Here is a 57,671-nt window from a genome sequence, read left to right on the forward strand (position 1 = left end):
GCAATTGCTGTTAAGCTTACCGCCGGAACATCCGAAGCGCAAGAAACTGTCGTATCTAATGATCCCGCTACTGTACTGATTGATGGCGCAGTAGTGTCTTGTATAGTGATTACCTGAGTGAAAGTAGCACTCGTATTCAAACATACATCTTTGGCAACCCAAGTGTTGGTGTACGTTCCTGTATTGGCACAACTGCCCGCAACAAAAGAACCTGATGTTTTAGTATAGGTAACAGCACTGCAATTATCGGTAGCCACCGGAGCCAAAGCCTGTGCAGCGGTGATAGCCGCAGCATTGCTGCACTGTATCGTGGAATTTAATGCCGTAGCGGCGGTAGTCCATGTTGGAGCCGTAGTGTCTTCGATGGTGATTACCTGAGTGAAAGTAGCACTCGTATTCAAACATACATCTTTGGCAACCCAGGTGTTGGTGTACGTTCCTGTATTAGCACAACTGCCCGCAACAAAAGAACCTGATGTTTTAGTGTAGGTAACCGCACTACAATTGTCGGTAGCCACTGGAGCCAAAGCCTGTGCGGCGGTGATAGCCGCAGCATTGCTGCATTGTATCGTGGAATTTAATGCCGTAGCGGCGGTAGTCCATGTTGGTACGGTAGTGTCAGAAACCGTAATGGTTTGCTCTTGGTCAGTAGCAGCGTTTCCGCTACCATCAACGAGCGACCATGTACGTCTAATTATTTTAGATCCTTGACAAGATCCATTCGCAACAGCGTCTACAAAAGTCGCCTGCAATCCTGTTGAACAATTATCCGCTTCATTGGTTACGTCTCCCGTTACCGTTACCGATGCGTCATAAGTACAGCTTGCATTTGTGTAGATTGTCGTATTGGCCGGTGCCGTGAATGTAGGCTTGATGTTGTCATCGGTGGCCATTATCGTAATAGAGTAAGAATTGACACATAAATAGTCATTCCATGCGTTATCACCCGCTGTTAAACTCCATGAACCTACGGGAGATTGATTAATATAAGAAGCAAAACTTCCTCCATTGGGCTGAAAAGTTCCAGAAACAGGAGTTCCCGATGGGGGAGTTGCTGAAACATTATTAAATACAGTAGTTACATAATCTATATCTGCACTCCCTGACCAAGTTCCCGCACTAGCCAAAGTCATACCTCCAAGAGGAGAATTTAGACTAAAACTAGTTTCATTATGATATGCATTACCAGTTTTTGGTTTAGCACAAGTACCATCCGTTTTTGTCCAATTTATTGAAACGGATATACTACTAATTTTGGCACATCCACTAGGAAAATCTGACGCAGAAAAAGTTACTGGAGAAAGAGTAATACTAGTGTTATCAACAGAAACCGCTGAACCCGTATATGTTTTGGTAATAGTCGTCTGGGCAAACCCTACATAATGTATAAGTGCAAACAGTATTAAAAAGTATTTATTTTTCATACTATCGTGGAATTGTTTTGAATATATGATTATCCATATAATTAGCATTCTGACCAATTGTAGTAAAGCTGACCATGATTAAAATAAGAAACAACAACAATTTAAAATCCATTTTTAATGGGCTAAAATTATTCCTGCTGTTGATCTGATTATAATTATATGATTTCATATTATGTTATATAGTATTTATTCCATTTTAAAATTTGAACACACTGCTCCACTACAAGGAATAGTCTGTAGTATCAAATTCAAAACAAGCAATATAATTGTGAGTAAAAAAATTTGCCAAACTTATTGATTTATTACCCTCTATTTTACACGATAAAACATTCGTGCCGAAATAATTGAAAGCAACCGGGGAGGTTACATCTAATAAAACAACAACAGAAAACAGCTTAAAAAAATTATGCCTTTTTAAAGTAAAGTTTCTCATAAAATAATTTGCATTAAGATTCGGTAGTTTGGGATCTGCAAAACTAATAATTTATTAACCACTTGTTAACAAATCCCGATTAAATGCATTTATCATCGTCGAAATGCGTTTTTATCAAAAAAAAGAGAAGAAACTCCACAAGAAACACCTTCTAACTCATTAAATATCAACTATTAACCATCTTAAAACCACTATCCCCTTTATTTTTACTTTGTAGTCAAATAACTATAAATCACGAAGTGTTTATAGAATCCAAGGGGAAATATTCTAAAAACATCATTTTAAACCATTTCTGATCTCTAAAAAAAGACACGCATTTCATAAATTTTTCAAACAAAAAACCACATTATCTCTCAAAAGACAATGCGGTTTTTACTGGCAGAGAGCAGGGCAAACGCATGAGTTTTAAAAACAAAAAAAGGGCTTGGTTACTCACCATGAAATAAAGTATGGCATCTTGCCTCTAACAGCATTTTGTATTTTTCTTTGAATTCATCCGATAGAAATGAAGTATCAATCCACTGGATGGCGATGGGTTTGTTTTTTAGATACCGTTTTGCGATGCCTTTAATTTGTTTTTGATTTAGACCTAGGTTTATACCTAGTCTTTCGAAATGTTCCCATTTCAATTTTTTCTTTTTCCCTTCTAAAGTTAGGGCCAATTCTTCGGTGTCATCCGGATTTACGATGGCTACGTTTAATAAATCGTAGGCAGGAGCCAATGTCCAAGTTTCACCGGAATAGATCATGGAGAAGTTTTTCAGGTGCATATCATTATTGCCTGTGAGGAAACTGAAAATGCCCAGTTCCAGAAAGTACAATTTGTCGAGTAGGGTGTTGTCAGAAAACTCATCCAGGGCTTTACTTATTTTCTCCATGGAGCTTTTGTATTTATCAAAAGCTTCTGTGATTTGGAACATATCGAGCATGTGAATCTTTTCCCCTGTTTCTGTTCTGTCGATGCGTTTGGTGATGTAGGATAGCTCACCGGACTCCAGGCGTATCAAACTTGACTTTACGGTATTGATGCCGAAAGCTTCCGCTATGCGCATGGTTAGGTGTTCATTTTCGGGCATTTCAGGGAATTGAACGGAGGGCGGTTTGAAAATATAATTACCGTCCAAAGCACCAACTACCGTTATATGCTTTTGCATTGATTTTAAACAAATACACCAAATTATATGTAAAAGCATATAATTTATTTAAAAAAAACTTAACTTATATGTAAAAGCATATAGCTTACTTACTAGTCTATTCTGGATATTCAGCGGCATTTATGGTTGTTTCTGAACAAAAAAAAAAAAACGCAACTACCTATTTAAAAGTAAATTACGGTTTTTCTCAGCAAAGAGGAAGGGATTGCCTTCGTTGATCTCTATAGAAAGCGTCTCACAAAGAAATTAATGCTTGGCATTTCATACCTAATCCTTTTTTATTTGCCATACTTAGACAAACAAAAAAGTTTGTCACGCTATAAAACAAAAAATGCTCCCCTTTCAGGAAGCATTAATTTTTTTGCAGAGAGGATGGGATTCGAACCCACGATATAGTTACCCATATACTAGCTTTCCAGGCTAGCTCCTTCAACCACTCGGACACCTCTCTTTTTATTTTGGTTTGCAAAGAACACTAAAAAAAATGAGTTTCGAAAGTAAAAAATTAATATTATTGCATTTCTCCACGCAAAGAAGTCTCAAAAATGGTCTTGAAGTCTTTTTGAGCGATATCTTGCCCTAATAAATACATTAGTTTGGTAATTGCAGCCTCAGTTGTAATGTCTTTTCCTGAGATAATACCGAGTTTTTTCATAGAAGTACTCGTCTCATAATGCCCCATACTCACACTTCCTATTGAACATTGGGTTACATTTACAACATACACTCCCTTAGTAATTGCTTTTTGCAAAAAATTCAAAAACCACTCTTCGGTAGGAGCGTTCCCTGCGCCGTAGGTTTCGAGTACAATCCCTTTTAGATTTTCGATGTTCAAAATTGCAGCAAGTACCGCTTCACTTATTCCAGGGAACATTTTTATAATAGCCACATTATTGTCTAAGTGGGTATGAACCTTCAATTGCGATTCCTTTTGCGTAGGCAAAAACAACTCTGAATTTATTTTTAAATGCACTCCTGACTCCACCAAAAAAGGATAATTCGGAGAAATAAAAGCCCTGAAATGTTCTGCGTTTATCTTGGTGGTTCTATTCCCGCGGTATAATTTGTATTCAAAATAAAGACAAACTTCTTTAATCAACGGTTTCCCATTTTCTTGCAAAGAAGCTATTTGAATCGCCGTAATTAAATTTTCTTTGGCATCTGTTCTCAAATCCCCTATTGGCAATTGGGAACCCGTAAATATTACGGGTTTCGAAAGATTTTCGAGCATAAAACTCAATGCCGAAGCAGAGTACGACATGGTATCTGAACCGTGAAGTACCACAAAACCATCAAATTTAAGGTAATTATTCTCAATGGTTCGGGCAATTTCGGCCCAATTTTCGGGGTTCATATTCGAAGAGTCAATAGGTGTTTCGAAAGAAAAAGTTTCTATCTCACAATCCAGCAACTTTAATTCGGGAATATTATGAAGTAGTTTACTGAAATTAAACGCCTTGAGTGCGCCTGTTTCAAAATCCTTTCTCATACCAATGGTTCCACCAGTATAAATCAAAAGAATTTTAGGCTTAGAGTTCATCAACATATTTTAATTTATTGACTACTGGATTAGCGTACATATCCAAAAAGCCTTGTTTGGCAACCGGATGTTCATGATCAATTCTCAGCTCTAATCGTCGCTCAAAAAGCAGCTTTTCATTTTCGGTATACAAATGAGAAAAACGGGTAGAGTTATTCAAAATATCGTAAGCGATAAAATTGGTTGTCCATAATTTGTAATTACTCAAAATGGAGTCATCGATTACTTGCGCCAAAGCTTGCACTTGCTTGTTTGTAGTATCTACACTTTTTTTAATCCCGTCGATTTCAGTATTGAGCACGTCTCCTATATGAATGTGTATTCTTTTCTTTTGTCCAATGATACCACTCAACAAAGTCTTGAAATCTTCATTTTTTTCTTTAATGTAAATTTCATTATTTGCTTCGGCCAATAATTGCGGCATTTTTAAAGCATCAGTAGGATCATATTCATAAGAAATGGAAACAGGCACAATTTTAATTTTCTTAAAATAGTCCATTACATTAGGTTCATCAGACCCCATGGCAATCATTTTCAAAACCCCAGGATTGGTTTCATCATTTCCGTCTTTGGTCCTTCCTTCGCGTTGTGCAATCCAAACCGATCCATTTTCATGCAACAACAGCTGAGCCATATATTCAGACAGCAATTTAGAACTCATCAACAATTCCCTCGGTGTCAAGCCACGTTGAACCAAAAAATTTCTATTGAGTTTCGCTAAAATTTTTAAAAATGACTTTTTTACTAAATTATCACCAATGGCTGATGAAGTCATATCCAAACCATGTTCGAACAAAGAAGAGTTCAGTAATGTAGTATCTAAAACGATGTCACGATGATTGGAGATAAAAAGATACGAAGTGTTTTTCTCTAGCTTTTCAAAACCAGAAGTAGTTAAACCCTCCGAACTTTTTTCTAACACTTGCTGCACTCCATAATAAATAAAGTTGCATTGAAAATCACGAATAGAATGGGTTTTGCGAAGCTGATCTTTCCAAATTTCATCATCTACTCCAGGAAAACAAAAGTTCATTAAAGCTTTCATCATCGGATGATCAATAACTTTCATTATTCCTTCGTTTATTTCGGAATCATAAAATGGCCGAATCGCATCAAATTTATTCATTTTGGTTTTCAATTTAGTTGGACAAAAGAACAAAAAAAATATTAAAGTTACAGAAAATCGGTATTAAATCCCGAATATTTTTGCAGAATTATCGGTTGTTACAGCCGCTATCTCATTTGCCGAAAGGCCATAAATTTGCGCCAATTTATCGACAACATTTATTAAATAGCTGCTTTCGTTGCGTTTGCCACGATAAGGAATCGGAGCCAAATAAGGAGAATCGGTTTCTAACACAATATGTTTCAAATCAATTTTATTTAGAAACTGATCTATTTTTCCGTTTTTAAAAGTAACCACTCCGCCTATTCCTAATTTCATATTATAGGAAATAGCCCTCAAAGCCTGTTCGTACGTTCCCGAAAAACAATGAAAGATTCCAAACAGTTCGGGAGATTTCTCTTCTTCCAGAATTTCAAATATTTCATCAAACGCCTCCCGACAATGAATTACAATAGGAAGTTTATATTTTTTGGCCCATTGAATTTGTGTTCTAAAAGCAATTTGCTGCTGCCGCAAATGCATTTTATCCCAATACAAATCAATGCCTATTTCGCCAATAGCGTAGAATTTTCTTTTGGCCAATTCGTTTTCAACATGCTGCAACTCCTCCAGATAATTATCTTTTACATAAGTGGGATGCAAACCCATCATTAGAAATACATTGTCTGGATAGTTTTTTTCTAAATCATACATGCTTTGCGTACAGGTAGAATCTATTGCCGGTACAAAAAATCGGGTCACACCATTATCAATGGCACGTTGCATCATTTCATTTCGATCTTGATCAAATTCCTCTGAATATAAATGGGTATGGGTATCGGTAAGTATTGTTTTTGCTTCCAAGTGTAAAATTTAATGCTACAAAATTACTCGAAAAAGTGGGCTTTACCAAAAAAGGAATTGCATAAACAAGAAAACCGCTTTTAAAGCTAGTCCTCAAAGATTCACAAAGAAAAGCGCAGTGAGACACTCAAAAAAAACAGGCATCAATTATTTTTTAAAACCGTTTTATTATATCTGCAAAAATCTGCCGAATCTGCTTGAAAAATTAGGCACGCAGATTCGGCAGATTTTCATTGTTTTTAAAGACTGTAAATACTTTAGAGCATCATTAACAAAATGAAATATTTGCATATTTAAAGAAAAACACACCCCTATCCCCTCTCAAGAGGGGAATTCGCCTCTGCTAACATTTAATCTTTAGTTGTTTATTAAGTAAATAGGTCGAAATAAAACTAATCTAACTCTTCCAACAAATCGTCCACCTGATCATTACCTTCATAATCTTCAGGGATCGTCAACAAGAGTTCCTTACAAGTCTTATAGTCTTTTTGTTTTAATTTACTCAAAGCCAAACTCCATATCGCTTTGTTTTTATAAATAGAATTACCCATTTTCAAAGTTGTAAAAACCGATTCGGCTTCTGGTAATCTATTTTCCTCCAGCAGCGCCACTCCGTAAAAATACTGAATCTCGGCACTTTGATCCGTTTTCAAGATAGTTTCAAAAAGCGGAATCGCCTCTTTATATTTCTTTCCGTTAAAGGCATCCTGAGCCAATTTTAAATTATCATTTGCCTCCCCTCGCTCCGTAAAAAAAGCAGTTTCGGGCTGATTGTAATCCTCAAACGTAGGATCCGAATTCTGATTCAAAAAGAACAATCCAAACAAAACCGCCACCGAAGCAGCAGCCACATAATACCAAGGTTTGAAAGTAACTACTTTGGTTTTACTCTTTTTAAAATGCTTCTTAGAAATCCCTTTCAAATTCTGTTTGAAAGCTTTTAATTCATCGGCTTGTCCAAATTTATTTTCCAAATGCAGCTGCAATTCTTTATACGTTTCAAAGGCCATAGCCAAATCAGGCTGATCCCTTAATTGTTGCTCAAAAACCAATTTGTCGGCAGCAGACATTTCGCCTTGAAGATATTCATCAAATTCCAAAAAGTGTTCTTCGTTCATGGCTAGCTATTTTTTATAGATTTAAAGCGATTGGTTTCTTGAATCCACTGCGTCAATTGACCAATGCAAAGCGATTTTTTCTTGCGAACATAACCATAGGTTACCGACAGTTTTTCGGCCACCTCCTCCATCGATGGGAGCGTAAAGCTCAATTTCAGTACCTCTTGGCACTTCTCCCCTAGTTTTTGAAACATCACATCATACAATTGTTGCTTCTCGTCAAAATGCTCGGTTTGCAAAACCATCTCATCAGCAGATTCATGTATAGATGTCAACTCTTCCTTAATTGTTACCCCTTTATTCGAATGTTTTTTCAATTCGTTGAGCCATTTTCGTTTACACAACAAAAAAAAGTACGCATCAAAGGGACACGTCAGTCGCAACTGCTGCGCTTTGGCCTGATTAAAAAGCAAAATCATCACTTCCTGAATCACATCCTGCGCCTTGTCTTCATCGCCCGAATTGTTCTTTATATAATAGACCACCTTCGGCACAAACTTTTTATAAATAGCCTGAATGATCGCCGAATCATTATTCGCCAATCCTTCAATATACATTTGGTCAGGGTGATTCGTTGCTAGAGCCATAAAAAAACTTTTTGTCGAAAATACTAAAAAAAGAGAGATAACCACTTTATATCGCCTTTTATGAACTGCAACTATCTTTTGGGCGTAACCCCATTATAAAAAGGGGCCAACTTTACATTGCGCGTATTCGGCCTCTTCTCATAATGCGGTCGGGCTTCCCGATAATTATCGGGATGGGCTACTTCGGTAGCTTCCGTCTATCCCTTACGCAGACCCGTAAAACCAGATATTTAGAACTAAAATCAAAACCAGGGGTAACAATTATAAGAGCAAGTTGATATAACGGTATAAATCAATAATTGGAAATTTAAAAACTTTTAGATTATGGAAAATTTAAAAAAAATAGGGATCACTTTCATCAATAAACTTTGGACATTAATTACTCGATGAAAAAAAAATAAATACAAGGGTAACAAATCAAAATCAAAGTTGATATAAGAATGAAGTTTAAAAAAATCTAATTCTAGCTCCCTCTCCTTTGGAAGAGTCCCGATAATTATCGGGAGGGGTGAGGGAAAAGATTTTTCAAAAACAAGGGTAACAATATCAAACCTTAATTGATATAGACAAAAAGAAACTATAATTAACAACCCGAATCTGAAACAACCTCTTGGACATTTCCAAGACAGATTTAAAAAACTTAGAAATCATGAACAGAAATTTAAAATCAATCGCTTTTTTGTTTTTAGGAACAATCGCAATGGTAAGCTGTACAAACGACAACATTACCGATGACAATGAAATTCCAAATATTCCAGCAACAGCTACTGAATTAAAAGAAGTCAGAACCGAAGCACTAACCAAACTAAAACAAACATTCACTATCACCGAAGCCTCTGGATCAGTAACACTAACTTCGGAAAAAGGGGTGAAATTAATGATCAACAGAGATTACCTTCGCAAAAACGGTATTGCAGTAACAGGCCCAATCAACATCGAATACGTAGAATTATTTGACAAAGGACACATGCTAGTAGCCAACAAACCAACGATGGGACTGACTACAGACGGAAAGAAAAATTTATTAATCTCAGGCGGAGAATTCTACATCAAAGCTACTCAAGACGGAGTAGCACTTGAATCAGTAGCCACAATGACCCTTCTTGTCCCAGCAAGCTTAACCGATGGAATAAAAACAGGAATGACACTTTGGTTAGGTAATTTAGAAGACCCCGAAAACTTAGTTTGGAAAAATATAGCCGATGCTGCAGGTACCAATGGAGGAAAAGGCGGAGTACAAGGAGAAGGAAACAACTACTACGTTTCTTTTGGAACCTTTGGATGGACTAACGTAGATAAATTCTATAGTGACCCTAGACCCAAAACAACCATTCTTGTTGATGCGCCCGAAGGATATGACAATAAAAACAGCGCCATTTATTTATCTTACGACGGAGAGGGCAAAAACGCTCTTGCCAAACTGGACACTTACACTACAGCCGGATTATTCAGCGAACATTATGGTCAAATTCCAATTGGGTTAGCTTGTCACATAATTTTTGCCACCGAAGACAATGGACAATGGAGATGGGCTATCAAAGCGGTAACAGTGGCCGCAAATGATGTCTATACTTTTACATTAGCCGAAACAACCGTAGGCACCGAAGCTCAATTAATAGCTGCAATCAATGCTATTCAATAAGTTCAGAATTCAAATAACGAAAAAAAGTGGTGATTTGCTCACCACTTTTTTTTACATTTAAAAATAATTTAAAACACGTTGGGTGTAATTCAGTTTAATTAAAAAATGAACCACATAGACACATAGATTTATAACTAATGATTAAAGAATGAATAGGGAATAGTACTATTTTTCACATAGATTGACTATGTGAAAAGTGAAACATCTATCAAATTCTTTTTAAACAATATAAATTCTATGTTTCTATGTGGTAAAAAAATAATTACACCCAACGGGTTTGAATAGTAATTTAGTTTTCGAATGCTCCCAAAACTAGTATGACCGACCAAAATAACCAAATATGAACAAATCGCTAGTAGTCTTTTTTCTCATTATTACATTTCCTTTTTACGCCCAAGTCAAAGTAAAAGACACCATTACCCGAAGAGCCAATATTGGATACGACCAAAAAGGAAACTTGGTTACTTTTAGACCCAAAACACCTCCTTTGATTCCTATTGCCGGAGCACCAAAACCAAGTTATTCCTATTTATGGGAATTGGGCGATGGCCATTACAGCAAAGAGGCCGAACCCAAACATGTCTATAAAAACAAAGGAACCTATACGGCGCGACTGACCGTAACGAACAATTATGACAATGGAAAACCTCCGGCTACCCGTCCCAAAAAAGTAGTCGTTAACGACATTGAAAATACCAATTACAAAGACATTGCTTCTATTGTTGATCAAAATGGATTGTCTATTTTTAAAAATTGCGACCCAATTCCGGAACAGGAAATGCAAGTGGTTGTGAGCTATGAAAACCTAGAAAACTATGTGTCCAATGGGAAACTCTATCTTTTTTACAATGAAAAACAATTCAAAAACAATAATTTCGATTTACAGGAAGTAAGACCCTATGCAGGAGAGAGAACCGTAAAAGAAAACAACATCGTTTCAACCGATGATATTGATAATTCGAATCGTTATTTAGCATCTATTGAAACTTTGGCTTTCGCCAAAAAACATATCGAAACCACTAATGAAACCGACTTGGATTCCACTTTATTAGCCGCCAAAAACAGCTATGCAGCTGTGTCCATTTTAGAAATCGACGATCACAACCCAGGAGAAACCCGAAATGTGTTTTACACGTTCAAAACCACTCCCGAAATGATCAAAGACACCAGTGCCACCATAACGATGCGTAGCATCTACGTTCCCAACCGAAGTTTTAAAAACCATAAAATAAAAAATCTGGAAATGGAAATCGTCACTTCCCACGATCCCAACAAAATGGGCTCTAACGGAAGCTTTATGAATTACAGATTCGTACGCTACAAAAGAGTCAAATTCAAAACCAGCTTTCAAAACAATGGCGAAGGACCTGCCAGAAAAATACAGCTCGAAACCGACATTCCTGATATGTTCGATAAAAGTACCTTGGAAATTGAAGGCATGTATCCCGAATGTCCCATTTGTCCCAAAGGCGAAGTGGCCACTACCAGTTGTTTGGATGTTATCGAAAGAAATACCCAAATATTTTTTGTCTTTAGAAACATCTATTTACCGGGAAGCAACCAGAAAAACGTAAAGGAAATTGACAGCACCAAAGGATTTGTAAAATACTCCATGAAATTCAATGAAGACTTTCACAAGATAAAAACCAAAAGCAGAACCGCCATTATTTTTGACAAAAACGAACCAATTATTACCAATTATGCCACTACCCGATTTATACCGGGCATCTCCATTGGAGCAAAAGCAGGTTATAACTTCTATAGCAATTTAGACAATTCCAAAAGTTATTTTGTCGGAGCCACCATTTCCCCTTTTAAATCCTACCGTTATTATGGACAAGCCGAATTTTTAAATAGCGTCACTTCCTATGACGGAGCCACCACCAAAACTCAAAAAATTGATCAGAGTACAGGTACCGTGAATTTAAAACGCATTACCACGTCCATTGAAAACAAAAATATCAATTGGGAAATTCCGGTATTGTTCCGATACAATATTTCCACTTATTTTGGAGTGGGAGCTGGATTTCAAGTCAATATGAATGTATCCGAAGAGCAGACACAAAACATCAAAACCGATGTGTACGAAGGAACCTCGGATAAATTTTTAATACGAACAGAATACTCAACCGTTACAACAAAAAATGCATCAACCGAATTGAAGTCCGGTTTGTTACTCGATTTCACAGCCGGTTTTGCCCGAATAGGCCCTAGCTTAGGAGCGCGTTATGTACTCAACTTTGACAATGATTTTAATTATTTTCAGTTGTATGGTATCTGGAAATTTTAGAGTTTTACATACAAAAAAAATAGTAAAATCGAAGTTATGCTAAAAAACATTGTTCTCTTGTACCTGTTTACTTCTCTGACACTATTCGGACAAAAAAAACATACCCAAGAAGACATCACTTATGAGGCAATTGACTTATTCGTAGCCAATCCAACCTTGGAAGGCATTCAACACCTTAATACTGTTGAAGCTGATTTTTGGAAAAATCAAAATCAAAAATCAAAAAATGCATTACTTTCCATCGTTGTCTTAAACTGCAACAAAGCCTATTTCGAAAATAAATTTGGCAAAACAAACCAAGCCATTGCCAGTTATGAAAAAGCCTGGAAACTATACCAAACCTACCAACTCACCGATTATGACATTGTTGAATTTTGCCTCAAACCACTCGGCAATCTCTACACCATCATTGGGGATTATGACAATGCCGAAAACACTATCAAGCACTATTATTTTATTGCCAATCAGGAAAAAAACGAAAACAATACAATAGCAGCAATTCTCAATTTATCCAATGTCTATCAAAGTTCGGGCAAGAACACCCTGGCTATCGATTTATTGGAAAACACCTTAAAAACCGCAAAACTTTCGCCCGTTCAAAAAGGAAGTTTATTGAATAATCTGGGCAATACTTATTTGCTTAGCGCCAAAGAATTAAGCATTGACCCAAAAACGTATTTCAAAGCCGAGAACAGCTACGAAGCGGCTATTCAACTTTTGAAAAACAAACAAAATCAATCCGAGGCTTTGTCCAATTGCTATCGAAACCTAGCTTCTCTAAATAGTCAAAAAAGCGATTTTAAAAAAGCAAACACCTATTTCGAAAAGGCAAAAAAACTATTTTTACTTTCCAAAAACCAAGAGGTTCGAGCCATTGCAAAATTGTATTACGAAGAAGCGTTGTTGCTTTTCAAACAAAGTAAAACGCCCCAAGCGTTGCAATCCATCCAGCATATTTATCAAACCTTAATTCCGTTATACAGCAGTCAAAAAAGAAATGTCCCTTTACAAAGTTCCTTGTATGCCGAAACGGTTTTACTCGACGCATTAGATCTGCAAGCCGACATTTACAACCTTCAAAATCAACCCAAAAAAGCACTACAAGTTTATTCGCTTTGCTTTCCCATAGAGGAATTAATGAGTAGTTTGTTGCTCTATGAAAATTCTAAAATTATAAATCAAGTCAGAATGAGCAATCGAACCGAAAAATGCATTGCCATCTACAATAAATTATACCTAAAAGAGAACAAAATCAGTTATATCGAACAAGCTTTTCAACTCGCTGAAAAAACAAAATCAGGGGTTTTAAAAAGTGAACTTTCCAGAAACAGAAGGGCTTCAAAAAAAGAAAAACAAAAGATTCACGAATTACAGTTTTGGAACAATGAAATCCTGAAAGAACAACAAAAAGGGGAATTAGCCAACATTTACAAAATCAACAAGGCCATCAAAAAGCAAAACGAAACCATGCTTTTGCTAAAAGAACTACAAACTAAAAATACCGATCTTGACATAAAACCCATCGATTTAAATGGCTTGTATTCCAAACTGGAGTCAGATGATGCGCTCATGGTTTACTATTTTTCAGGTTATGAGAACATGTATTGTTTTGCTTTGGGTGGCACACAAAAAGAAAAAATAGCCTTGAATTCTTTCAGCAATGATGCTCATTACTCCGTTTATTTTTGGCAATTCATCGCCTATTTCAATGATGCCAATGCCATTACCAACGACATAAAAGGATACAATCATTTTGGAAAAATAGCCTATGACAGATTACAATTACCTCAAAATGTGAATAATAAAAACCTAGTAATCATTCCAGATGGGCTGCTTGACTTCCTGCCATTTGAAGCCTTGATTACCAAAGAATCCAACACTACCAATTTTGAAAAAATGCATTATTTACTACATGATTTCAACATTGCCTATAACAATTCGGCTCGTTTTTATTTGAATACCAAGTCCTTTTCCCCTAAAGAAAAAACGGTTTTGGGTATTTTTCCCGTTTTCGAAAAAACCAATTACGCCTTGACCCATTCCAAAACCGAATTACAATCCATCAAAAATAGTTTCAAGGGGCGTTTTTTTGAAAATGACTCGGCCTCTTTTGAAAATTTCAAAAACGACGCTTCCGCTTATTCCATACTGCATTTATCGACCCATGCCACTGCCGGCAATATTGAAACACCAGCCAGTATCAAATTTTACGATCGCGAAGTGCTTTACTCAGAGCTCTACCATCTTAACATCAATCCAAATTTGGTTGTTCTAAGCGCCTGCGAAACAGGAATTGGCAAACTCTACAAATCCGAAGGCGCGATGAGTGTCGCCAGAGGTTTTCAGTTTGCGGGAGCTCAAAATCTATTGTTTTCTTTATGGAAAGTCAATGATTACACGACAGCTGTATTTATGGGGGATTTCTACAAATACATCAATAAAAACGACTCCTATTTTGAAGCCAATGCAAAAGCCAAACTTAATTTTTTAAAAAACAAAAAAATCTCAAACGCTAAAAAGTCGCCTTATTATTGGGCTGCTTTTGTGTATTACGGCAGTCTCGAAAACAAAGAAAAAGACAACTATTGGTTAGCATTCTTTGTGATTTCTTGCATCCTATTGCAATGTTTTGTTTTGTACAGGCTCTTTTTAAGGAAAATAAAAAACAAAAATTTTAAGACGAAAAAACTTTTAAAACCAATACTAACACTATTTTTACATTATAGGAAACACTACAATAGTTAATGCATGAAAAACCTACATGAAATCCTTAAAAAAGAAGATTATAAAAAAGTGTCTTTTAAAATCACCAAAACGCAACACCTTTTGATCAAAGCAAAAATCAATGGTGTTAAAGGGAATTTTATTCTAGACACAGGCGCTTCAAACAGTTGCGTAGGATTTGAAAGTATTGAGTATTTTATTTTGGAAGCCCAAAAGTCTAAAACCAAAGCTTCGGGAGCTGGAGCCACAGGAATCTTGACTGAAACTGCCACAAATAACAGTCTGCAACTCGGCAGATGGAAAGACTTGGATTTCGACCTCGTCATTTTTGATTTATCCCATGTCAATGAAGCCTTAGATCATCATAAAGTAAAACCTGTACACGGCATTATTGGCGCCGATATTTTAATGAAAGGCAAAGGAATAATAGACTATCACAATCATTGTTTATATTTAAGATAAATTCTTGCAAAAAAATAATATATTTGCCCAAAGCGCTGACTTTAACAAATATATCCTTATGAAGAAGATTTTACTTTGCTTGTTTCTTTTAACGTCTATTAGTTTTTATTCGCAAGTTGCCAATATGACTCACTGTGCCGGAGACACAACTTTTAACTTACCTTACCACAACTCTTTATTAATTGGTAATCTAAACCCAGCCGAAACTACAGTAAGTTATCATTTAACAGCTACGGATGCATCTAATGGTGCAAATGTTATTTCTAATCCAACGAATTTTATTGTTCCACAAAGTCAAAGAAACCTCTTAGCTTCTCAAACCATTTATGCAAGAATTAACCATCTGGGAAACATTACTACTAATTATTTTAGTTTGATTGTGAATGCTGATTTTTTCAGTGTTGCCATCATAGACCCTATAAATTGCTATAACAATGCCATTATTAACCTTGACATAATTGGCGGGGCGGTTCCTTTTGTTTGTTTAATAAATGGCACTCCTAATACTGATCCCATTTTTTACGGCAACAACTTTAATCCCACAAGGCTTCACATTCGAAATTTAGTTGCGGGAACATACAACATTGAAATAATAGACGCAATTGGGTGTTTAACTCGTGGCTCCTGGACTATAGAGCCCTCATCAATAATACCTCTAGACACTCCCACAGTAGCAGTTATAAACGCAACTTGCAAAGGCAGTAACAATGGTGCAATAAACATTAACACTAGTGGAGGAAAATCACCTTTTAGCTATTCCATCAACGATGGAGTTACCTATGTTCCTAATAATACATTTACAAATTTAGCAGCAGGAAACTATACTGTTTATGTTAAAGATACCAGTGATTGCATACAAACAACAAACACTTCAGTAACTGAGCCTAATTTGCTGCAAACGTCGGCAGCCTTAACAAAACCTATAGATTGTGTAAGCAATGCTACAGTAACAGTTACTGCAACAGGAGGCACTGCTCCATATACCTATTCAAAAGACGGAATTACTTTTGTACAAAGTAACGTTTTTGATAATTTAGTTGCAGGAACCTATACCTCTTATGTAAAAGATGCAAATGGTTGCATCAATCAAAATTCCGTAGTTATCTCTCCACTTATATCTCTAAGTGCAACTATTACAAAAACTGATGTACTTTGTAATGGAAATAACGATGGGTCAATAACTGTTAATGCAATAGGAGGACAAACTCCTTATCAATATTCTATAAACAATGGGACTTATACAACCGGCAATAGTTACACTACTAAAGCTGGAACGTATACTATTAAGGTAAAAGACGCTAATGGCTGTATAGCACAACTTGGATATGTGATAACAGAGCCAGCGGCTTTAAACACAACAGCAATGATTGTTGAGCAAACGGCGGCTATTACGGCAACTGGAGGAACTTTACCTTATCAATACTCATTGGATGGAGTTAATTATCAAGCTAGTAATGTTTTTCCAAATTTAGCACCCGGAAACTACATTTTTAGAGCAAGAGATTCTCAAGGTTGTGGAGCAACGATCCCGGCAACTATCTTACCAGTTTTAACTTCTACGGCAATTATTACAAAACAACTAGATTGTAACAGCAATGCTGAAATTGCAATTACCGCATCTGGCGGACAAGCTCCTTATCAATATTCAATAGACGGAGGAATGACGTTCCAAACGAGCAATGTTTTTAACAATCTAACTACTGGAACATATACTGCAGCTGTAAAAGATACCCTTAATACTGTAAATTATGCAAATACAATTATAATCGCGCCTCCAATGCCTGTAACTGCAACTTTAGTGATTGCTCAAGCAGCCAATTGTGGAGAAAGTGCCACCGTGACTATTACTGCAACTGCTGGAAAAGCACCTTACCTCTATTCTTTTGATGGATCTAACACTTTTACATCTGTAAATACTGCTACTGGCTTAACTGCAGGAACTCATTCTTTATTTGTTAAAGACGCTAACGGTTGTTTAGCTGCTTTATCTGTAGTTATTGCGCCTTCATCTTCTTTGTCTGCAACTTTTACGACCACGAACCCATACTGCTCTCAAAGCAAAGATGGAAAAATAACTTTAACAGCAACTGGAGGAACTACACCTTACACCTATTCAATAGGTAATGGTTATGTCGCAAGTAATATTTTCAATAATTTATCTGCCGGGTATTATACTGTAAACGTAAAAGATGCTCTTGGATGTCTATATACTATGGTTGCAACCATTGTAGAGCCTACTATTTTATCAATGACAGCAAGCACTACAAACTCAACAACAAGTGCTGATAATGATGGAACTATAACCCTTAATGCTACGGGAGGGGTTGCTCCTTATACTTATGCAATAACAGATAGCGGATTTCCAATTAATTCTTTTCAAACTTCTAATATTTTTACTGGCCTAAAAGCTGGATCATATGATGTTGAAGTGAGAGATGCAGTAGGATGTATCTACTTACAAACAAATATTACTATAGTTAATAAATCTAATTCACTTGTAGCAACAACTGCTGTAACGCCTACAACATGTCTTAATCCTACTGGAACAATAACCGTTAGTGTATCTGGAGGTGTAGTACCTTATCAATATTCAGTTGATAATGGAATAAATTTTGTTCCTTCAAATGTATTTAGTGGTTTGACACCCGGAACTTATAGCATAAAAGTTCGAGACGCAGAAAACAACATAACTTCAATTTTTGCAGTAATAACTCCTATAAACGCTCCGTCCGTTTCAGCAACAGTTAATTCAAATGTACTTTGCAAAGGAGATCATACGGGTTCAATAACAGCTGCAGCAACAGGAGGACAAGCGCCATATACTTATTCATTAAATGGAGGTGCTTTTAACGTCACTAATACTTTTACTAATCTTTATGTCGGTAGTTCTAACATTACAGTAAAAGACACCAATGGCTGTATTGCAACAACAACTCTTGCTTTATCAGAACCTGCTACAAGCTTATCTGCAACTGCTATAGCTATTAATGATCAAGGTATAATTGTTAATGCAGAGGGAGGAACTTCACCATATCTATATTATTTACAAAACAATAACGGAATCGTAGTTGCCGGCCCACAAACAGATGGTATTTTTACCAGACTAACAATTGGAAGTTACTCTGCACAAGTTACAGATGCGAACGGATGTGGATATATACACTGGAGTGTTAATGTTGTACCAGCACCAGCACTTTCGGCCACTGCTGATGTTCGTTCTATAAATTGCATTGATGCCGGAACCATAACCGTTAATGCCACGGGAGGATTTCAACCCTACTACTATTCATTTGACAACGGTGCAACTTATACGAATTCAAATGTATACTCAAGTTTCACACCGGGAAATTACGCTATAAAAGTTCGTGATTATCAAAATACGACATTTTCTATTGTAGCAATGATTACCCAAGGAAGTGTTCCTGTAATTAATGTAACTACTACTAATATAAACTGCAAAGGTGAGGCCAATGGCTCCATAACAGCTAATGTAACTGGTGGACTTGCTCCATATACTTATTCTCTAGACAACAGTTCTTATATAAATGGCAACAACAGTATGATTTTTACTAATTTGTACGCTGGTACACATCATATCACTGTGAAGGACACCAATGGGTGCCTCACAACGACTCAAGTTGTTATTTCAGAACCAGTTTCTGCATTAATGACTGTGACGACGGTAAAAAATCAAACTATTACGATCAATGCCTCGGGCGGAGCAGGTAATTACAAATATTCAATATCTCCTAATTTAGATAAATTTTCAACGAACAATATTTTTTCAGGATTAACTCCGGGATCTTACATCGTTAATACTTCAGATGTGAACGGATGTTACATCACGATGAATGCCGTAGTTGATCCACCAGCTCCTTTAATAAATGGACAAATCAAACTGACTTTGGAATTTAAGCCCGGACAAACTTTAGCAGATCTTATCATTAATGGTCAAAATATTAAATGGTACATCAATCAAAACCCTTTGGCTGGAAAAACGAGTAAAACAAGCGAAATTCCTTTGCCTTTAACAACAGTTATTGAGGAAGGAACTACTTATTATGCCTCACAAACCATCAACGGAATTGAAAGTACCGAAAGACTGGCTGTAACTGTAAAATCAGGCACTTTAGGAACGGATGATTTGATTATCAAAAATTTTACATACTATCCAAATCCTGTAAGAAACGTCCTTTCGATTTCGAATGATTCCGTTATTGATGAGGTTACCTTTATCTCCATCAAAGGAGAAACACTTCTGACCCAGAAAATAAACAGTCTGCGTTCCGAAATAGATTTATCTAATTTCTCCAAAGGGGTTTATTTTCTAAAAGTAAAATCAGGAGGAGCAGAAAAAACAGTGAAGATTATAAAAGAGTAACCCAATATACTCCAACAAAAAACCCGACTCGTTTAACACAAGTCGGGTTTTTTTATTTTTATTTCGAAAGTTCCTTATGAAACTGAAATCTAAATTCTAAATTCTGCCATCTGAGTTTTACAACTCAAATGCTTTTTTAGGATTGTTATCACACAACAACTCCAATGGGTTTTCTAGAGCTTCTTTTACGGCAACTAAGAAACCAACAGACTCACGACCATCGATAATTCTGTGGTCATAAGAAAGTGCCACATACATCATTGGGTGAATTTCCACTTTTCCGTTTACAGCAATAGGACGCTCGATAATATTGTGCATTCCAAGAATTCCAGATTGTGGAGGATTGATAATTGGCGTAGATAACATACTTCCAAAAACACCACCGTTTGTAATTGTGAATGTTCCTCCAGTCATATCATCAACAGTGATTTGTCCGTCACGTGCTTTGATAGCCAAACGTTTAATATCCGCTTCTACTCCACGGAAAGTCAAGTTTTCAGCATTACGAACCACAGGTACCATAAGTCCTTTTGGTCCAGAAACCGCAATGGAGATATCGCAAAAATCGAAAGCGATTTTGTGGTCACCATCCATCATAGAGTTTACGTCTGGATACATTTGCAATGCTCTAGTAACTGCTTTGGTAAAGAATGACATATATCCTAAACCAACTCCACCATGTTTCGCTTTGAATGCATCTTTGTACTCATTACGCAACGTATTAATCGGCGTCATGTTTACTTCGTTGAAAGTAGTCAACATCGCTGTTTCGTTTTTGGCAGCTACTAATCTCTCAGCAACTTTACGACGCAACATAGATAATTTAGTTCTTTCAGTACCACGAGATCCACCAGTAGGAGTTCCCATAGATGGCACAGCATTTACTGCGTCTTCCTTAGTGATTCTTCCTGCTTTACCAGTTCCTGTAACAGTAGCTGGAGCAATGTTCTTCTCGTCTAATATTTTTTTGGCTGCTGGAGATGGTGTTCCAGCTGCGTAAGAAGCAACAACAGGAGCCGCTTTTGGTCCCGAAGTTTCGGGATCTGCTTTTACTTCTGCTTTTGGAGCTTCGGCAACTTTTGCGGCCTCAACAGCTGGTGCTGAACCAGAAGGTTTTACTCCATCAGTATCAATATGGCAAACTACAGCTCCAACCGCAACTGCATCTCCTTCTTCCGCTTTTAGCGTAATAATCCCGCTTACTTCAGCTGGCAATTCAAGAGTTGCTTTATCAGAATCAACCTCAGCGATTGCTTGGTCTTTCTCTACATAATCTCCGTCTTTCACTAACCAAGTTGCAATTTCAACTTCTTTGATTGATTCCCCTGGTGATGGGACTTTCATTTCTAAAATCATACAATTTTTGTTTAAAGTTTAAATTGTTTAAAGTTTCAAGTTGTCTATATTAAACCTGAAACTTTAAACCTGAAACCATTTTTTTCTATCTAAATAAATTCTTGTCAAATACCATTCGTATAGCATCTGCCTGACGGCGTTTTGCTCTAGTATAACTTCCTGAAGCTGGTGCTGCATACGCTTTTAGCGAAGCCAATCTCCATTTTACCAAATCAAAGTTCATTAACATATAGCTGTAAGCTCCCATGTTTTTCGGCTCTTCTTGTGCCCAAACATAATCGTCCACATTTGGATATTGTGCGATAATGGCTTTTAATTGCTCCACTGGCAATGGGAACAATTGCTCGATTCTAACCACCGCAACATCTTTACGCCCATTATTTTCTCGCTCAGCAGTAATGTCATAATAGAACTTACCGGTACAGAAAACCAAGCTTTTCACATCGGCTTTGTTTACGGTAACATCATCAAAAGTCTCTTGGAAACATCCAGTTTCAAAATCTTCGATTGGAGAAACTACTCTTGGATCACGCAACAAACTTTTTGGTGTAAACACTATAAGCGGCTTACGGAAAGTAGTTTTCATTTGTCTTCTTAACAAATGGTAGAAATTCGCTGGAGTGGTACAATCAGCAACAAACATATTTTGTCTGGCACAAAGTTGTAAATAACGTTCCATTCTAGCCGAAGAATGCTCTGCTCCTTGCCCTTCGTATCCGTGAGGCAATAACATAACGATTCCGTTTTGGTTGTTCCATTTGTCTTCCCCGCAAGAGATGTATTGGTCAATCATAATTTGAGCTCCATTACTGAAATCCCCAAATTGTGCTTCCCAGATCGTTAACGCTTTTGGATTTGTCAAGGCATACCCATAGTCAAAACCTAAAACACCATATTCTGATAAATGGGAATTAAAAATATTGAACTTACCTGTTGCTCCTTCTAGATTGCTTAGTAAAGTAACTTCTTCTTCAGAATCTTCTACCTTAACAACAGCATGTCTGTGTGAAAAAGTACCACGCTCTACGTCTTGTCCAGAAATACGAACATCGTACCCTTCTTTCAACAATGAACCATAAGCCAAATGCTCGGCCATAGCCCAGTCTAGTTTATTGGTTTCGAAAAACATTGTTTTTCTGTCGTTGATTAACTTTTGGATTTTATTGATAAACTTTTTATCCGTTGGCAAATTACAGATTACATTGGCAATTTTAGTCAATTCTTCTTTCGGATAAGAAGTGTCTACTTTTTCAAGCATTTTCTTATCATTAACTTGTTCAAATCCGTTCCATTCATTTTTCATAAATGGAGTTATGATGGTCAAATCTTTTTTACGGGAAGCTTCTAAATTTTCTTCGAGATTCGATTTATATTCTTTCTCTAATTGATTTACATAAGTAGCATCAATAACACGCTCTGCCAATAATTTTTCGGCATAAATGTCTCTTGGATTTTGGTGTTTTGCTATGATTTTATACAAAACTGGTTGTGTAAAACGAGGTTCATCCCCTTCGTTATGACCGTATTTTCTATATCCTAATAAATCAATAAATACATCACGACCAAACTGCATTCTGAAATCTAATGCAAATGACATAGCATGAACCACCGCTTCGGCGTCATCTGCATTCACATGCAATACCGGCGAAAGCGTTACTTTGGCTACATCCGTACAATAGGTAGAAGAACGTGCATCAAGGTAATTGGTAGTAAATCCAACTTGATTATTAATTACAATATGAATCGTTCCTCCTGTTTTATATCCATCCAATTGCGCCATTTGTATGATTTCATACAAAATTCCCTGGCCTGCAATTGCAGCATCACCGTGAACGGCGATTGGTAAAACTTTAGAGAAATCGTTTGGAAAATATTTGTCTTGTTTCGCTCTTGTAATTCCTTCAATAACCGCACCTACTGTTTCAAGATGCGAAGGATTTGGAGCTAAATTAATGTTTATCTTTTTACCTGATCTCGTTACTTTATCGGCAGTAAGACCTAAATGATATTTTACATCTCCGTCAAAATATTCTTGATCGTAATCTTTACCGTCAAATTCTCCAAAAATATCTTGGGTTGATTTCCCGAAAATATTCGCCAAAACATTCAAACGACCACGGTGTGCCATTCCCATTACAAATTGTTCGACACCTTTCTCAGCAGCTTTCTCGATTAAAGCATCAAGAGCAGGAATTACCGATTCTCCACCTTCCAATGAAAAACGTTTTTGGCCTACGTATTTAGTATGCAAAAAATTCTCAAAAGAAACTGCTTCGTTTAACTTACCAAGAATTGTTTTCTTTTCGTCCGAAGAAAAAGTAGGTCGATTGTCATTTACACCCAATTTATTCTGAATCCATTCCACCACTTCCGGCTTACGAATGTACATGTATTCGATACCAATATGTTGACAATAGATGGTTTCAAGATGCGCTATAATTTCCCTAAGGGTACATGGCGCATACTTAAGCACTTTTGCCGCGTCAAATACAACGTCTAAATCAGAGATACTTAGTCCAAAATTTTCAATATCTAATGTAGGAGACGAAACCCTTCTGTCTCTTACGGGATTTGTTTTGGTAAACAAATGGCCTCGAGAACGATATCCGTCAATCAATTTTAATACGTTGAATTCTTTTTGAAGTTTTTCGGAAACATGGGTGCTTTCCATAGTACCATTCGCCACATTAGCGATATAGGCTACAGGATTTTCCTCGTTATAAGTTGTCATTCCAAAGTCGAAACCTTGAAAAAAACTTCTCCAACTAGGCTCAACGCTATCTGGATTTTCTAAATATTGATCGTATAATTGAGCGAAAAATTCGGTATGTGCTGCGTTTAAAAATGAAAACCTATCCATAATGTTATTGAATATACTTTGTTAAATAGTCCGGCAAAAATACGATAAAGCAATTTATTTAAATCAATATTTTACGTACTTTTACCTAAAAAATTGTTAAAAAAAAGCCTCTAATATGAAAAAAAACTCTTTTTCAGCTGTTACAAAGTTTATTTTTATGGCCATAATCTTATTATTCTCCGAAAACGTAATAGCTCAATATCAAACAGCTCCACAATCCAGAAACCCTTTTTGGGAAAAAGTCCAATTTGGAGGCGGATTGGGATTAAGTTTTGGCAGTGGTTATACCGATATTTCTATAGCACCAAGTGCCATATACAACGTAAATTCCTATTTGGCAGTTGGTTTAGGACTGCAAGGCAGTTACGTATCATCAAAAGGATATTATGACTCTGCTATTTATGGAGCCAGCATACTGACCTTCATTAATCCAATTCCTCAAATTCAACTATCCATAAATTTAAACGAATCTTATGTAAATAATCATTACGAAGCCTATTACGGACAAAATGGATATACTGATCAGTTTTGGAATACTGCATTATTCTTGGGAGCGGGATATCGTACTGGAAATGTAACTGTCGGGCTTTCCTATAATGTATTGTATGATGAAAACGACAATGTGTATGGAGACGCACTTACGCCTTTTGTGAGAGCCTATTTTTAAGAAAAACAGCCTGTTTGATTAGACCTGTCAGGTTTTAGAAACCTGACAGGTCTAATCAAACAAAAAACACTTAACGGTATTTATTTCTAAACCATACTTTTTGCCATTCCCTTTTTAGAATCAAAAAAGCAACTTCCTCTGCCAAAACCACTAAATCCGAACCGTCTAGTTTTTTTATTTCCTCTTCGGAAACATCAATGATATAGAGCAAATTGAGGTACTCTGCAAATTTGTGTTGAATGAGACGGTATATTTTTTCGTGCAGCTGAATTTTTAATTCGTTTGGCGAAAGACTCAAAGGGAAATCTACTGCTTCGTTGGCCAAATTAAAATCCTTATTCATTTGAGCAATCAAATTAACATAAAGCGTTTCTTTTTCAGCTTCTTGAAGTAGTAAATCGGTGTTTTGTGGTGCTATAAACATGGAGATTTCAGATTGAAGATTTTAGAATGCAGATTTTAGATTTAAACAAGGACTAAGTTTATAGAATTTTAGAAGTAATGGAGTAATCATAAAAGGTTTTAAAATTTAATTTAGACTCATACTTTTAAAATCTGAAATCAAAAATCGTTAATCCTAAATCTTAAATCTAAACTTCCCTCCCCATCAGGTTTTCCCCAAAAGTTCTTAACATTGCTTTTTTATCCGGTTCAATATTCATTTTTTCTAAAGTTTCAAAAGCTTTAAACGTATATTCCTTAATTGCATCTTGAGTAGCTATTGCAGCTCCAGATTGATTGAAAATAGTTTTGACTTCCTCTATTTTTGTAGTATTATCGTTTGAATGATTTTCAAATAAGTCATTCAATTGCTGTGCTTGATTAGCATTTGAAAACTCTACAGCTTTCAAATACAAATAGGTTTTCTTATTTTCGATAATATCTCCTCCTACTTGTTTCCCAAAAGTTTCCGGATCTCCAAAAGCGTCAAGGTAATCATCCTGCAATTGAAAAGCCAATCCCAAATGAAGTCCAAAATCATAAATCAGATTAGCGTTTTCTTCAGATGTTTTCGCAATAATCGCACCCATTTTCATGGCAGCGGCAACCAAAACGGCCGTTTTGTATTCAATCATTTTGAGGTATTCCGGAATCGTAACATCTTTTCGGGTTTCGAAATCGACATCCCATTGCTGACCTTCACAAACTTCAAGAGCCGTTTTACTAAACAACTTGGCCAAATCCCTAAAAACTGTTGGCTCATATTGCTCAAAATATTGGTAAGCCAATATCAGCATGGCATCACCCGATAGAATTCCGGTGTTGATATTCCATTTTTCATGCACAGTTTGCGAACCTCTTCGCAGTGGCGCATCATCCATAATATCATCATGCACTAAAGAAAAATTATGAAAAACCTCAACCGCCATAGCCGCAGGAAGTGCTTCTTTATAATCAGTATTAAAAACTTCGGCAGTCATTAATGTCAAGACCGGACGCATTCGTTTCCCTCCCAACCTTAATATATAATCTATAGGTGCATATAAATTTTCCGGCTTTTTATTAATCGTTTGACTTTCTAAATAAGTAATAAAAAATTCTTGATACTGATGAATAGCGTGCATATAATTATGTCTAGTTTACTTTTCCGTCGTCTTTAGAACTCAGGTTTCAAAGGCCCAAAGATACAATTCAAAAGTGATTATTCCTTTGCAAAACAGGGTAAAAAAGCGGCACAGTTTTTGAATATAAAAATATTTTTAAAAAAACATTGGAAACTTTGCTGGTATTTAAAGTTTCCTTCTTACATTTGCAAAAACATTGGAAACTTTATTGGTGTTTAAAGTTTCCTAAATGCATTTGCATCATCAAAAAACAAAAACACAAGGATACATCACTACTAAAAATAATAGCCATGGAAAATGAATGGGCAATTGATTCAAACGAATCAGACGTATTAATAAAATCTAGACATTCCCTAATTGACTATATGTCTGGGACAAAAAACAATTTCAAAGGACATGTTGCCATACAAAACAATGAACTGGAAGATGCTTCGATTGAATTTTCACTGAATGTGAATGACAAAGAAATCAATTCAACTAAAAAAAACAAAGATTTAAAATTGATTGATTTTTTTGACAAAAATGAATCTCCTGTTATAGAATTCAAATCGACTTCTTTTCAAAAAATAAATAAAAACATCAATTTCTTGAAAGGCTTTCTAACCATCAAGAACATTACGAAAGTGGTGGAATTAGATACTGAATTTATCGGATTCAATAATTACAATGGCGTTCAAAAAGCTTCATTTGAAATTACCGGAAACATCAACCGTAAAGATTTTGGACTGAATTACAATATGCTTTCCCAAAATGGAGGTTTTGCAGTAGGTAAAGACATCAAACTCATTGCCAACTTAGAATTTACACATTAAGAATAACCAGTTCTTACAAAGCATACAAAACCGAAACTCATTTAATAACTAACTTTTACTATAGTCTTCAATTCAAATTATTAATTGCAATAGGTTACCCACAAAATGAAAGATAAAATTATATCAAAAGCTACTGAACTATTCTTGAAACTAGGTTTTAAGAGTGTAACAATGGATGATATTGCCTGCGAAATGTGCATTTCTAAAAAAACAATTTACAAATATTTTTGCAATAAAGAAATACTCATTGCCGAAAGTACAGAAATACTACACAAAGAAGTTCACGAAATGATCGACACTATTGTAGCCAGAAATCACAATGCTATCGAAGAAAATTTTGAGATTCGAAAAATGTTTAAAGAAATGTTTAACGTTGTGGATACTTCGCCCATTTATCAATTAAAAAAACATTATCTAGAAATTTACAAGCAAGTACTTTCAAGAGAAATCAATCAATGTGACGAATGCTTTAGAGCCAATATTGCAAAAGGCATCGAGCAAAATTTATACCGCAAAGACTTGAATGTAGAAGCATACGCAAAATTTTATTACACATTAATTTTCAGTATCAGCGAAAACACCCAATCTGAAAAAGAAGCACAAAGATTAGAATTAGAAGCATTAGAATACCACACCAGAGCCATGGCAACACTTAGTGGAATAGCAGAACTAGAAAAACAATTACAAAACCCTAATATATTATGAAAAGAATACTTTTATTAACATTCTTAACCTTTGCGGTCACAGCAAAAGCACAAGAAGCAAAAACACTTACACTAAAAGGCGCCATAACGTATGCATTAGAGAATAAAGCCGATGCAAAAAAAGCAAAACTTGAAGTAGAAAATAGTGAATACCAAATTCAAGAGGTTCGTTCAAGAGCCTTGCCACAAATCACAGCGAACGGGAGTTTGACATACAATCCTGTTTTACAAACCAATGTAATTGATGGAGCAGCTTTTGGCGCACCAGGAACAACAATTCAAGCTTCTTTCGGACAAAAATGGACTTCGGGTGCTGGAGTTTCGTTAAGCCAAGTGCTATTTGACCAATCCGTTTTTACGGGATTGAGAGCGGCAAAAACGACTCGTGAATTTTACCAAATAAACAATCAATTAACAGAAGAACAGGTTATTGAAAGAGTAGCAAACAATTATTACTCTGTATATGTACAACGAGAAAGATTAATTTTATTGGATAGTAATTATGTTAATACTTCAAAAGTTAGAGATATCGTAAAAGGGCAATTTAATAATGGTTTAGCTAAAAAAATTGATTTAGACCGAATCGTAGTAAAAATGTCAAACATTGACACGGAACGTCAACAAATCAAAAATCAAATTCAATTACAGGAAAATGCCTTGAAGTTTTATATGGGAATGCCTATTGAAACTCAAATCGTGATTCCACAAACCGAATTTGAAGTAACACCGGCAGAATTGACCGAGGCTCCAAATACGGCCAACAGAACCGAGTATTTGCTTTTGAAAAAACAAGAAGAATTATTAGAGTTCCAAAAAACAGCCATTAAAGCCGAATACTACCCAACACTTTCATTGGTGGCAGGATACAATTATATAGGGCAAGGGCCTGAAATGCCGCTTTTTGCAAAACCTGAAAACGGTGTGTATTGGTCTGATTACTCCGCAATTGGATTGAATTTGAGAGTTCCCATTTTTACCGGTTTTGGAACTCGTGCCAGAGTAAGCCAAGCTGATGTAAACATTAGATCACTTCAAGAAGACATCAAAGACACCCAACTTTCACTTGATTTAGACTATAGAAATGCAAAAACTCAAATTGAGAACAACATTATAACCATCGGAAATCAAAAAGAAAATATGCGCTTGGCTGGAGATATTTTAAAAAATACCAAGAATAATTATCTTCAAGGATTAGCCTCATTAACTGATTTATTAGATGCGGAAAATGCATCACTTGAAGCACAAAACAATTATACCCGAGCAGTATTAGCTTATAAAATTGCAGAAATAACATTAATCAAATCCAAAGGAGAACTTAAAACCCTATTAAACTAAAAATAAGATGAAAAAAAACATAACAATCGTAGCAGTAATTTTGGGAGCATTAGGACTTATTGCTTTTACTTTAAATAAGAACAAAACGGAGAATAAAGCTAAAACTGATATTGTTGCCGAAAAAAATGCATCAGTATCCGTAAAAACAGCTCAAGTAAAAACCGAAGATGTTTCATTGGATTTCTTAGCCAATGGAAGTTTTGAACCGATTCAAGAATTGACTTTTTCGGCTGAAAAATCAGGGAAAGTGATTAGCGTTTTGGTAAAAGAAGGTGATTATGTAAATGTTGGACAAACATTGGTAATCGTTAGAAGTGACGTTATAAATGTAAATGCCCAAACGGCAAAAGCAACTTATGACAATGCAAAATCGGATTATGACCGTTATGAAAACGCTTTTAAAACAGGTGGTGTTACCAAACAACAATTGGATCAGACAAAATTGGCTTTGACTAATGCTGGAAACAACTTGAAACAAGCCAACATCAACGTTGGAGACACTAAAGTAAAAGCACCAATTAAAGGTTTTATCAATAAAAAATATATTGAGCCAGGTTCTATTTTAACTGGAATGCCTGCTACAGCGATGTTTGACATTGTGAATGTTTCTAAATTGAAATTAAAAGTTACCGTAAACGAAAGTCAAGTAGCCAGCTTAAAATTAGGAAACACCGTAAATATTACTTCAAGTGTATTTCCTAACAAAACATTTGCAGGTAAAATTACTTTTATTGCCGCAAAAGCTGATGAAAGCCTGAATTTTCCAGTTGAACTTGAAATCGCAAACAACGCTGATAACAGCTTAAAAGCGGGAATGTACGGAACTGCTAATTTTGGTTCTAAACAAAAACAACAATTAAAAATAGTTCCTAGAAATGCTTTCGTAGGAAGTGTGAGCAGTAATGAAGTTTTTGTTGTAGAAAACGGAATTGCAAAATTGAAAAAAATAACTTCTGGAAGAATTATAGGAGAACAAGTAGAAATAGTTGACGGATTATCTGATGGAGAAACTGTAATTATTACAGGTCAAATTAACTTGCAAGACGGTAATACAGTAGAAATTATTAAATAATTGATTTTAATAGTCAACAATAAAAACATATGAAATTAGCAGAAATATCCATAAAACGTCCGTCGATAATAATTGTATTATTTACGATTCTTACCCTTGGCGGACTGTTCAGCTATAGCCAGTTAGGCTATGAATTGATTCCTAAATTCGAACAAAACGTAATTACCATTTCGACTGTTTATCCTGGAGCTTCTCCAAGTGAGATTGAAAACACGGTTACCAAAAAAATTGAAGACGGAATTGCCTCTTTAGAAAATATCAAAAAAATTGATTCCAAATCATACGAAAGTTTATCTGTAGTTTCGATTACGTTGACAACAAAAGCAAAAATTGATGTTTCGATGAATGACGCACAACGAAAAATCAACGCCCTTATCAGTGATTTACCAGATGATGCCAAAACACCGGCGTTAACCAAATTCTCGTTGAGTGATTTACCAATTATGACCATTGGCGCCAATGGTAAAATGGACGAAGCTGCTTTTTATGACTTAATTGATAAAAAAATTGCTCCCGTTTTATCCCGTGTTACCGGTGTGGCGCAGGTAAACATTATTGGTGGTCAAGAAAGAGAAATTCAGGTGAATCTTGATGCGGTAAAAATGCAGGGTTATGGACTTTCGGTTCCACAAGTACAGCAAACTATTTTGTCATCCAACTTGGATTTCCCAACAGGAAACATCCAAACGCGTGACCAAAAAATATTAATTCGTCTTGCCGGAAAATATAAAAATGTTGAAGAACTAAGAAACTTGGTTGTATCCTCTAGAGGTGGAATTGAAATTCGTCTGAGAGACATTGCAGATGTACAGGACGCTCAAAAAATTGCCGAGAAAATTTCTCGTGTCGATCAAAAAAGCGCTATTATTTTACAAGTAATTAAACAATCAGATGCTAATGCCGTAGCGGTAAGTGAGCAATTGCTTAAAAGTATAAATAACTTAGAAAAGGATTATAAGACCAACGCTTTAAAATTAGAAATCGCCAAAGACAGTACGGTTTACACTCTAGAAGCTGCAGATTCTGTACTTCACGATTTAATGATTGCGGTAGTTTTGGTAGCCTTTGTAATGTTGTTCTTTCTACACAGTATCCGTAACTCATTGATTGTAATGGTATCGATCCCTGTTTCGTTAATTGCAACCTTCATTGGAATTTACCTAATGGGATATACTTTAAACTTGATGAGTTTATTAGGATTGTCATTGGTGGTTGGTATTCTGGTCGATGATGCCATTGTGGTATTGGAAAATATCTACAGGCACATGGAAATGGGCAAAACCCGTGTTCGTGCCGCTTTTGACGGAACAGCCGAAATTGGTGGAACCGTAACTTCGATTACTTTGGTAATTGTAGTAGTGTTTTTACCAATTGCAATGAGTTCTGGATTAGTATCCAATATTATTACACAGTTTTGTGTAACGGTAATTATTGCAACATTATTCTCATTGTTGGCTTCGTTTACTATCATTCCGTGGTTGTCTTCTCGTTTTGGAAAACTAGAACATATCGAAGGGAAAAACTTGTTCGGAAAATCTATACTTGGATTCGAAAGTTTATTAACTCGTTTTACAAACTGGGTTACCGAAATATTACACTGGTGTTTGGATCATTATTTCAAAACAATTGCTGTTGTACTAGTCTTGTTTTTCGGATCAACTATCGGATTAATGGGTGGTGGTTTTATTGGTGGAGAATTCTTTGCCTCTTCTGATAGTGGGGAGTTCTTGGTTCAAATCGAAATGCCTAAAGACGCTTCATTAGAACAAACCAACTTTATGACCCAAAAAGCAGAAGCATTCTTGACAAACCAAGAGTATGTTCATAGCCAGATTACGACTGTAGGACAAACCAGTGAAGGTATGGGTGCTTCGCAAGCTACTGCCTACAAAGCCGAGATTGATGTAAAAATGATTGACCAAGCAGAACGTTCAGATGATGCTTCAGTATATGCTGCAAAAATCAAGCGTAAATTGGAAAAAGTATTGGTTGGAGCCAAAGTAAAAACAGTTCCAGTTGGTATTTTAGGTACTGCCGAAAATGCAAAACTTGGATTGATTGTAACAGGACCTTCTACTGCAGCCGCTATGGCTTTTGCTAAATTAGCCGAAGCTGAATTGCGTACTATTCCAGGAACAACCGAAATTAAATTAACCGTTGAAGATGGAAATCCCGAAATCAATGTACAGGTTGATCGTGATAAAATGGCCGCGTTAGGGCTAACACTGCAAACAGTGGGTATGACTATGCAAACTGCTTATAGCGGTAACACCGATGGGAAGTTTAGAGCTGGTGAATACGAATATGACATCAACATTAAATACAATGCTTTCGACAGAAAAAACATTACCGATGTGAGTAATTTAATTTTCGTCAACAGTGCTGGACAACAAATTAAATTGTCCCAATTTGCTAAAATCTCTGAAGGTTCAGGACCTAGCCAATTGGAACGTCGTGACAAATCGGCTTCGGTAACGGTGCAGGGTCAAAACGTTGGGGTTCCAACGGGAACAATTGTAACGCAATGGCAAGCCAAATTGGACAAACTTAAAAAACCGGTTGGTGTAAATTATATTTGGGGTGGTGATCAAGAAAATCAAAGTGAAGGTTTTGGTACTTTAGGAATCGCTTTATTGGCCGCTATTATCTTGGTTTACTTGGTAATGGTAGGTTTGTATGATAGTTTTATGCACCCGTTTGTGGTTTTGTTTGCTATTCCGCTTTCGTTTATTGGAGCGATGCTAGCTTTAGCGTTAACGAATAATACTTTGAATATATTTACCATTTTGGGTATCATTATGTTGATTGGTCTAGTGTGTAAAAATGCGATTATGCTTGTGGATTACACCAACCAACGAAGAGCCGCTGGCGAAAGCATCAGAACGGCTTTGATTCAAGCCAATCACGCTCGTCTTCGTCCAATTTTGATGACGACCATTGCGATGGTTTTCGGTATGTTCCCTATTGCATTGGCTTCTGGTGCTGGTGCTGAATGGAAAAACGGTTTGGCTTGGGTAATTATCGGAGGACTAATTTCATCATTATTCCTAACCTTGATTATTGTTCCTGTGATTTATGAAATCATGGAGAAAATCAAGGCCAAATTATCTAAAGGAGAAAAAGTGGATTATGAAGCCGAAATGGTTGCCGATTACGATCACAAAGAATTAAGCGAGGATGGTTTTAATCCGAAACATACGCTTTAATACCTGAATTTAATTTTAAAATAAAGAAGCCACCAGAAATCTGATTTTTGGTGGTTTTCTGTTTTTGTAGGAATGGAATTAGTATATTTGAAATATCATCCTTTAACAACCTAATACAGATTCAAAACCAAATGGTTGTATATGTAAAAATTTGTTTAATATATACAAGTTGATGGCTCGTGTCACTAGCAGGAATAACATTTTTATTCATGAGTTTCAGAAACTATGAATTATTCAAACTTACAAAATAACGATAATCTACAAGAAGAAATGGAAAACATGAAACAAGCCCAACTTGAAACCCCCGCTCCGCAAAGTCTCATGACTTTGCGCCTTTTTTTTAATGTTTCTTAAAAATTGTAAACATGATAAAAGTCTCCCGACTTTTTCCGTAAATACCTTAAGAATCCAATTTGTTTTCAGGTTTATAAAAAATAAAGATAATCAATACAAATTGTATTTAGTAAAAGAATTTGGGTTCAAAACGTCAACAATGGGATTGTCTGCTTTTTCTATTTTTAGTAATCCTGTATCGTAAACATAATTACTGGCGCTCGAATAAATGTATTGCGATGCTTTCTCAACAATTCCTGCTCGTACAGGGTTTAGATGAATGTAATCTAATTTTGACCACATGAACTTGTTTGTGTATATTTCTTCAGGATGATTGCCATACTGCCAAAACTGATAATTTTTGTTTCTGGAATGACTTTCGGTTGCCAATTTAAAGCGTTCCAACATCCATTCTCTTCGACTCTCATTCTCGATTTGAATTTTTTCTAAGATTTTGGTTGCTATAAATTTTTTGAAGTCACGAATTAAATCCGAAAGTTTACCGTCACCGGATTGAACAATTAAATGGATATGATTACTCATAATAACATAGCCATATAAAACCATCGCTTTGTTTGCAATACAATAATCTAAACACTCAATAACTGTATCTCTATATGTTTTTCGAGTAAAAACATCAATCCAATCGACTACAGTTGCCGTTATAAAATGCGGTAAAGTTTGATCTCTTATGACATAGCCTTCTTTAGTTGTTGTACTACTTTGAATCATCCTGAACTTTTATTTGAAATACGGTAATTTATTTCACCTATAATTCAAATATAGAAAAAAAACCACAAAACAAAAGATAGCTACTTTCTGGTTTTTCTTCTCCAATTATTTGTAAAACAAAAATTTATCAATGATGTTTTCGGAAAAAGTCGGGAGACTTTTATCATATTTTAAGCCTTAAACAACTAAAAAAAAAACGCAAAGTCATGAGACATTTGCGTAGCGCGTAGAGACCAACACTCGGGAACTCGGTTTCAAATATATTTGGAAGTCCTTTTTTTATGGAGTTATATGTAATTCATTATTTCAAAAAAACGCTAATTACCTAATTTTAAATACAATCTAAAAAAAGACACGGGAAACTTATTCTGTTTTTAACGTTTCCTTATTATATTTGCACTACAAAATTATTACAAAAACTATAAATCATGAAGAATAGGCAACAACTTCTGATACTAGGTTTATTCCTAATTTAGAATTCAAACATCATTATAAACAATGGGAAACACTTTTAGGATTATCCGTTTCCTTATTACATTTACATCAAAACATTAATTAACAATAAGTTACAATACAGGATGAAAGACAAGATTATATCAAAAGCTACTGATTTATTTTTAAAACTGGGTTTTAAAAGTGTCACTATGGATGATATTGCTGGGGAAATGTGTATTTCAAAAAAAACGATTTACAAATATTTTTGCAATAAAGAAGTCTTAATTGAAGAAAGCACTGAACTGGTTCACAAAACCGTTCACGAAATCATTGATACCATTGTTGCCAAAAACCACAACGCGATAGAAGAAAATTTCGAGATTCGAAAAATGTTCAAAGAGATGTTCAAATCTTCAGACACCTCTCCATTGTACCAATTAAAAAAACATTATCCGGAAATTTATCAAAACGTAATGTCTCGAGAAATTAATGAGTGTACTATGTGTTTTAAACAAAATATAGAAAAAGGAATTACACAGGAATTGTATAGAAAAGATCTCGATGTTGATGTCTATGTAAAATTCTATTACACTTTAATTTTCAATATTAATGAAAATACCGCTTCCGAAACAGAAGCACGAAAACTAGAATTGGAAGCTTTAGAGTACCATACCAGAGCCATGGCCACTCCAAAAGGAATAGTCGAACTTGAAAAACAAATACTTAAAAACAATATATAATGAAGAAACTATTTTTTGTAACCCTTACTCTTTTTGGTTTGAGCGTCAATGCGCAAGATACGGCTAAGAGTTATTCGTTTACTTTACAGCAAGCCATAAACCATGCGCTTGAATACAACTATTCTGTCATCAATTCGGGTCGCGACATTGAAGCGGCCAAACAAAAAAAATGGGAAACCACCGCAATGGGATTGCCTCAAATAAATGCTGGTGTGGATTATACAAATAACTTTGTTTTACAAAAATCGGTCGTTCCTGCCGAATTTTTTGGAGGAAACCCCGGAGAATATGCTGAAGTTGCCTTTGGAACCAAACATAACATGGTGGCTCGATCTACCTTGAACCAACTAATTTTTGATGGATCTTATATTGTGGCACTTCAAGCCTCTAAAACCTATTTGAAGTATTACGAAAACTCCAAACAAAGAACCGATATCGACATTAAGGAAATGGTTATTAACTCTTATGGTAATGTCTTGTTGGCTAAAGAAAACATAGCCATACTAGAAAAAAATATTGCGTCATTGCAAAAAACCTTGAACGATACTAAAGCCATTTACAAAAACGGTTTAATCGAAGAAGAAAGTGTAGAACAACTGGAAATTACCCTTGCGTCTTTAGAAAGCACCTTAAACTACAACAAGCGTTTATTGGATATTACCTATAAAATGTTGAAGATAAATCTTGGTATTGAAATCGCCGACCAATTAACGTTGACAGACAAACTGGAAGATTTGACAATCCAGAATATGGATTTGGGTTTTTCTGCAAACGAGTTTAATGTAAATGACAATATAAACCACAAAATAGCGACGAATTTTCAAGAACAAAGAACACTGGAATACAAATTGGAAAGAAGCAAAGCATTGCCTTCTTTATCTGCCAATGTTAATTTTGGATACACCGCCTTTAAAGATGAATTTCAGTTTTTTACCCAAAACCAAAACTGGTTTAATTATTCTAATCTTGGCGTAAGCTTAAATGTTCCTATTTTCAGCAGTTTGGCCAGAAGTTCCAGAACGCAACAAGCCAAAATTGCTTTAGAGCAAGCCAAAACGCAACTTACCGAAACAGAGCAAAAATTAAAACTACAATATGCCACTGCCAAAAGTGAGTACGAATACAGTATTGCAGACTATGCGACCGCAAAAAACAATTTGAATCTAGCGGAAAGAATAGAGAAAAAACAGCAAATTAAATTTACGGAAGGACTCTCCACCAGTTTTGATTTTAATGATGCGCAGCGTCAATTGTATACTGCTCAACAAAAATACTTAGAAACTATGGTCAATATAGTAAACAAAAAAGCCAGCTTAGAAAAAATCATCACTAAATAACGACTCTCAACAAACACAGACATGAAAAAAATAATCATCCTATTCACACTTTCAATTGTATTGATTTCCTGTAATTCATCAGACAAAAACCAATCAATTGACACGCTTATTGCATCAAAAGATGTAAAAGCAATAACCGCAAAAAAAGCAGAACTACAATCTCAACTGAATCAACTCGAAGATGTATTGGCCACATTGGACGTAAACAAGGGAACAGTGGCATTGGTTTCGGTCGTACAATTAAAAGATACTTTATTCAACCATTATCTTGAAATACAAGGAAGCATTAACACCAATGAAAATGTTTTAGTTCAACCAGAATTTCCTGGAAATCTTGTTGAGCTGAATGTAAAAGCTGGACAAAAAGTAACCAAAGGACAAGTTTTAGGACGCACTGATGATGGTGGTATGAGCCAACAATTGGCTAGTGCCGAAAACCAATATGCATTGGCCAAAACGACTTTTGAGCGTCAAAAAAACCTGTGGAAACAAAAAATTGGTTCAGAGATACAGTACCTTCAAGCTCAAACGCAAATGATCTCGGCTCAAAAAGGTGTGGCTCAGATCAAAGCCCAAATAGCTAAAACAGTAATTAGAGCCCCATTTTCCGGAACTATAGACGAGGTTTTTGTAGAAAAAGGAGAAGTAGTTGCTGCCAGTCAACAAGGATTAATGCGAATCGTAAATTTAGGAAACATGTATGTTTCTACTTCTATTCCGGAAACGTATATCGGTAAACTAAAAATAGGTACCGAAGTAGATGTATACCTAACTTCATTAGACAAAACTTACAAAGGAAAAGTACGACAAATTGGTAACTTTATCAATCCAAACAATAGAAGTTTCGGAATTGAAGTAAGCGTTCCCAACCCAGAAAATTTATTACGCCCAAACCAAGTGGCCAAGCTAAAAGTTATCGATTATGTTAGTCCAAATGCTGTGGTTGTGCCTACCAATGTAATTCAACAAGATTCTCAGAAAAAAAGCTTTGTATACACTGTTACCAACTCTAATGGCAAAACAGGAATTGCAAAAAAAGTAATCATCACAACAGGTCAGTCTTCTGATAATGTAACCGAAGTTTTAAGCGGTTTAGAGGCCAATGCCATAATTGTTACCGAGGGGATGAATACCATATCGGATGGAATGAAACTTAACTTCTAAAAATAGTTTGTTGTTTATGGTTGATAGTTTATGGTTATCCACAAACAAAAAACAATAAACAAAAAACAATAAACTTTTAAATATGTCACATCAAAATAAAGAATTCGGAATATCAAGTTGGGCTGTCGAAAATCGAGTTACCGTATATATCTTGACATTATTGATCGTTATCACAGGAGTTATAGCCTATGTTACGATGCCCCGAGAAGATTTTCCGGAAATTATAGAAAACAAAATTTACATCTCTTCCGTTTTTCCTGGAAACTCGGCCGAGGATGTAGAGAAATTAATCGTCAAACCGCTCGAAAAGGAAATCAAAAACATTAGCGGGGTAGACAAAATTACTTCTAGCTCTTTTCAAGATTACGGAATGATTGTAGTGGAATTTGGAGACAAAGTTACCATCGAAATTGCCAAATCAAGAATTAAGGACAAAGTAGATATCGTAAAAGCAGATACCGATTGGCCGAATCTTGACAATGGAAGCAAAGTAGAACCAAGCGTATTTGATTTGAACATTTCGGAAGAAGTGCCCATTCTAAACATCAATTTACAGGGAAATTACACCACTCAGCAACTTAAAAAATACGGGGAGCAACTTCAAGATGATATTGAGGAAATTGCCGAAGTAAAAAAAGTAGACATACTGGGTGTAGACGATAAAGAGGTAGAAATCGCCGTTGACATTTTCAAAATGACAGCTGCACAAGTATCTTTTGACGACATTCAAAATGCGGTCAAATATGAGAATATGACCCTTTCGGGAGGGAATTTAATTTCGCAAGGTTCAAGAAACAACATTAGAATTGTAGGGGAAATCAAAGACCCAAAAGAACTGGAAAACATCATTGTAAAACACAATGGCGGAACCGTTTACCTAAAAGACATTGCGGCAGTTAGTTTCAAAGAAAAAGAAAAAACCACTTATGCCCGTGAGAAAGGCACCGAAGTTGTGATGCTGAACGTAAAAAAACGCTCCAATCAAAACATGATTTCGGCAATTGAGCAGGTAAAAGAGAAAATTGAAGAAGCCAAAGAATCGTACTTGCCATCCAATTTGAAAATTGAATTAACAAACGATCAATCTTCACGAGTAGAACATCAGGTAGATGAGCTTTCGAACCACATCATCTTCGGAATTGTGCTGGTAATGATTGTACTGATGTTTACCATGGGATTAAGAAACTCTTTGTTTGTGGGAGCTGCTATTCCGTTATCGATGTTAATGGCGTTTAGTATTCTTTCTGCCTTTGGCTTGACCTTAAACACTATGGTGCTTTTCGGATTGGTTATGGGACTGGGAATGCTGGTTGACGACGGAATTGTGGTGGTCGATAACGTATTTGCCAACATGAAAAAAGGAATGAATCGTGTTCAAGCCTCCAAAGTGGGTATTGGCGAAATCGCTTGGCCAGTAATCTCCTCAACAGCAACTACCTTAATGGCATTTTTACCTTTTGCATTATGGCCTGGAACAATGGGGAAATTCATGAAATATTTCCCCATTACTTTAACCGTTACCCTATCTGCTTCGTTGTTCGTGGCAATGGTGGTCAATGCGGCTATGACAGGAGGATCAATGGATATTGAAGACAAAAATGTTACCAAGAAATCCGCAAAAACCTATACGATTATTTTCACTGTTATCGCGGTTGTTTTTGTTCTTATCGGTAATATTTATGATTCCAAATTGGCAAAAGCCATTGGTCACTTGGCCATCATATCTCTTGGATTAATGTGGTTGTACAAATTGAAATTGTACCAATGGACACAAGATTTTCAACACGACTTTTTTCCAAAAATGGAAGATAAGTATAAAAACTTTTTAGCTAAAATCCTTACCAAAAAGAAAGCATGGGTTGCCCTAGTTGGAATTATAGGAATGTTATTTTTCTCTTTCATCCTTTTGGGAATATTCCCTAGAAAAGTATTGTTCTTCCCAGACAATATCCCGAATCAGGTCATTACCTATATCGAATACCCACAAGGAACTGATATTGAAAAAACCAATAAGGCTACCTTATTTGTAGAAAAACAAGTTATTGAAGTTCTAAGTAAATATGTAGACAAGAAAACAGGCAAAAACTACTTGGCCGAATCTATCGTATCTCAAGTGGGTGTTGGTGCAGGAAACCCAAACGTAGATGCCGGATCGGCTTCCGAAACCCCTTTCAAAGGAAAAGTGACGGTGAGCTTCTCGGAATTTAAATTTAGAAGAGGAATCGACACCGGGGATATCTTAGAAGAAATTAGAGGCAAAGTAACCGGAATTGCCGGAGCCACCGTAACGGTAGAAAAAGATGCTAATGGACCGCCAGCCGGTTACCCAATCAGTATCCAATTGACAGGAGTTGATTATGATGAAATGCTGAAAGAAGCAGACGAAATGATTACTTTTATCAATTCTAAAAACATTCCTGGTATCGAAAGATTGAGTATTGATGTCAATAAAGAAAGTCCGGAACTAGAGGTAAAAGTAGACCGTGTAAGTGCGGGAAGTTTGGGTGTTTCAACCGGACAATTGGGATTCAATTTACGTCGTTCCGTATATGGACAAGAAATCTCAACGTACAAAGAAGGTGATGATGATTACAATATTACAATGCGTATGCAGGACGATCAGCGTAAGAACGAAAACGTGCTGTTCAATCAGTCTTTAACTTTCAGAAACCAGAACAACGGGCAAATGATGCAAGTGCCTATTTCTGCTGTTTCCGAAACCGAGAAAACAACGACTTACAATCAGATCAAAAGGAAAAACCAAAAACGTATCATGACGATTTATTCCAACGTCTTGACAGGTTACAATGGTGATGAAATAACCAAACAAATCGCAGCTGATTTAAAAGGATACCAATTCCCAAAAACCATAACCTATTCCTTCTCCGGAGTACAGGAAGAGCAAGGAAAGAACCAAAGTTTCTTGATGTATGCTTTGTTTTTGGCCCTTGCCGGAATTACCATCATTATCGTGTTACAGTTTAATTCGGTTTCAAAATCTATGGTGATTTTATTTACCGTGTTACTGAGTTTTAGTGGGGTGTTTTATGGTTACGTCATTGCCAACATGGATTTTGTGATTCTAATGACCATGATGGGAATCATTTCCCTGGCGGGTATTGTGGTAAAGAACGGAATCGTATTGATGGATTTCTTTGTTTTGTTGTTAGACAAAAAAGTGGACGATAATCATTTAGAAAGCCATGACGATCTAACCTTAGACGAGATAAAAGAAGTAATCATTGAGTCTGGAAAATCAAGATTACGTCCCGTTTTATTAACCGCTTTGACTGCCGTACTGGGATTAATTCCTTTGGCAATTGGGTTAAACTTTGACTTTTTCTCATTAGTAACCGACTTGAATCCGCACATCTTCATGGGTGGAGACAACGTTATCTTCTGGGGACCATTGGCCTGGACCATCATCTTCGGATTGACCTATGCCACGGTATTAACCTTAGTAATGGTACCCGTAATGTTCTATCTGGTAAAAAGAACCAAATACTGGTTGAGAGACCGAAGAAACAAAAGAGCTGCACTGGAAGATTAAGTTCTAGTACAAGCTATAAATAAAAAACCACTCCACTCAATAATTTGAGTATGGAGTGGTTTTTTGGTTTAAAAGAACTTATTTACAAATATCTATTGGGCGTAACCCCATTAAGAAAAGAGGCCTACTCTACTTTGCGCGTATTCGGCCTCTTTCCTTAATGCGGTCTGGCTATCCGTGCTACTTCGGTAGCTTACTGCTATCCCTTACGCAGCATCTAGGAATCAAGATGTTTTTTTGCAATTTCATAATTAAGGAATCGCTTGTGTCAAAAAACTTTAAAACAGAAAAAGAAATAATATTGAACATTAAAATATTTCCTTTTTTGTACTTTACCTTTGCCGAACTTAAAAAACAATATTTCCATTAAAATCAAAGGCACCGAATTCATTATGAAACGAGAACACTATATCCCATTTGATAAGGAATTCTTACTCGAACAACAACTGGCTGAATACTCCGGAGATGAAAAGAAGGGCGAAGATTTCAAAAAGCTATTTGATATAATTGAACATTATTTTCATTACGAAGCGTTTAACCTAATTCGTAATTTAAAACAAAATTATGCGGCATTCGATCCGGATTTAAATCCAAAAGAACGAGCAGCATTTATTAGCAAAAGTGACTTTTCACTTTTCAAAGAATCACTGCAAAAAGTGCTTGAACTAAGCAATTACAGTCGCGTTAGACAAGAAGCTTTAGATAAAGCATTCAAAGATTCGGATTTAATTGGTTTGAAACTAGCCATAGATCTGGACACATATGATGATTATGAAATCTACGTAAGAGGGCAACATACCACGACCGAAAAAGTAAGCAAATTTGTTTTTTGGAAGAAAAAAATTGAGGTAGAATACTATGATCGCGTGATGATTTACCTTAAATATCACGATGCCGATTACTATAAAAAAAGAAAAACGCCTAAAGATAAAAGACCAATTGACCCAGGCACTATCGTATTAAAAATCTTCAAACGGGTACCTAAAAACGATCTGGAAACCATATTCCCGAATGCCATTCCCAAAATGTCATTAACCGACAAAATACTGTTATGGGTTCCTGGACTTGTCGGAGGAATTTCGTTATTGAGTGCCAAAGTCATTCCGGCATTGATTGCCATGCAGGAGGCGTACCAATCCGGCGAAACAATAGATTTGTTAAACAGTAAAACTTCATTAAATCAAGGTTTAATTGCCCTTGGCATATTAGGCGCATACTTGTTCCGTCAATACAATAACTTTGTAAACAAGAAGATCAAATATTCGAAAATGCTTTCGGATAGTCTTTATTTCAAAAATATAGGGAATAATAGCGGAGCCTTTTATTCATTATTAAACTCCTCCGAAGAAGAAGTACTTAAGGAAACCATCTTGGCTTACTCATTTTTAAGCAGAAGTAAAACTCCATTAACAGAAGCAGAACTCGATCATCAAATAGAATCTTGGTTTAAAACAAAGCACAATACAGAACTTGATTTTGATGTAAAAGAGGCGTTGTTGAAATTGAAAAACGCTGGTCTTGGATATGAAACCAATGGCAAATGGGAAGTTCTTCCTTTGGACAAAGCGCTAATCAGAATAGACGAGATATGGGATGGGGTTTTTGATTACAATCAAACAACTATGAATTAGCAGTCTTTTTAAAAACGTAAAAAAACTGTTTAGATAGTGTTTCAATTTAGCATATTGATTGTTGTTGAAAATCATTTTAAAATTCTACTACTAATACTTTACAAACAACTGCATACCAAGTCCTATATTATATTTCTCCTTTCTAGGCTTCCATTTTTCTAATTGGTTCGCTCTTAAATAAAAAGGACCACAAAAAACATTCGAACTAAACTTAACAGTCTCTTGCCCTTTAATGTCTATGTATTCCAATCGTTCGATAGCTACCAAAAAATCATTACTGAAAACAATATTTTCATCCGTTAAATCAATTTCGACATCACCCGTTTTTGTTACTTCCAATATGACATCCTTATAATTATATCTTTCTGTTTCAATATTACTTTCATTCTCAGCATTATAGAAATTAACTCTAAACGTTCCTTTTTTGCATCCTAATTCTGCTACATTAAAACGAATTTTTTGAACTTTATATTTTTTTTCTTTGCTAACCTTAAAATATTTCCCTACTTCCGCCCCCATATATTTAGAATAAAACGACACTCTAACTTTATTGGTCAATTTATTATTCCCTATCTTTTTTTCATTTATGTATTTGTAATTGGAAGCTCCTATTTTAATTTCTTCCAGTTCAATTAAAGAGGATTTCAATACTATTTCAACTGCAGATTTTCTATCAACAACTATTGATTTGGTTTCGTATCCCATACAGGAAACAACAATTGTGTTCTTATCAGAAACAAACTCGCCTTCAATTACAAACTCGCCTTCCTCATTCGTTACAGCTCCCATATTAGAATCTACTATACCCACATTAGCATACAAAATAGGTTTTCCCATTTCGTCTACGCATTTACCCTTAATTTGCGAAAAACAAAAATTAGCACTTAAAATTAATGTCCAAAAAATCAATATTCTTTTCATTGTTATTTTTTCATTTCGGTTAAATTCTCTGCAATGTATTTTTCCAATGCTGTTGGAAGAGGCTGAAAAAGTGCATTGTTTACATGTTCCCAATAATTATCTTGGTATGTACTTGAGTGTATCAAACTGTAATTACTATCAAGTCCTTTAGCGTCAATCTCTTCAGAAAATCGATATCCCAAAACAAAAACCTCATGGGTAGCATCCACTTTTTGGGTCACTTTATCCTTCTTGGCTTTTATGTCATAATTGTGTGTCTCTTTAAAATACACCAAAGAATCAAAACCAATATCCACAAACTCTTTGTTGCTAAAGAGAGAATTAATCGTGTAATTATTCAAGATGTTTTCTACCCCTAACCCTTTCATCACTTTGGGTTTGTCATCTGTAATAATTCCTAAAGTCAAACTAGTTCCGTTAGGATTCAAGTACAAACTCCCTTTCAAACTATCATCTCCTTTATTCTTAATTTTTACATCAACCGCTGATTTCTGCAAACCATAGTTGTCGTTTAGTTTATTATAATCTAAAATTTCGCTTAACATGGGCGCACCAACTATCTGAAAATAGATTCTACTAAACCCTTTCTCTTTTAATTGCCGAATCGATTTATTCTCGAAAGAGCGATTGGAAAGAAATTTCAATTTTACTTTTCTTGTTTTTAATGAAATATAATACTCTACAATTCCATCCATAAAATAATGCACTCTGTCATTATTGATCTGCAAACTTCTAACATAGGTCTTAAGCACCAAATACTGGTTTTTATCTTTTTTATTGGAGACTACAACTTCTTTCAATGCATTCACAATGGGATTCATTTTAAAAACAATATTGCTATTAAAATCATCCATTGTAACAACCTTATTTTGATAAAATGAATTCACAAAAGTCAAAGTCTTAGCATTAGCCAATAAGATTTTATCTTCCAAATCTTTTGATAACAATCCATCCACATCCGTACTCCCTATCAAATTACCTTTATCCGAATAAATTTCGACAAAAGGAACACTCTCAAGTGAAACAGCGTCTTTGATACCATGTTGGGAATAAATAAAAGAATGTAGAAGTAATACAAAAGCGAAGTAGCATTTTTTCATAATTAAAAAAGGGAAATAGTAAAACAAGAATCATTTGAAATTTCATTCCTAACAGATTTCCAAAACCTGTTTGGCATATTGAAATCATTATTTAGCAAACTACTATTCTTTCATTTCGGTTAAATTCTCTTCAATATATTTCTCTAATGATTTTGGCAATGGTTGAAAAAGTGCATTATTTATATGCTCCCAATAATTATCTTGATAACTACTCTCCTTTTTAAACTTATAAAAACTGTCAGATCCTTTAGAAGTCTTTTCGTTTACAAAATCTTTGTCTAACAGAAAAAACTCATAAGTAACATCAACTTTAGTCACATCCCCATTTTTCTTTATTTTATAATGGAATAGCTTTGTTTCTTTAGTATAAACTAGATCATCTAAACCAATAGTTTCATAGTCATTCGTATCGTAAACAGCATTTACAATATGATTATTATACTGTAACTCTATCCCTAAAAAACCAGCTTTTTTTGGATTATTTAATGCTATTAATTCAAATTGAAAAACACTATTATCGTTTGACTTTGATAAAAAACCTTTTTCAATTCCTTCCTTTTTATCAAATATAAGTTTGGTTTCCTTTTCTGCATTTTTTAAATCATACCCACTAGACAAAACTTTGTAATCCGAAAAATTTTCAAAAGAAGGAACACCCGCTATTATAGGAAAATATTTAGGATCTAATTTTGCAGACTCTTTATTTTCAAATGATCGGCTAGATAGAATCTTCATAATAACTTTATCGGAATCGGGAGTGATGTAATACTCTGCAATCCCATCCATGTAATAGAGAGGTATATCACTCATTATTTGAATACTCCTGAAATAGCCCTTTAATTTCAAATACTTATATGCATTGGGTTTCGCAACGATAACAATTTCATTAAGTTCAATGACAATTGGATTCAAAACAACAACTGGACTATTCTTGAACCAATCGATTGTTAAAACTTTATCTTTAAAAGTCGAGTGTACAAAAGTTACCGTACTCGTATTTGATTTAATAATTTCAGCATTTAAGTCCATTGACATTACACCTTCTTTATCAGTAACTCCAATCAAGTCCCCTTTATCAGAATAAACTTCTACAAAAGGGATACTTTCTAGCGAAAGAGAATCTTTGATAACCTGTTGGGAATAGACAAAAGAATGTAGAAGCAATACAAATACGAAATAGATTTTTTTCATAATTAAAAAAGGGAAACAATATAATCAGTTTAAAAACGCAAATATGACTTATTAAATCCACTATTGAAATACCCACTTTTAGTGATATTTTCTAAAACAATAAAGCCCATGAAAAACAAAAAGGAGAAAACCAATAGATTTTCTCCTTTTTTATAAATCAACTTAAAATTATTACTCCGCTGTCGTTGGGTCTATTATTTCAGAAACAAGGCTTATTTTATTCGCAGGAAACCCACCTTGACTCGCATGTTCCCGAACCATCTCTACATTCGGAGCAATATAGACACAATAGATTTTATCATCTGTCACATAACTGTGTTTCCATTGTATTTCCGGTCCCATTTTTCTTAAGACATCACAAGATGCATTCGCAATCTCCTTTAATTGTTCTGGTGTCGAATTCCCTACGTTAGGAATTTCCCTTTCAATAACATACTTAGGCATACTAATTAGATTAAAAAATTAGAATAAAACAACTATAGAAAAATCTCTTTTTAGTTTCGCTTTAACAATTACTAAAAGGAAATCGAAGAGATTTATGCAAAAAGGGGCAGATATACAATTGCTTTTTAAATCAATAAATAAAATTAAAAAAAGCACTAAAACAATCAAAATCGGCTGATACAATAACCTGTAACAGCCGATTTCTTCACAGACGCAAACCTTATAATCTAAAGCACTGACAAATAGATATTTATTCTTCACTGATTCTCTATTTTGCCTTAAACAATGCGCTGTGTTTCCGTAATAAAGGTACAACAAATCCTTTCGAATTATTCGCACTTAACAAATTTATAACACCCTGAAAATGAGCACGGAAAAGACTAAAATAAAGAAAGCAATTCTGAATTTACAGAATGGGTTTCTTTATTTTAGGAATGCAATTTAGTTAGACGTAGCCAGTGCCTCTTGTCTCCAGTTTTTTACTTTTTCAATCTTATTATTAGCATAATCAACTTCACTAAGATTGTTTCCTTTCCAGAAAAACCATTTTCCGGTTTTTACTCCGTTTACATATTCTCCAGAGGAAGTTTTATCCCCTTCTTCATTATACGAAATCCAAGTTCCCACCAATTTTCCGTTCTCAAAGAATCCTTCTTGTTGTACTTGTCCATTTTCATAAAAATAAGTGGCTTTCACTTTTTTTCCAAAAGGTTCTAAAACAGGTTTCGCATCTTGTGCAAAAATTACTCCTGAAAACAACAGCGCTACTAAAATTACATACTTTTTCATATCGTTAGTTTTTAAATGTTTAGATCTTATATACCAAATTTAGAAAGAAAATTTACATTAAAAAAACTATTACTTAACAATTTCATAACATAGACAAAAGCTTAACATTGGAAATTTAAAAACACAAAAAAAGTCAATACTTTCGCATTGACTTTTTTTACTTTTTTTGAATATTGCTTACTTTAAAAGTACATCTAGCTCTTTGGCTAAATCATCTGATGAAGGTCTTGCTGCACTAGCTTTCACAATAATTCCATTTGGATCAATTAAAATAAACCTAGGAATGCCTGTAATTTTATAATCTTGAACAAACTTAGAATTCCAGTCATTGTCTGCAAAAAGTTGTACTCCACCTAATTCTTTCTCTTTAATCATTGTTTTCCATTTTTCTTGATCTTTTAATTTATCAATAGAAATACTCACAAAAGCAATATTCTTATCATGATACTTTGCTTCCGCTTTTTTTAAGAATGGAATTTCTTGACGGCAAGGTCCACACCAAGTTGCCCAAACATCAATATACACATATTTCCCTTTTAAATCTTCTAATTTGGTAGTACCTCCAGCATAATTAAGATAGTTAAAAGATGGCGATGGTAAATTATTCATTTTATTATTCTCTTGCTCCTGTTCATAATACTTAGTCAAACCAACAAGAGACTCCTCAATTTCCTTTTTTTGAACAGTTACAAAGTTAGGATCAAGTTTGTTATTCTTTAATTGTAGCAAATCAGACGCTATTTTCTCCTGTGAAAGGCGTTTAAAATCTACAGGACTTGCCGCTAATAATTTATCATAATCATACTTAGCATCTAAAATCGTTTTCTGAGCCAAACAATTATTCTCAAGAGATCCCTTTCCAGTATAAACAATAGATGCATCAAAGTCTTTTGCATCCATTTTTAATTTTAAATCATATCCGTTTTTAAGATACAAACTGGTATATTCTACTCCATCAAAAAGCAAATACGGTCCTTCCACAACTTTTAAAGTATCCTTAAAAATCCCATTTTTATTAACTTCAATCTTCTTAATAATTTTTTGATTTTGACGAATAAAAATGAAATCTCCATTTCTATTCGCTATTTCAGCCTGAAAAGCAATATATTTTTTATCTTGTGCATTACTTAAAAATGAAAACACAAAGGCAATTACGACAAACACTATTTTTTTCATAAACTAATTAAATTAAATTTTGGTTTATCAAATCTAATCCTAAAAGCTAAAGCGTTTTAAAAATTAACAAAAATTTAATTTCATTGAAGTTGAGTCCTTTTCGAGATTATTTTAATTTTTGTGTTTACTTTTGTACTCTAAAATTTAAATCATGTACAGAAGTCATAATTGCGGCGAATTAAACGCCTCACATATCAATACAGAAGTTACACTTGCCGGTTGGGTTCAAAAATCTCGTGATAAAGGTTTTATGAATTGGGTCGATTTACGAGATCGTTACGGAATTACGCAATTGATTTTTGACGAAAGTCGTTCTATAAAAGAAGTTTTTGAAGCTGCCAAAACCCTTGGTCGTGAATATGTAATCCAAGTAAAAGGAACCGTTATTGAGCGTGAAGCCAAAAACAAAAACATACCTACCGGTGATATTGAAATTTTAGTTACCGAACTTACTATATTGAATGCGTCTTTGACACCTCCGTTTACTATTGAAGACGAAACAGATGGTGGTGAAGACATCCGAATGAAATACCGTTACTTGGACATCCGAAGAAATCCTGTAAAAAACAGTTTGCTTTTCCGTCACAAAGTAGCGATGGAAGTACGTAAATATCTTTCGGATTTGGACTTTTGCGAAGTAGAAACACCTTACTTAATCAAATCAACTCCAGAAGGAGCGAGAGATTTTGTGGTTCCTTCTCGAATGAATGCAGGACAATTTTATGCTTTACCACAATCTCCACAAACTTTCAAACAATTGTTGATGGTAGGCGGAATGGATAAATATTTCCAAATCGTAAAATGTTTCCGTGACGAAGATTTACGTGCCGACAGACAACCGGAGTTTACCCAAATTGACTGTGAAATGGCTTTTGTGGAGCAAGAAGATATTTTGAATGTTTTTGAAGGATTGACACGTCATTTACTAAAAGAAATAAAAGGTATCGAAGTAGAGAAATTCCCTAGAATGACCTATGAACACGCCATGAAAACCTATGGAAATGACAAACCGGATATACGTTTCGGAATGGAATTTGGTGAATTAAATCAATTTGCACAACACAAGGAATTTCCGGTTTTCAATGCAGCCGAATTGGTGGTTGGAATAGCCGTTCCCGGAGCTGGAAATTTCACTCGTAAAGAAATTGACGCCTTAATTGACTGGGTAAAACGTCCTCAAGTTGGCGCCAGCGGAATGGTGTATGCAAAATGTAATGACGATGGAACCTACAAATCATCTGTGGATAAATTCTACGACCAAGACGATTTAACCAATTGGGCAAAAACCACTGGAGCAAAAGCAGGAGATATGATTTTTGTGCTTTCTGGACCAGCCGATAAAACAAGAGCCCAATTAAGTGCCTTACGTATGGAACTAGCGACTCGTTTAGGATTAAGAAATCCAGCCGAATTCGCACCACTATGGGTTGTCGATTTCCCTCTATTGGAATTTGACGAAGAAAGCGGACGTTACCATGCCATGCACCACCCGTTTACCTCGCCAAAACCAGAAGACATGCACTTATTAGAAACCAATCCTGGAAAAGTACGTGCCAATGCCTACGACATGGTTTTGAACGGTAACGAAATTGGTGGAGGTTCAATTCGTATCCACGATAAAGCCACTCAACAACTAATGTTCAAGTATTTAGGATTTACCGAAGAAGAGGCTAAAGCACAATTTGGGTTCTTAATGGATGCCTTTCAATTTGGAGCACCACCACACGGAGGTTTAGCTTTTGGATTAGACCGTTTGGTTGCCATTTTAGGCGGACAGGAAACCATCCGTGATTTTATCGCTTTCCCAAAAAACAACTCAGGAAGAGACGTAATGATCGATGCTCCATCAAATATTGATGAATCCCAATTAAAGGAATTACATATTAAATTAAACACAATTATATAGGTGAAATCGTTGAATATCAATATTTTTACAAAAAAAATATGTAAGAATGACTTTCGTATTATATTAAAGATTACATTTGCCTCATTATAAATTATTATTACTATTACAATGCGTACAGGTACAGTTAAATTTTTCAATGAATCTAAAGGTTACGGATTCATTACAGACGAAGAAACAGGAAAAGACATTTTTGTTCATGCATCAGGAATCAACGCGGAAGAATTACGCGAAGGTGACAGAGTTAGCTATGAAGAAGAAGAAGGAAGAAAAGGAAAAGTTGCTGCTAAAGTAGCAGTTCTTTAAGCATAAAAATAGTTTACTGTTTTTTTGCACAAATGTCTAAAAAACGTTTCGATTTATTTCGAGACGTTTTTTTTTGCGTTATTCTCAATTAAACCTCTTGCAAATGCAGCATTATTTATAACCAATAAAAATAATAAGAATTTCTGATTTATTCTTAAACTAATTTGGGTTTTGCTCTTGTGATTTACACTCACTAAAGCTATCTTTGCGGCTTATTCCAACGCAAAACATTTACGATCATGCAATCAGACCAATTAAATTATATTCCTATTTTAATGCAGTTCATACTGGCTGTAGGATTTGTAGTAGCTACGATAATAGTTTCTGGAAAATTAGGACCAAAAAGATCTTCAGAAATTAAAGACAAAAACTTCGAGTGTGGTATTGAATCTGTTGGAAACGCAAGAATTCCTTTCTCGGTAAAGTATTTCTTAGTAGCCATTTTGTTTGTCCTTTTTGATGTCGAAGTAATATTTTTATATCCTTGGGCAGTGAATTTCAAGGAGTTAGGAATAGAAGGAATGGTAAAAATGATTATCTTTATGTTATTACTTTTGGTGGGTTTTTTCTATATCATCAAAAAGAAAGCGTTAGAGTGGGAATAATGAAAATGTAGATTTTAGATTTTAGATTTTAGATTAATCCACGGAGAGAATTTAAAACTAAAAATTTAAAATTTAGAGTTTTTGAAAATATTAAAAATTGATTTTTTAAAATGTTGATTTTATTTTTACGATTCGCCTGAATCTAAAATCTAAAATCTAAAATCTAAAATTAAAATGAGCGATTCTAAAATAAATATGGTTGCCCCTCCAGAAGGTGTTGTTGGTGAAGGTTTCTTTGCAACAAAACTGAATGACGTAGTAGGTTTGGCTCGTGCCAATTCACTTTGGCCTTTACCGTTTGCCACTTCATGTTGCGGTATCGAATTTATGGCAACAATGGCTTCACATTATGATTTAGCGCGTTTTGGATCAGAAAGAGTAAGTTTTTCTCCTCGTCAAGCCGATATGCTAATGGTAATGGGAACTATCTCTAAAAAAATGGCGCCTATTTTACGTCAAGTATACGAACAAATGGCCGAACCACGCTGGGTAATTTCAGTGGGAGCTTGTGCTTGTTCAGGAGGGATTTTTGACACTTATTCAGTACTTCAAGGTATAGATAAAGTGATCCCTGTAGATGTTTATGTTCCGGGTTGTCCTCCACGACCAGAACAAATTGTTGATGGCGTAATGAAATTACAAGAATTGGTAAAAAGCGAATCCGTAAGAAGAAGAAGCTCTCCAGAATATCAAGAATTATTAGCCTCTTATAATATCAAATAAAAATGGCTTTAGAAACAATAGAAATTCAAGAAAAATTAACTGAAACTTTTGGCGAGAATGTTTTTCGCTTCACTCAAGAAAGAGATATTTTCTCTTTTGAAGTAGCTTCGGATAAAATTACGGCGGTTATTCTTTTCTTAAAAAACGATCCCACTTTACGTTTTCATTTTTTGACTGATTTGTGTGGTATTCACTACCCGGACAATGAAGAAAACAGACAATTTGCAGTTGTTTATCATTTGCACAATTGGTATGAAAACAAACGCATCAAAATCAAAGCTTTTATAAACGGGACAAATCCTGAAATAAAAACAATTTCGAATATATTCTTGTGTGCCAATTGGATGGAAAGAGAAACATATGACTTCTTCGGAATCAATTTCATCGGTCATCCCCAATTGAAACGTATTTTGAATATGGATGAAATGATTTCTTTTCCAATGCGAAAAGAATTTCCAATGGAAGACAGCGGAAGAACAGACAAAGACGACCGATATTTCGGAAGAACAACAATAAATAGTTAATATAAATATACACCTCATTTCTCCCGATAGCTATCGGGAGAAATGAGGCTTAATTTTTCACATTAAATAAATGTCTGAACTATTATTATCACCAGAGCATCGCTATGCTAAAATTATCAAGGAGAGACACAATGAAGAAGGAAGCGAGCTTTCGATTCTTAATTTAGGTCCTACGCATCCTGCAACTCACGGTATTTTCCAAAATATCTTGTTGATGGATGGTGAAAAAATTCTTGAGGCTGAACCAACCATTGGTTACATTCACAGAGCTTTTGAGAAAATTGCCGAAAATCGTCCTTTTTACCAAATCACACCTCTTACTGATAGAATGAACTACTGTTCATCCCCTATTAACAACATGGGATGGTGGATGACATTAGAAAAACTACTTGACATTGAAGTTCCTAAAAGAGCACAATATTTAAGGGTTATTGTAATGGAATTGGCTCGTATTACCGATCACTTAATCTGTAATTCAATCCTTGGAGTAGACACCGGTGCTTATACTGGTTTCCTTTACGTTTTTCAATTTAGAGAGAAAGTTTACGAAATCTACGAAGAAATTTGTGGTGCTCGTTTAACAACAAATATGGGGAGACTTGGTGGTTTCGAAAGAGATTGGTCACCAAAAGCTTTTGAATTATTAGATGTGTTTTTGAAAGATTTCCCTGTAGCTTGGAAAGAATTTGAAAACTTATTTGAAAGAAACAGAATTTTCATTGACAGAACAGTTAATGTAGGGGCAATAACTGCTGAAAAAGCGATGGCTTACGGATTTACGGGTCCAAACCTTCGTGCTGCCGGTATTGATTATGATGTACGTGTAGCACACCCATATAGTTCTTACGAAGATTTTGACTTTATTGTTCCTGTTGGAAAATCAGGAGACACTTATGATCGTTTTTGCGTTCGTAATGCAGAAGTTTGGGAAAGTTTGAGCATTATCAAACAAGCCTTGGCAAAAATGCCGGAAGGTAATGAATACCATGCTGATGTTCCTGAATATTATCTTCCTCCAAAAGAAGATGTTTACACCACTATGGAAGCCTTGATCTATCACTTTAAGATTGTAATGGGAGAAGTTCCTGTTCCAGTTGCCGAAATATATCATGCTGTTGAAGGTGGAAACGGTGAATTAGGTTTTTATTTAACAACCGACGGAAGTCGTACTCCTTATAGATTGCACTTTAGAAGACCTTGCTTTATTTATTATCAAGCATATCCTGATATGATCAAAGGATCTATGTTATCGGATGCAATTGTTATTTTATCAAGTTTAAATGTTATTGCTGGAGAATTAGACGCATAAATTATGGTACACACACGTTACAAACAAGAAATAAACATGACCGAAACATTGATGAATCGCATCAATGAATTGATCAGTCATTACCCTGAAGATAAAAGAAAATCAGCTTTGCTTCCCGTTTTACATGAAGTTCAAGATGCTCACGACAATTGGTTGAGTATTGACTTAATGGATAAAGTTGCCGAAATTTTACAAATCAAACCAATAGAAGTTTACGAAGTGGTATCGTTTTACACGATGTACAATCAAAAACCTATTGGAAAATACATGTTTGAATTTTGTCAAACTTCACCATGTTGTCTAAACGGAGTAGAAGATTTGATGGATTATACCTGTGAAAAATTAGGTGTAAAAGTTGGAGAACCTACTGCTGATGGATTATTTGAGGTTAGAGGTGTTGAATGTTTGGGTGCTTGCGGTTATGCTCCTATGATGCAGTTGGGTGATTTTTATAAAGAGCACTTGACTAAAGAGAAAATTGACCAGCTGATTACCGATTGTAAAGACGATAAAATAATATTACACGATAAATAATATGTCACAAAAAATATTATTAGACAAAATAAATATTCCAGGAATTAAAACCTATGAAGTGTATCGCCAAAACGGTGGTTATGCCTCTGTAGAAAAAGCCTTGAAAACATTAACTCCAGACGAAGTCGTAGAAGAAGTTAAAACTTCCGGTTTACGTGGTCGTGGTGGTGCAGGATTCCCAGCTGGAATGAAATGGAGTTTTATTGATAAAAAATCAGGAAAGCCGAGACATTTAGTTTGTAATGCGGATGAATCTGAACCAGGCACTTTCAAAGATCGTTACTTGATGGAATTAATTCCTCACTTATTGATTGAAGGAATGATTACCTCCAGTTATGCATTGGGTGCCAATCGTTCGTATATCTACATTCGTGGAGAATACATGTGGGTATATAAAATTTTAGAAAGAGCCATTAACGAAGCAAAAGCAGCTGGATTTTTGGGTAAAAACATATTAGGATCTGGATTTGATTTAGAACTATACGTTCATTGTGGTGCCGGAGCTTACATCTGTGGTGAAGAAACCGCTTTGATCGAATCATTGGAAGGAAAAAGAGGAAATCCTCGTATCAAGCCACCATTTCCTGCAATTTCAGGACTTTGGGCTAATCCTACCGTTGTAAATAACGTTGAAACTATATCTGCTGTGCCATGGATTGTAAACAATTCTGGTGCAGAATATGCAAAAATCGGAATTGGAAGATCTACAGGAACTAAATTAATTTCGGCTTCAGGGCATGTTAAAAACCCTGGTGTTTATGAAATTGAAATGGGACTAAGCGTTTATGAATTCATGAACTCTGATGAATATCTAGGAGGAATGAGTTCAGACAGACCATTAAAAGCATTTGTGCCCGGAGGAAGTTCAGTTCCTGTTTTACCGGCACATTTAATTTATAAAACTGCAGCAGGCGAAGATCGTTTGATGTCTTACGAATCCTTAAGTGATGGTGGTTTTGCTACCGGATCTATGTTGGGTTCTGGTGGATTTATCGTGTATAATGACACTTCATGTATCGTTCGTAACACTTGGAATTTCTCTCGCTTTTATCATCATGAAAGCTGTGGTCAATGTACCCCATGTCGTGAAGGAACGGGCTGGATGGAAAAAGTGCTACACCGAATAGAAAACGGACACGGACGCGAAGAAGACATCGAGCTACTTTTGAGCATTCAAAGTAAAATAGAAGGTAATACCATTTGCCCTTTAGGTGATGCAGCAGCTTGGCCAGTAGCCGCAGCGATTCGTCACTTTAGAGAGGAATTTGAATATCATATCCGTTTCCCGGAAAAAATTAAAAACAGAGACCATTTTGTTGCTGAGCCTTTCGAAAAAGTAAAGCATTTAGTTTCTAAAGTAATAGTATAAAGAAAGAATTTCAGATAATGAAAGTAACCATAGACGGTCAAGAAATTGAAGTAGAAGCAGGAACAACCATCTTGCAGGCTGCACGTATGATTGGTGGAGAAGTTGTTCCGCCAGCGATGTGCTATTATTCCAAACTAAAAGGGAGCGGTGGAAAATGCCGTTGTTGTTTAGTTGACGTAACCAAAGGTAGTGATGCCGACCCAAGACCTATGCCAAAATTAATGGCATCTTGTGTAACCGGTTGTCAAGACGGGATGGAAATCGCCAGTAAAGCATCTCCAAGAGTTCAAGAAGCAAGAAAATCGGTAACGGAATTTTTATTAATCAACCACCCGTTGGATTGCCCTGTTTGTGATCAAGCCGGTGAATGTGATTTACAAAACTTAAGCTTTGAACACGGAAAATCAGCAACTCGTTTTATAGAAGAAAAAAGAACTTTTGAACCTGAAGATATAGGTCCAAATATTCAATTGCACATGAATCGTTGTATTTTGTGTCAAAGATGTGTACAGGTTGCAGATCAATTGACAGACAATAGAGTTCATGGGGTGATGGATCGTGGTGATCACGCCAACATTTCGACTTGTATTTCTAAAGCAATAGACAATGAATTCTCTGGAAACATGATTGACGTATGTCCAGTTGGTGCATTAACTGATAAAACTTTCAGATTCAAATCAAGAGTTTGGTTCAACAAACCGTATAACGCTCATAGAGATTGCGACAAATGTTGCGGAAAAACAACCGTTTGGATGTTTGGTAACGAAATACAGCGTGTTACGGGTCGTAAAGACGAATACCATGAAGTAGAAGAATTCATTTGTAACGGATGTCGTTTTGACCATAAAGAAGTTTCTGACTGGGTAATTGAAGGCCCGAGAAAATTTGAAAAAGATTCGGTTATCAATCAAAATAACTATACTCAAAAATTAGAGAAAGTAGAAATTGCTACTGAGAAAAACATTCTTTTGGGTAGAGATCAAGACAGAAAAAAAATCAGTATGGTAAGTAATCCATTAGATACTAACAACAAAAATTCTTAAGAAATGGAAAGTGCATTTATTATAGAAAAAAGTGTTGTTATCGTAGCAGTTTTTGCTCTTACGATGTTAATGGCAATGTATTCTACTTGGGCAGAACGCAAAGTGGCCGCTTGGCTACAAGACAGAATTGGACCAAACAGAGCCGGACCATGGGGTTTATTTCAACCTCTTGCCGATGGATTAAAATTATTCTCAAAAGAAGAATTCGAACCAAATACCCCTAATAAATTTTTATTTGTTGTAGGACCTGCCATTGCCATGAGTACGGCTTTGATGACCAGTGCTGTTATTCCTTGGGGAGACAAATTACATTTATTCGGTAGAGATATTATTTTACAAGCTACCGATATTGACGTTGCCTTATTGTATGTTTTTGGGGTGATTTCACTTGGTGTCTACGGCATCATGATTGGTGGATGGGCATCAAATAATAAATTCTCTTTACTAGGCGCCATTAGAGCAGCTTCTCAAATGGTTTCTTATGAAGTAGCCATGGGATTATCTGTAATTG

The 57,671-nt window shown here is 35.4% G+C and carries 43 protein-coding genes, 1 tRNA gene and 1 pseudogene (1 of these 45 running past the window's edge); 26 read left to right on the forward strand and 19 right to left on the reverse strand.

Features of this window, described 5'->3' with window-relative positions; genetic code table 11:
* From DB891_RS12710 to DB891_RS12745, 8 genes and pseudogenes are all read right to left on the reverse strand, one after another.
* Nucleotides 1-1,424 (reverse strand): annotated as a pseudogene (locus DB891_RS12710) (hypothetical protein); the annotation flags it as partial.
* Nucleotides 1,425-2,285: 861 nt separating this feature from the next.
* Nucleotides 2,286-3,011, reverse strand: a complete 726-nt coding sequence (locus tag DB891_RS12715) for a HipA domain-containing protein (protein ID WP_116763958.1) — start codon at nucleotides 3,009-3,011, stop codon at nucleotides 2,286-2,288.
* A 364-nt stretch (nucleotides 3,012-3,375) separates the two neighbouring features.
* A tRNA-Ser gene (locus DB891_RS12720) sits at nucleotides 3,376-3,462 on the reverse strand.
* 60 nt (nucleotides 3,463-3,522) lie between these two features.
* Nucleotides 3,523-4,551: an asparaginase gene (locus tag DB891_RS12725; RefSeq protein WP_116764014.1), complete on the reverse strand. Its 1,029-nt coding sequence runs from the start codon at nucleotides 4,549-4,551 to the stop codon at nucleotides 3,523-3,525.
* Complete coding sequence (locus DB891_RS12730; protein ID WP_116763959.1) at nucleotides 4,541-5,677, reverse strand: 1-acyl-sn-glycerol-3-phosphate acyltransferase; 1,137 nt, start codon at nucleotides 5,675-5,677, stop codon at nucleotides 4,541-4,543. Before DB891_RS12730 ends, DB891_RS12725 begins: the two co-directional genes overlap by 11 nt.
* Before the next feature lie 63 nt (nucleotides 5,678-5,740).
* Nucleotides 5,741-6,520, reverse strand: coding sequence for a TatD family hydrolase (locus tag DB891_RS12735; protein WP_116763960.1), 780 nt, complete (start codon nucleotides 6,518-6,520; stop codon nucleotides 5,741-5,743).
* Nucleotides 6,521-6,912: 392 nt separating this feature from the next.
* Complete coding sequence (locus DB891_RS12740; protein WP_116763961.1) at nucleotides 6,913-7,638, reverse strand: tetratricopeptide repeat protein; 726 nt, start codon at nucleotides 7,636-7,638, stop codon at nucleotides 6,913-6,915.
* 2 nt (nucleotides 7,639-7,640) lie between these two features.
* Nucleotides 7,641-8,225 carry an RNA polymerase sigma factor gene (locus tag DB891_RS12745; protein WP_116763962.1) on the reverse strand — a complete coding sequence of 195 codons (585 nt, stop codon included), beginning with the start codon at nucleotides 8,223-8,225 and terminating at the stop codon, nucleotides 7,641-7,643.
* Between the two features lie 649 nt (nucleotides 8,226-8,874).
* Between DB891_RS12745 and DB891_RS12750 the strand changes: the two genes are divergently transcribed.
* From DB891_RS12750 to DB891_RS12770, 5 genes are all read left to right on the forward strand, one after another.
* Nucleotides 8,875-9,867 (forward strand): hypothetical protein, encoded by a 993-nt coding sequence (locus tag DB891_RS12750; RefSeq protein WP_116763963.1) that lies wholly within the window; start codon nucleotides 8,875-8,877, stop codon nucleotides 9,865-9,867.
* Between the two features lie 340 nt (nucleotides 9,868-10,207).
* Complete coding sequence (locus DB891_RS17925) at nucleotides 10,208-12,157, forward strand: DUF7849 domain-containing protein (RefSeq protein WP_116763964.1); 1,950 nt, start codon at nucleotides 10,208-10,210, stop codon at nucleotides 12,155-12,157.
* Nucleotides 12,158-12,193: 36 nt separating this feature from the next.
* The gene (locus DB891_RS12760; protein WP_116763965.1) at nucleotides 12,194-14,902 is read left to right on the forward strand and encodes a CHAT domain-containing protein; all 2,709 of its coding nucleotides are present in this window, start codon (nucleotides 12,194-12,196) and stop codon (nucleotides 14,900-14,902) included.
* A gap of 3 nt (nucleotides 14,903-14,905) precedes the next feature.
* On the forward strand, nucleotides 14,906-15,343 hold the full coding sequence (locus DB891_RS12765; RefSeq protein ID WP_116763966.1) for a retropepsin-like aspartic protease: 438 nt from the start codon (nucleotides 14,906-14,908) through the stop codon (nucleotides 15,341-15,343).
* A 58-nt stretch (nucleotides 15,344-15,401) separates the two neighbouring features.
* Nucleotides 15,402-19,724, forward strand: coding sequence for a T9SS type A sorting domain-containing protein (locus DB891_RS12770; protein ID WP_116763967.1), 4,323 nt, complete (start codon nucleotides 15,402-15,404; stop codon nucleotides 19,722-19,724).
* 117 nt (nucleotides 19,725-19,841) lie between these two features.
* Here DB891_RS12770 and odhB read toward each other — a convergent pair whose 3' ends face one another.
* Both odhB and DB891_RS12780 read right to left on the reverse strand, forming a co-directional pair.
* On the reverse strand, nucleotides 19,842-21,080 hold the full coding sequence (gene odhB, locus DB891_RS12775; RefSeq protein WP_116763968.1) for a 2-oxoglutarate dehydrogenase complex dihydrolipoyllysine-residue succinyltransferase: 1,239 nt from the start codon (nucleotides 21,078-21,080) through the stop codon (nucleotides 19,842-19,844).
* An 85-nt stretch (nucleotides 21,081-21,165) separates the two neighbouring features.
* Nucleotides 21,166-23,940 (reverse strand): 2-oxoglutarate dehydrogenase E1 component, encoded by a 2,775-nt coding sequence (locus DB891_RS12780; RefSeq protein WP_116763969.1) that lies wholly within the window; start codon nucleotides 23,938-23,940, stop codon nucleotides 21,166-21,168.
* A gap of 115 nt (nucleotides 23,941-24,055) precedes the next feature.
* Between DB891_RS12780 and DB891_RS12785 the strand changes: the two genes are divergently transcribed.
* Nucleotides 24,056-24,607, forward strand: a complete 552-nt coding sequence (locus DB891_RS12785; protein WP_116763970.1) for a hypothetical protein — start codon at nucleotides 24,056-24,058, stop codon at nucleotides 24,605-24,607.
* Between the two features lie 70 nt (nucleotides 24,608-24,677).
* On the opposite strand, the gene DB891_RS12790 is transcribed toward DB891_RS12785, so the two are convergent.
* Nucleotides 24,678-25,031, reverse strand: coding sequence for a hypothetical protein (locus DB891_RS12790; protein ID WP_116763971.1), 354 nt, complete (start codon nucleotides 25,029-25,031; stop codon nucleotides 24,678-24,680).
* Nucleotides 25,032-25,197: 166 nt separating this feature from the next.
* The gene (locus DB891_RS12795) at nucleotides 25,198-26,172 is read right to left on the reverse strand and encodes a polyprenyl synthetase family protein (protein WP_116763972.1); all 975 of its coding nucleotides are present in this window, start codon (nucleotides 26,170-26,172) and stop codon (nucleotides 25,198-25,200) included.
* A gap of 290 nt (nucleotides 26,173-26,462) precedes the next feature.
* Between DB891_RS12795 and DB891_RS12800 the strand changes: the two genes are divergently transcribed.
* The 5 genes from DB891_RS12800 (at nucleotide 26,463) to DB891_RS12820 (ending at nucleotide 33,301) form a co-directional block, all read left to right on the forward strand.
* On the forward strand, nucleotides 26,463-26,984 hold the full coding sequence (locus DB891_RS12800) for a YceI family protein (RefSeq protein ID WP_116764015.1): 522 nt from the start codon (nucleotides 26,463-26,465) through the stop codon (nucleotides 26,982-26,984).
* Between the two features lie 105 nt (nucleotides 26,985-27,089).
* Entirely contained in the window at nucleotides 27,090-27,689 is a 600-nt protein-coding gene (locus tag DB891_RS12805) for a TetR/AcrR family transcriptional regulator (protein ID WP_116763973.1), read from the forward strand.
* Nucleotides 27,686-29,023: a TolC family protein gene (locus DB891_RS12810; RefSeq protein ID WP_116763974.1), complete on the forward strand. Its 1,338-nt coding sequence runs from the start codon at nucleotides 27,686-27,688 to the stop codon at nucleotides 29,021-29,023. Before DB891_RS12805 ends, DB891_RS12810 begins: the two co-directional genes overlap by 4 nt.
* A gap of 7 nt (nucleotides 29,024-29,030) precedes the next feature.
* Nucleotides 29,031-30,095 carry an efflux RND transporter periplasmic adaptor subunit gene (locus DB891_RS12815; RefSeq protein ID WP_116763975.1) on the forward strand — a complete coding sequence of 355 codons (1,065 nt, stop codon included), beginning with the start codon at nucleotides 29,031-29,033 and terminating at the stop codon, nucleotides 30,093-30,095.
* Between the two features lie 29 nt (nucleotides 30,096-30,124).
* On the forward strand, nucleotides 30,125-33,301 hold the full coding sequence (locus tag DB891_RS12820; protein WP_116763976.1) for an efflux RND transporter permease subunit: 3,177 nt from the start codon (nucleotides 30,125-30,127) through the stop codon (nucleotides 33,299-33,301).
* Between the two features lie 444 nt (nucleotides 33,302-33,745).
* Here the strand turns inward: DB891_RS12820 and DB891_RS12825 are convergent, their stop codons facing one another.
* A complete protein-coding gene (locus DB891_RS12825; RefSeq protein ID WP_116763977.1) occupies nucleotides 33,746-34,366 on the reverse strand; it encodes an REP-associated tyrosine transposase in 621 nt (206 codons plus the stop codon).
* A gap of 578 nt (nucleotides 34,367-34,944) precedes the next feature.
* On the opposite strand from DB891_RS12825, the gene DB891_RS12830 reads away from it, so the two are divergent.
* The 5 genes from DB891_RS12830 (at nucleotide 34,945) to DB891_RS12850 (ending at nucleotide 43,223) form a co-directional block, all read left to right on the forward strand.
* The gene (locus tag DB891_RS12830; protein WP_116763978.1) at nucleotides 34,945-35,541 is read left to right on the forward strand and encodes a TetR/AcrR family transcriptional regulator; all 597 of its coding nucleotides are present in this window, start codon (nucleotides 34,945-34,947) and stop codon (nucleotides 35,539-35,541) included.
* Nucleotides 35,541-36,878 carry a TolC family protein gene (locus tag DB891_RS12835; RefSeq protein ID WP_116763979.1) on the forward strand — a complete coding sequence of 446 codons (1,338 nt, stop codon included), beginning with the start codon at nucleotides 35,541-35,543 and terminating at the stop codon, nucleotides 36,876-36,878. The genes DB891_RS12830 and DB891_RS12835 overlap by 1 nt, the downstream gene beginning before the upstream one ends.
* A gap of 21 nt (nucleotides 36,879-36,899) precedes the next feature.
* Nucleotides 36,900-38,042 carry an efflux RND transporter periplasmic adaptor subunit gene (locus DB891_RS12840; RefSeq protein WP_116763980.1) on the forward strand — a complete coding sequence of 381 codons (1,143 nt, stop codon included), beginning with the start codon at nucleotides 36,900-36,902 and terminating at the stop codon, nucleotides 38,040-38,042.
* An 82-nt stretch (nucleotides 38,043-38,124) separates the two neighbouring features.
* Complete coding sequence (locus DB891_RS12845; protein ID WP_116763981.1) at nucleotides 38,125-41,592, forward strand: efflux RND transporter permease subunit; 3,468 nt, start codon at nucleotides 38,125-38,127, stop codon at nucleotides 41,590-41,592.
* A 392-nt stretch (nucleotides 41,593-41,984) separates the two neighbouring features.
* A complete protein-coding gene (locus DB891_RS12850) occupies nucleotides 41,985-43,223 on the forward strand; it encodes a TMEM143 family protein (protein WP_116764016.1) in 1,239 nt (412 codons plus the stop codon).
* 90 nt (nucleotides 43,224-43,313) lie between these two features.
* On the opposite strand, the gene DB891_RS12855 is transcribed toward DB891_RS12850, so the two are convergent.
* The 6 genes from DB891_RS12855 to DB891_RS12880 form a co-directional block, all read right to left on the reverse strand.
* Nucleotides 43,314-44,144 (reverse strand): carboxypeptidase-like regulatory domain-containing protein, encoded by an 831-nt coding sequence (locus DB891_RS12855; RefSeq protein WP_116763982.1) that lies wholly within the window; start codon nucleotides 44,142-44,144, stop codon nucleotides 43,314-43,316.
* Between the two features lie 2 nt (nucleotides 44,145-44,146).
* Nucleotides 44,147-45,244, reverse strand: coding sequence for a hypothetical protein (locus tag DB891_RS12860; RefSeq protein ID WP_116763983.1), 1,098 nt, complete (start codon nucleotides 45,242-45,244; stop codon nucleotides 44,147-44,149).
* Nucleotides 45,245-45,346: 102 nt separating this feature from the next.
* Complete coding sequence (locus DB891_RS12865) at nucleotides 45,347-46,435, reverse strand: hypothetical protein (RefSeq protein WP_116763984.1); 1,089 nt, start codon at nucleotides 46,433-46,435, stop codon at nucleotides 45,347-45,349.
* 171 nt (nucleotides 46,436-46,606) lie between these two features.
* Nucleotides 46,607-46,879 (reverse strand): DUF4242 domain-containing protein, encoded by a 273-nt coding sequence (locus DB891_RS12870; RefSeq protein ID WP_116763985.1) that lies wholly within the window; start codon nucleotides 46,877-46,879, stop codon nucleotides 46,607-46,609.
* Between the two features lie 441 nt (nucleotides 46,880-47,320).
* Nucleotides 47,321-47,668, reverse strand: a complete 348-nt coding sequence (locus tag DB891_RS12875; RefSeq protein ID WP_116763986.1) for a toxin-antitoxin system YwqK family antitoxin — start codon at nucleotides 47,666-47,668, stop codon at nucleotides 47,321-47,323.
* A 177-nt stretch (nucleotides 47,669-47,845) separates the two neighbouring features.
* Nucleotides 47,846-48,844 (reverse strand): TlpA family protein disulfide reductase, encoded by a 999-nt coding sequence (locus tag DB891_RS12880; protein ID WP_116763987.1) that lies wholly within the window; start codon nucleotides 48,842-48,844, stop codon nucleotides 47,846-47,848.
* A 151-nt stretch (nucleotides 48,845-48,995) separates the two neighbouring features.
* Between DB891_RS12880 and aspS the strand changes: the two genes are divergently transcribed.
* The 10 genes from aspS to nuoH all read left to right on the forward strand — a co-directional run.
* The gene (aspS, locus tag DB891_RS12885) at nucleotides 48,996-50,750 is read left to right on the forward strand and encodes an aspartate--tRNA ligase (protein WP_116763988.1); all 1,755 of its coding nucleotides are present in this window, start codon (nucleotides 48,996-48,998) and stop codon (nucleotides 50,748-50,750) included.
* A 108-nt stretch (nucleotides 50,751-50,858) separates the two neighbouring features.
* A complete protein-coding gene (locus DB891_RS12890; protein WP_077378011.1) occupies nucleotides 50,859-51,053 on the forward strand; it encodes a cold-shock protein in 195 nt (64 codons plus the stop codon).
* A 239-nt stretch (nucleotides 51,054-51,292) separates the two neighbouring features.
* Nucleotides 51,293-51,658 (forward strand): NADH-quinone oxidoreductase subunit A, encoded by a 366-nt coding sequence (locus DB891_RS12895; RefSeq protein WP_116763989.1) that lies wholly within the window; start codon nucleotides 51,293-51,295, stop codon nucleotides 51,656-51,658.
* Nucleotides 51,659-51,832: 174 nt separating this feature from the next.
* Nucleotides 51,833-52,381: an NADH-quinone oxidoreductase subunit B gene (locus tag DB891_RS12900; protein WP_116763990.1), complete on the forward strand. Its 549-nt coding sequence runs from the start codon at nucleotides 51,833-51,835 to the stop codon at nucleotides 52,379-52,381.
* 2 nt (nucleotides 52,382-52,383) lie between these two features.
* A complete protein-coding gene (locus tag DB891_RS12905; RefSeq protein WP_116763991.1) occupies nucleotides 52,384-52,905 on the forward strand; it encodes an NADH-quinone oxidoreductase subunit C in 522 nt (173 codons plus the stop codon).
* 70 nt (nucleotides 52,906-52,975) lie between these two features.
* Nucleotides 52,976-54,214: an NADH-quinone oxidoreductase subunit D gene (locus DB891_RS12910; RefSeq protein WP_116763992.1), complete on the forward strand. Its 1,239-nt coding sequence runs from the start codon at nucleotides 52,976-52,978 to the stop codon at nucleotides 54,212-54,214.
* Nucleotides 54,215-54,217: 3 nt separating this feature from the next.
* Nucleotides 54,218-54,748: a complex I 24 kDa subunit family protein gene (locus DB891_RS12915; RefSeq protein WP_116763993.1), complete on the forward strand. Its 531-nt coding sequence runs from the start codon at nucleotides 54,218-54,220 to the stop codon at nucleotides 54,746-54,748.
* A 1-nt stretch (nucleotide 54,749) separates the two neighbouring features.
* Complete coding sequence (nuoF, locus tag DB891_RS12920) at nucleotides 54,750-56,117, forward strand: NADH-quinone oxidoreductase subunit NuoF (protein WP_116763994.1); 1,368 nt, start codon at nucleotides 54,750-54,752, stop codon at nucleotides 56,115-56,117.
* Nucleotides 56,118-56,134: 17 nt separating this feature from the next.
* On the forward strand, nucleotides 56,135-57,160 hold the full coding sequence (locus DB891_RS12925; RefSeq protein ID WP_116763995.1) for a 2Fe-2S iron-sulfur cluster-binding protein: 1,026 nt from the start codon (nucleotides 56,135-56,137) through the stop codon (nucleotides 57,158-57,160).
* A 3-nt stretch (nucleotides 57,161-57,163) separates the two neighbouring features.
* Nucleotides 57,164-57,671 carry the beginning of an NADH-quinone oxidoreductase subunit NuoH gene (gene nuoH / locus DB891_RS12930; RefSeq protein ID WP_116763996.1) on the forward strand. It continues 545 nt past the right edge of the window, so the window shows 508 of its 1,053 coding nt (coding positions 1-508); it begins with the start codon at nucleotides 57,164-57,166; the stop codon falls past the right edge of the window.

Source organism: Flavobacterium laiguense (assembly GCF_003097655.1).
GTDB lineage: Bacteria > Bacteroidota > Bacteroidia > Flavobacteriales > Flavobacteriaceae > Flavobacterium > Flavobacterium laiguense.

Coding starts and splice junctions, on each gene's coding strand:
- DB891_RS12715 (WP_116763958.1), bottom strand. CDS start 3,011: ATGCAAAAGCATATAACGGTAGTTGGTGCTTTGGACGGTAATTATATT.
- DB891_RS12725 (WP_116764014.1), bottom strand. CDS start 4,551: ATGAACTCTAAGCCTAAAATTCTTTTGATTTATACTGGTGGAACCATT.
- DB891_RS12730 (WP_116763959.1), bottom strand. CDS start 5,677: ATGAATAAATTTGATGCGATTCGGCCATTTTATGATTCCGAAATAAAC.
- DB891_RS12740 (WP_116763961.1), bottom strand. CDS start 7,638: ATGAACGAAGAACACTTTTTGGAATTTGATGAATATCTTCAAGGCGAA.
- DB891_RS12745 (WP_116763962.1), bottom strand. CDS start 8,225: ATGGCTCTAGCAACGAATCACCCTGACCAAATGTATATTGAAGGATTG.
- DB891_RS12750 (WP_116763963.1), top strand. CDS start 8,875: ATGAACAGAAATTTAAAATCAATCGCTTTTTTGTTTTTAGGAACAATC.
- DB891_RS17925 (WP_116763964.1), top strand. CDS start 10,208: ATGAACAAATCGCTAGTAGTCTTTTTTCTCATTATTACATTTCCTTTT.
- DB891_RS12760 (WP_116763965.1), top strand. CDS start 12,194: ATGCTAAAAAACATTGTTCTCTTGTACCTGTTTACTTCTCTGACACTA.
- DB891_RS12765 (WP_116763966.1), top strand. CDS start 14,906: ATGAAAAACCTACATGAAATCCTTAAAAAAGAAGATTATAAAAAAGTG.
- DB891_RS12770 (WP_116763967.1), top strand. CDS start 15,402: ATGAAGAAGATTTTACTTTGCTTGTTTCTTTTAACGTCTATTAGTTTT.
- odhB (WP_116763968.1), bottom strand. CDS start 21,080: ATGATTTTAGAAATGAAAGTCCCATCACCAGGGGAATCAATCAAAGAA.
- DB891_RS12780 (WP_116763969.1), bottom strand. CDS start 23,940: ATGGATAGGTTTTCATTTTTAAACGCAGCACATACCGAATTTTTCGCT.
- DB891_RS12785 (WP_116763970.1), top strand. CDS start 24,056: ATGAAAAAAAACTCTTTTTCAGCTGTTACAAAGTTTATTTTTATGGCC.
- DB891_RS12790 (WP_116763971.1), bottom strand. CDS start 25,031: ATGTTTATAGCACCACAAAACACCGATTTACTACTTCAAGAAGCTGAA.
- DB891_RS12795 (WP_116763972.1), bottom strand. CDS start 26,172: ATGCACGCTATTCATCAGTATCAAGAATTTTTTATTACTTATTTAGAA.
- DB891_RS12800 (WP_116764015.1), top strand. CDS start 26,463: ATGGAAAATGAATGGGCAATTGATTCAAACGAATCAGACGTATTAATA.
- DB891_RS12805 (WP_116763973.1), top strand. CDS start 27,090: ATGAAAGATAAAATTATATCAAAAGCTACTGAACTATTCTTGAAACTA.
- DB891_RS12810 (WP_116763974.1), top strand. CDS start 27,686: ATGAAAAGAATACTTTTATTAACATTCTTAACCTTTGCGGTCACAGCA.
- DB891_RS12815 (WP_116763975.1), top strand. CDS start 29,031: ATGAAAAAAAACATAACAATCGTAGCAGTAATTTTGGGAGCATTAGGA.
- DB891_RS12820 (WP_116763976.1), top strand. CDS start 30,125: ATGAAATTAGCAGAAATATCCATAAAACGTCCGTCGATAATAATTGTA.
- DB891_RS12825 (WP_116763977.1), bottom strand. CDS start 34,366: ATGATTCAAAGTAGTACAACAACTAAAGAAGGCTATGTCATAAGAGAT.
- DB891_RS12830 (WP_116763978.1), top strand. CDS start 34,945: ATGAAAGACAAGATTATATCAAAAGCTACTGATTTATTTTTAAAACTG.
- DB891_RS12835 (WP_116763979.1), top strand. CDS start 35,541: ATGAAGAAACTATTTTTTGTAACCCTTACTCTTTTTGGTTTGAGCGTC.
- DB891_RS12840 (WP_116763980.1), top strand. CDS start 36,900: ATGAAAAAAATAATCATCCTATTCACACTTTCAATTGTATTGATTTCC.
- DB891_RS12845 (WP_116763981.1), top strand. CDS start 38,125: ATGTCACATCAAAATAAAGAATTCGGAATATCAAGTTGGGCTGTCGAA.
- DB891_RS12850 (WP_116764016.1), top strand. CDS start 41,985: ATGAAACGAGAACACTATATCCCATTTGATAAGGAATTCTTACTCGAA.
- DB891_RS12855 (WP_116763982.1), bottom strand. CDS start 44,144: ATGAAAAGAATATTGATTTTTTGGACATTAATTTTAAGTGCTAATTTT.
- DB891_RS12860 (WP_116763983.1), bottom strand. CDS start 45,244: ATGAAAAAATGCTACTTCGCTTTTGTATTACTTCTACATTCTTTTATT.
- DB891_RS12865 (WP_116763984.1), bottom strand. CDS start 46,435: ATGAAAAAAATCTATTTCGTATTTGTATTGCTTCTACATTCTTTTGTC.
- DB891_RS12870 (WP_116763985.1), bottom strand. CDS start 46,879: ATGCCTAAGTATGTTATTGAAAGGGAAATTCCTAACGTAGGGAATTCG.
- DB891_RS12875 (WP_116763986.1), bottom strand. CDS start 47,668: ATGAAAAAGTATGTAATTTTAGTAGCGCTGTTGTTTTCAGGAGTAATT.
- DB891_RS12880 (WP_116763987.1), bottom strand. CDS start 48,844: ATGAAAAAAATAGTGTTTGTCGTAATTGCCTTTGTGTTTTCATTTTTA.
- aspS (WP_116763988.1), top strand. CDS start 48,996: ATGTACAGAAGTCATAATTGCGGCGAATTAAACGCCTCACATATCAAT.
- DB891_RS12890 (WP_077378011.1), top strand. CDS start 50,859: ATGCGTACAGGTACAGTTAAATTTTTCAATGAATCTAAAGGTTACGGA.
- DB891_RS12895 (WP_116763989.1), top strand. CDS start 51,293: ATGCAATCAGACCAATTAAATTATATTCCTATTTTAATGCAGTTCATA.
- DB891_RS12900 (WP_116763990.1), top strand. CDS start 51,833: ATGAGCGATTCTAAAATAAATATGGTTGCCCCTCCAGAAGGTGTTGTT.
- DB891_RS12905 (WP_116763991.1), top strand. CDS start 52,384: ATGGCTTTAGAAACAATAGAAATTCAAGAAAAATTAACTGAAACTTTT.
- DB891_RS12910 (WP_116763992.1), top strand. CDS start 52,976: ATGTCTGAACTATTATTATCACCAGAGCATCGCTATGCTAAAATTATC.
- DB891_RS12915 (WP_116763993.1), top strand. CDS start 54,218: ATGGTACACACACGTTACAAACAAGAAATAAACATGACCGAAACATTG.
- nuoF (WP_116763994.1), top strand. CDS start 54,750: ATGTCACAAAAAATATTATTAGACAAAATAAATATTCCAGGAATTAAA.
- DB891_RS12925 (WP_116763995.1), top strand. CDS start 56,135: ATGAAAGTAACCATAGACGGTCAAGAAATTGAAGTAGAAGCAGGAACA.